Annotated in this window: 34 protein-coding genes (2 of these 34 cut by a window edge); 27 read left to right on the top strand and 7 right to left on the bottom strand. The window is 74.6% G+C overall.

Annotated features, from left to right (window positions below):
- Both NYF13_RS19415 and NYF13_RS19410 read left to right on the top strand, forming a co-directional pair.
- Positions 1-18,380, top strand: partial view of an SDR family NAD(P)-dependent oxidoreductase gene (locus NYF13_RS19415; RefSeq protein WP_315658606.1) — the 3' portion only. The gene continues 445 nt to the left of window position 1, outside the view; only the last 18,380 of its 18,825 coding nucleotides appear in the window; its start codon lies off the left edge, out of view; the stop codon is at positions 18,378-18,380.
- Between the two features lie 5 nt (positions 18,381-18,385).
- Positions 18,386-24,133: an SDR family NAD(P)-dependent oxidoreductase gene (locus NYF13_RS19410; protein WP_396287621.1), complete on the top strand. Its 5,748-nt coding sequence runs from the start codon at positions 18,386-18,388 to the stop codon at positions 24,131-24,133.
- Between the two features lie 39 nt (positions 24,134-24,172).
- On the opposite strand, the gene NYF13_RS19405 is transcribed toward NYF13_RS19410, so the two are convergent.
- Positions 24,173-25,714: a S53 family peptidase gene (locus NYF13_RS19405; protein WP_315658603.1), complete on the bottom strand. Its 1,542-nt coding sequence runs from the start codon at positions 25,712-25,714 to the stop codon at positions 24,173-24,175.
- Positions 25,715-25,802: 88 nt separating this feature from the next.
- Positions 25,803-26,381, bottom strand: coding sequence for a helix-turn-helix domain-containing protein (locus tag NYF13_RS19400; RefSeq protein WP_315658602.1), 579 nt, complete (start codon positions 26,379-26,381; stop codon positions 25,803-25,805).
- A gap of 87 nt (positions 26,382-26,468) precedes the next feature.
- Here NYF13_RS19400 and NYF13_RS19395 point away from each other — a divergent pair, with 87 nt between their 5' ends.
- Positions 26,469-27,425: an NADP-dependent oxidoreductase gene (locus NYF13_RS19395; protein WP_315658601.1), complete on the top strand. Its 957-nt coding sequence runs from the start codon at positions 26,469-26,471 to the stop codon at positions 27,423-27,425.
- Between the two features lie 168 nt (positions 27,426-27,593).
- On the opposite strand, the gene NYF13_RS19390 is transcribed toward NYF13_RS19395, so the two are convergent.
- Positions 27,594-28,511 carry a LysR family transcriptional regulator gene (locus NYF13_RS19390; RefSeq protein WP_315658600.1) on the bottom strand — a complete coding sequence of 306 codons (918 nt, stop codon included), beginning with the start codon at positions 28,509-28,511 and terminating at the stop codon, positions 27,594-27,596.
- A 105-nt stretch (positions 28,512-28,616) separates the two neighbouring features.
- Here NYF13_RS19390 and NYF13_RS19385 point away from each other — a divergent pair, with 105 nt between their 5' ends.
- The 5 genes from NYF13_RS19385 to NYF13_RS19365 all read left to right on the top strand — a co-directional run bounded on the left by NYF13_RS19385 (position 28,617) and on the right by NYF13_RS19365 (position 33,058).
- Entirely contained in the window at positions 28,617-29,204 is a 588-nt protein-coding gene (locus NYF13_RS19385; RefSeq protein ID WP_315658599.1) for an ester cyclase, read from the top strand.
- Positions 29,205-29,462: 258 nt separating this feature from the next.
- On the top strand, positions 29,463-30,458 hold the full coding sequence (locus NYF13_RS19380) for an iron-siderophore ABC transporter substrate-binding protein (protein ID WP_315658598.1): 996 nt from the start codon (positions 29,463-29,465) through the stop codon (positions 30,456-30,458).
- 4 nt (positions 30,459-30,462) lie between these two features.
- Positions 30,463-31,452 (top strand): iron chelate uptake ABC transporter family permease subunit, encoded by a 990-nt coding sequence (locus NYF13_RS19375; protein WP_315658596.1) that lies wholly within the window; start codon positions 30,463-30,465, stop codon positions 31,450-31,452.
- Positions 31,449-32,489 (top strand): iron chelate uptake ABC transporter family permease subunit, encoded by a 1,041-nt coding sequence (locus NYF13_RS19370; RefSeq protein WP_315658594.1) that lies wholly within the window; start codon positions 31,449-31,451, stop codon positions 32,487-32,489. The genes NYF13_RS19375 and NYF13_RS19370 overlap by 4 nt, the downstream gene beginning before the upstream one ends.
- Positions 32,486-33,058, top strand: a complete 573-nt coding sequence (locus NYF13_RS19365; RefSeq protein ID WP_315658592.1) for an MSMEG_1061 family FMN-dependent PPOX-type flavoprotein — start codon at positions 32,486-32,488, stop codon at positions 33,056-33,058. The genes NYF13_RS19370 and NYF13_RS19365 overlap by 4 nt, the downstream gene beginning before the upstream one ends.
- 46 nt (positions 33,059-33,104) lie before the next feature.
- On the opposite strand, the gene NYF13_RS19360 is transcribed toward NYF13_RS19365, so the two are convergent.
- Complete coding sequence (locus NYF13_RS19360) at positions 33,105-34,403, bottom strand: cation:proton antiporter (protein ID WP_315658590.1); 1,299 nt, start codon at positions 34,401-34,403, stop codon at positions 33,105-33,107.
- 635 nt (positions 34,404-35,038) lie between these two features.
- Here NYF13_RS19360 and NYF13_RS19355 point away from each other — a divergent pair.
- From NYF13_RS19355 to NYF13_RS19335, 5 genes are read left to right on the top strand one after another with little or no spacing between them, the layout of a single operon-like run.
- Positions 35,039-36,052: an aminotransferase class I/II-fold pyridoxal phosphate-dependent enzyme gene (locus NYF13_RS19355; RefSeq protein WP_315658589.1), complete on the top strand. Its 1,014-nt coding sequence runs from the start codon at positions 35,039-35,041 to the stop codon at positions 36,050-36,052.
- Positions 36,049-37,050 (top strand): polyprenyl synthetase family protein, encoded by a 1,002-nt coding sequence (locus NYF13_RS19350; RefSeq protein ID WP_315658588.1) that lies wholly within the window; start codon positions 36,049-36,051, stop codon positions 37,048-37,050. Before NYF13_RS19355 ends, NYF13_RS19350 begins: the two co-directional genes overlap by 4 nt.
- Positions 37,040-38,044, top strand: coding sequence for a UbiA family prenyltransferase (locus tag NYF13_RS19345; RefSeq protein WP_315658586.1), 1,005 nt, complete (start codon positions 37,040-37,042; stop codon positions 38,042-38,044). The genes NYF13_RS19350 and NYF13_RS19345 overlap by 11 nt, the downstream gene beginning before the upstream one ends.
- Positions 38,041-39,708, top strand: a complete 1,668-nt coding sequence (locus NYF13_RS19340) for a prenyltransferase/squalene oxidase repeat-containing protein (RefSeq protein WP_315658585.1) — start codon at positions 38,041-38,043, stop codon at positions 39,706-39,708. The genes NYF13_RS19345 and NYF13_RS19340 overlap by 4 nt, the downstream gene beginning before the upstream one ends.
- Positions 39,705-40,973: an NAD(P)/FAD-dependent oxidoreductase gene (locus NYF13_RS19335; protein ID WP_315658584.1), complete on the top strand. Its 1,269-nt coding sequence runs from the start codon at positions 39,705-39,707 to the stop codon at positions 40,971-40,973. Before NYF13_RS19340 ends, NYF13_RS19335 begins: the two co-directional genes overlap by 4 nt.
- Positions 40,974-41,041: 68 nt before the next feature.
- On the opposite strand, the gene NYF13_RS19330 is transcribed toward NYF13_RS19335, so the two are convergent.
- Positions 41,042-42,046, bottom strand: a complete 1,005-nt coding sequence (locus NYF13_RS19330) for a methyltransferase (protein ID WP_315658582.1) — start codon at positions 42,044-42,046, stop codon at positions 41,042-41,044.
- 141 nt (positions 42,047-42,187) lie between these two features.
- Between NYF13_RS19330 and NYF13_RS19325 the strand changes: the two genes are divergently transcribed.
- From NYF13_RS19325 to NYF13_RS19280, 10 genes are all read left to right on the top strand, one after another.
- Positions 42,188-43,018, top strand: a complete 831-nt coding sequence (locus NYF13_RS19325; protein ID WP_315658580.1) for a TauD/TfdA family dioxygenase — start codon at positions 42,188-42,190, stop codon at positions 43,016-43,018.
- A gap of 4 nt (positions 43,019-43,022) precedes the next feature.
- The gene (locus NYF13_RS19320) at positions 43,023-44,219 is read left to right on the top strand and encodes a cytochrome P450 (RefSeq protein ID WP_315658578.1); all 1,197 of its coding nucleotides are present in this window, start codon (positions 43,023-43,025) and stop codon (positions 44,217-44,219) included.
- A gap of 189 nt (positions 44,220-44,408) precedes the next feature.
- A complete protein-coding gene (locus tag NYF13_RS19315) occupies positions 44,409-45,188 on the top strand; it encodes an SDR family oxidoreductase (RefSeq protein ID WP_315658576.1) in 780 nt (259 codons plus the stop codon).
- A 128-nt stretch (positions 45,189-45,316) separates the two neighbouring features.
- Positions 45,317-45,988, top strand: coding sequence for a DedA family protein (locus NYF13_RS19310; protein WP_396287620.1), 672 nt, complete (start codon positions 45,317-45,319; stop codon positions 45,986-45,988).
- Positions 45,988-46,629 (top strand): phosphatase PAP2 family protein, encoded by a 642-nt coding sequence (locus tag NYF13_RS19305; RefSeq protein WP_315658575.1) that lies wholly within the window; start codon positions 45,988-45,990, stop codon positions 46,627-46,629. Before NYF13_RS19310 ends, NYF13_RS19305 begins: the two co-directional genes overlap by 1 nt.
- 110 nt (positions 46,630-46,739) lie before the next feature.
- On the top strand, positions 46,740-48,368 hold the full coding sequence (locus NYF13_RS19300) for a GAF domain-containing SpoIIE family protein phosphatase (RefSeq protein ID WP_315658573.1): 1,629 nt from the start codon (positions 46,740-46,742) through the stop codon (positions 48,366-48,368).
- Positions 48,365-49,462, top strand: coding sequence for a cobalamin-dependent protein (locus tag NYF13_RS19295; RefSeq protein WP_315658571.1), 1,098 nt, complete (start codon positions 48,365-48,367; stop codon positions 49,460-49,462). Before NYF13_RS19300 ends, NYF13_RS19295 begins: the two co-directional genes overlap by 4 nt.
- Positions 49,459-49,824, top strand: a complete 366-nt coding sequence (locus NYF13_RS19290; RefSeq protein WP_315658569.1) for an STAS domain-containing protein — start codon at positions 49,459-49,461, stop codon at positions 49,822-49,824. Before NYF13_RS19295 ends, NYF13_RS19290 begins: the two co-directional genes overlap by 4 nt.
- Before the next feature lie 362 nt (positions 49,825-50,186).
- Positions 50,187-50,903, top strand: coding sequence for a trypsin-like serine protease (locus NYF13_RS19285; protein WP_315658568.1), 717 nt, complete (start codon positions 50,187-50,189; stop codon positions 50,901-50,903).
- 34 nt (positions 50,904-50,937) lie between these two features.
- The gene (locus NYF13_RS19280) at positions 50,938-51,489 is read left to right on the top strand and encodes a snapalysin family zinc-dependent metalloprotease (RefSeq protein ID WP_315658566.1); all 552 of its coding nucleotides are present in this window, start codon (positions 50,938-50,940) and stop codon (positions 51,487-51,489) included.
- 145 nt (positions 51,490-51,634) lie between these two features.
- Here the strand turns inward: NYF13_RS19280 and NYF13_RS19275 are convergent, their stop codons facing one another.
- Both NYF13_RS19275 and NYF13_RS19270 read right to left on the bottom strand, forming a co-directional pair.
- On the bottom strand, positions 51,635-52,633 hold the full coding sequence (locus tag NYF13_RS19275; RefSeq protein ID WP_315658565.1) for a phospholipase D-like domain-containing protein: 999 nt from the start codon (positions 52,631-52,633) through the stop codon (positions 51,635-51,637).
- Positions 52,634-52,849: 216 nt separating this feature from the next.
- A complete protein-coding gene (locus tag NYF13_RS19270) occupies positions 52,850-53,326 on the bottom strand; it encodes a MarR family transcriptional regulator (protein WP_315658564.1) in 477 nt (158 codons plus the stop codon).
- An 84-nt stretch (positions 53,327-53,410) separates the two neighbouring features.
- Here NYF13_RS19270 and NYF13_RS19265 point away from each other — a divergent pair, with 84 nt between their 5' ends.
- The 4 genes from NYF13_RS19265 to NYF13_RS19250 form a co-directional block, all read left to right on the top strand.
- On the top strand, positions 53,411-54,658 hold the full coding sequence (locus NYF13_RS19265; RefSeq protein ID WP_315658562.1) for an FAD-dependent monooxygenase: 1,248 nt from the start codon (positions 53,411-53,413) through the stop codon (positions 54,656-54,658).
- A 117-nt stretch (positions 54,659-54,775) separates the two neighbouring features.
- On the top strand, positions 54,776-55,657 hold the full coding sequence (locus NYF13_RS19260; RefSeq protein WP_315658561.1) for a hypothetical protein: 882 nt from the start codon (positions 54,776-54,778) through the stop codon (positions 55,655-55,657).
- A 167-nt stretch (positions 55,658-55,824) separates the two neighbouring features.
- Entirely contained in the window at positions 55,825-56,811 is a 987-nt protein-coding gene (locus NYF13_RS19255) for a transcriptional regulator TrmB (protein ID WP_315658560.1), read from the top strand.
- 193 nt (positions 56,812-57,004) lie between these two features.
- Positions 57,005-57,671, top strand: partial view of a papain-like cysteine protease family protein gene (locus tag NYF13_RS19250; RefSeq protein ID WP_315658559.1) — the 5' portion only. It continues 14 nt past the right edge of the window; only the first 667 of its 681 coding nucleotides appear in the window; the start codon lies at positions 57,005-57,007; the stop codon falls past the right edge of the window.

Below are 57,671 nucleotides of genomic sequence, written 5' to 3'. Positions count from 1 at the left end.
TGGGGGTGTTCACCGGGCTGATGTACCACGACTACGCGAGTGGCCCCCAGCCCGCCGAGCTCGAAGGCTTCCTCGGCACGGGCACCGCGGGCAGCGTGGCCAGCGGCCGGGTGTCGTACGTGCTGGGCGCGCAGGGCCCAGCGGTCACCGTGGACACCGCGTGCTCATCGTCGCTGGTGGCGATGCACCTCGGCGCGCAGGCGCTGCGGTCCGGGGAGTGCTCGCTCGTGCTGGCGGGTGGGGCGACCGTGCTCGCCACCCCGGAAGTGTTCGTGGAGTTCTCCCGCCAGCAGGGGCTCTCCGCGGACGGCCGGTGCAAGTCGTTCGCGCAGGCCGCCGACGGGACCGGCTGGGCCGAGGGGGTCGGGGTGGTCGTGCTGCAACGGCTTTCCGACGCCCGGCGGGAGGGCCGGGAGGTCCTGGCCGTGCTGCGCGGTTCGGCGGTCAACTCCGATGGGGCGTCCAACGGGCTCACCGCGCCGAACGGGGTGGCGCAGCAGCGGGTGATCCGCCGGGCGTTGCGCGACGCCGGGTTGAAACCGTCCGATGTGGACGTTGTGGAGGCGCATGGGACCGGGACCGTGCTGGGTGATCCGATCGAGGCGTCGGCTTTGCTGGCGACTTACGGGCAGGATCGTGAGCGGCCGTTGTGGCTGGGGTCGGTGAAGTCCAATCTGGGGCACACCCAGGCCGCGGCCGGGGTGGTCGGGGTGATCAAGATGGTGCTGGCCATGCGGCACGGAGTGCTGCCCCGCACCCTGCACGTCGACCGGCCCAGCGACCGGGTGGACTGGGCGGGCGGCGCGGTCGAGCTGCTGACCTCGGCGACGCCGTGGGCGGCGCAGGTCCGCCGGGCCGGGGTGTCCTCGTTCGGGGTTTCCGGCACCAACGCGCACGTGATCATCGAGCAGGCGCCGGCGGCCGAACGCCCGGAGCCGGTGGCCCCCGCCGCGCCGCTGCCGCTGGTGGTGTCGGCCCGCACCCCCGGCGGTCTGGCCGCCCAGGCGGACCGGCTGGCCGGCTTCCTGGACGCCGAGCGGCCCGGGCTGGCCGGGGTGGCGCGCTCGCTGCTGTCCACCCGGGCCCTGTGGGAGCACCGCGCGGTGGTCTTCGCCCAGTCCACTTCGGACGCCGTGGCCGGGCTGCGGGTGGTGGAACCGGTTCGCGCCGGTACCGGCCAGACGGTGCTGGTGTTCCCGGGCCAGGGCGCGCAGTGGGTGGGCATGGGCCGGGAGCTGTGGGAGACGCAGCCGGTGTTCGCGGCCCGCATGCGGGAGTGCGAGCGGGCGCTTTCGTCCCATGTGGACTGGTCGCTGCGCGAGGCCGTGTTCGGTGACCCGCTCGACCGGGTCGAGGTGGTGCAGCCGGTTTCGTGGGCGGTGATGGTGTCGCTGGCGGCGCTGTGGGAGTCGTTCGGGCTCCGGGCCGACGCGGTGGCCGGGCACTCGCAGGGCGAGATCGCCGCCGCGTGCGTCGCGGGCGCGTTGTCGCTGGAGGACGCGGCGAAGGTGGTCGCGCTGCGCAGCCGGGTGATCGCTTCCGGGCTGGCCGGGCGCGGGGGGATGCTGTCGGTCTCGGCGGCGCCCGGCGAGGTGCCCGCGGGCGTGGAGATCGCGGCGGTGAACGGGCCGAGGTCGATCGTGCTCGCCGGTGACCCGGCCGGGCTCGACCGGCTGGAGGCGCGTTACGCGGCCGAGGGCGTCCGGACCCGCCGGGTGGCGGTGGACTACGCGTCGCACACCAGCGAGGTCGACGCGGTGGCCGGCGAGATCTCCGCCGCGCTGGCCGGGATCACCGCCGGGCGGCCGAAGATCCCGTGGTACTCCACAGTGGACAACGCGTGGCTGCGTGAGCTCGACCCCGGCTACTGGGTGCGGAACCTCCGGGCCACCGTGCGCTTCGCCGACGCGGTCCGGGCGCTGGCCGAAGACGGTTTCGACCTGTTCCTCGAATGCGGCACCCACCCGGTGCTGGCCTCGGCGATCAGCGAAACCCTGGACGAGGCCGGGCACCCCGAGGCCGCCGTGCTCGGCTCGATCCGCCGGGGCGAAGGCGGCTGGCCGCGGTTCCGCCGCTCGCTCGCCGAGGCGTTCGGGCGCGGTGCCCGGATCGACTGGACCGTCCTGCTGCCGGAGGCGGCCACGGTGGCGCTGCCGACGACGGCGTTCGACCACCGCCGGTACTGGCTGCCGCCGGGCCGCGCGGCGGGCCGGGAGCCGGGCCCGTGGCGGTACGAGATCACCTGGGCGGGCCTGGTCCCCGGCCCGCGAGCCGGGGGGCGCTGGCTCGTCACCGGTGATCCCGCGAGCGCCTGGGCCGAGGCCGGGCTCGAGGTCGTCACCGAGGGCCCGGCCGACGGGGTGCTGATCGTGGCGGACGATCCCGCGGTGGTGCTGCCCGCCGTGCAGGAGGCGGTGCGCTCCGGTTCCGGGCCGATCTGGGTGGTGACCCGGGGCGCGGTGTCCACCGGGCCGTCCGACCCGCCGGCCGATCCGGTGGCGGCGCAGGTCTGGGGCCTGGGCCGGGTGGCCGCGCTGGAGCACCCGGACCGGTGGGGCGGCCTGATCGACCTGGCGCCGGGCCTGGGCGCCGGGGCCGCGCTCACGGCGCTGGGCGGGGCCGAGGACCAGGTCGCGGTCCGCGCCGGGGGAGCCTTCGGCCGGCGGCTGACCCCCGCCGCCGCCGGAGGCCGGGGACCGGGGTGGACCCCGCGCGGCACGGTGCTGATCACCGGCGGCACCGGGGCGCTCGGCCTGCGGGTGGCGCGGTGGGCGGTGGACCGCGGCGCTGAACGCGTGGTGCTGCTCAGCCGCCGCGGCGGCACCAGCGACGACCCGCGGCTGATCCCGGTGGCCGGGGACGTCGGCGACCGGGACGCGGTCGCGGCCGTGATCGATCGGTACCCGCCCGACGCCGTGGTGCACGCCGCGGGCGTGGCCGGGGACCTCGTCCCGCTGCTCGACCACGACGAGGAGTCCTTCGCCGCGGTGCTGGCCGGCAAGGCCGCGGGCGCGACGGTGCTGGACGAGGTGCTGGGCGAGCGGCCGCTGGAGGCGTTCGTGCTGTTCTCCTCCATCGCCGGGATCTGGGGCTCGGCCCGGCAGTCCGCCTATTCGGCCGCCAACGCCCACCTCGACGCCCTGGCCGAGAACCGGCGGGCCCGGGGTCTCACCGCGACGTCGATCGCCTGGGGGGCCTGGGCCGAGGGCGGCATGGCGGCCGAAGGCGACGCGGCCGGGCAACTCTGGCGGCGGGCGATCCTGCCGATGGCGCCGGACCGGGCGCTGGCCGAGCTGGAGGACGTGCTGCGCGGCGGCCGGGCCACCGCCGTCGTGACCAGGATGGACTGGCCGCGGTTCACCGAGATGTTCACCGCCGCCCGCCCGAGCCCGCTGCTCGGCCGCTTCGCCGCCGCCGCGGTGGAGACGGCGCCCGCGTCCGGGCTGGCCCGGACTCTGTCCACTCTGGACACAAACGGGCAGCGCGAGCTGCTGACCGGGCTGGTGTGCCGGGAAGCCGCGGCCGTGCTCGGCCTGGACCCGGCCGGCGAGTTCGACCCCGGCCGGGCGTTCCGCGACGCCGGGTTCGATTCGCTGACCTCGGTCGAACTGCGCAACCGGATCGCCACCACGACCGGGGTCACGCTGCCGGTCACCATCGCCTTCGACCACCCCACCGCGGCCGCGCTCGCCGAAGCCCTGCGCACCCGGCTGGCCCCGGGACCGGCGCAGCGGCCCGAACCGGACAGGGAGACCGGGCCGGACAGGGAAACCGAACCGGCCGGGGACGATCCGATCGTCATCGTCGGCCTCGGGATGCGCCTGCCGGGCGGGGTCGACAGCGCCGAGCGGTACTGGCAGCTGCTGGCCGAGGGCGGCGAGGCCGTCACGGAGTTCCCGGACGACCGGGGCTGGGACCTCGACGCCCTCTACGACCCGGACCCGGCTTCGACCGGTACCTCGACCACGAAGTACGGCGGGTTCCTGGCCGAGGCGGGCCGGTTCGACGCGGCCTTCTTCGGCATCAGCCCCCGCGAAGCGCTGGCCATGGACCCGCAGCAGCGGCTGCTGCTGGAGACCTCGTGGGAGGCGCTGGAAGACGCCGGGATCGACCCGGTTTCGGTGCGCGACAGCGATCTGGGCGTGTTCGTCGGCGCCTCGGGGCAGCGTTACGGCGCGAGCTCCGCCGGTGCGGAGGGCTACCTGCTGACCGGCACGGCGTCCAGCGTGCTGTCCGGACGGCTGTCCTACGTGTTCGGCGCGCAGGGGCCGGCGGTCACCGTCGACACCGCGTGCTCGTCTTCTCTGGTGGCCCTGCACCTGGCGGCGCAGGCACTGCGCTCGGGGGAGTGCGCCACGGCGCTGGTCGGGGGCGCGGCCGTGATGGCCACGCCCGAGGTGTTCGTGGAGTTCTCCCGGCAGCGCGGGCTCGCGCCGGACGGCCGGTGCAAGTCGTTCGCCGAGGAGGCGGACGGGACCGGCTGGGCCGAGGGGGTCGGGGTGCTGGTCGTGCAGCGCCGGTCCGAGGCCGTGCGGGCGGGCCGGGCGGTGCTGGCCATCGTGCGCGGTTCCGCGGTCAACTCCGATGGGGCGTCCAACGGGCTCACCGCGCCGAACGGGGTGGCGCAGCAGCGGGTGATCCGCCGGGCGTTGCGCGACGCCGGGTTGAAACCGTCCGATGTGGACGTTGTGGAGGCGCATGGGACCGGGACCGTGCTGGGTGATCCGATCGAGGCGTCGGCTTTGCTGGCGACTTACGGGCAGGATCGTGAGCGGCCGTTGTGGCTGGGGTCGGTGAAGTCCAATCTGGGGCACACCCAGGCCGCGGCCGGGGTGGTCGGGGTGATCAAGATGGTGCTGGCGATGCGGCACGGGGTGCTGCCCCGCACCCTGCACGCCGAGCATCCCAGCGGCAACGTCGACTGGGCGGCCGGCGCGGTCGAGCTGCTCACCGCCCCGGTGCCGTGGACCGGGCCGGACCGGCGGGCCGGGGTGTCCTCCTTCGGCGTGTCCGGCACCAACGCGCACGTGATCATCGAAGCGCCCGAAGCCGCCGAGAGCGTGAAGCCCGAACCCGACGCCCTGGTCCCGCTCGTGCTCTCGGCCCGCAGCGAAGACGCGCTGGCCGAACAGGTTTCGCGGCTCAGTGAGCACTTCCTCGGCGCCCGCTCCGCCGAGGTGCCACTGGTCACCACGGCCCGTTCGCTGGCGGCGGCGCGGTCGGTCTGGGAACACCGCCTGGTGGTCGTCGCCGGAACCCCGGCCGAAGCGGTGGCCGGGCTGGGCGCGGCCCGCGGCCGGCGGTCCGGTGACGCGTCGGTGGCGTTCGCCTTCGCCGGGCAGGGCTCGCAGCGCCCGGGCATGGGCCGGGAGCTCTACCACGCGTTCCCGGTGTTCCGGGACGCGTTCGACGCGGCCTGCGCCGAGCTGGACCGCCACCTCGGCTTCTCCGTGCGCGAGATCGTGCTGGGCGGTGAGGACCTCGACGCCACGGTCCGCGCGCAACCCGCGCTGTTCGCGGTCGAGATCGCGATGTTCGAGCTGGTCACGTCCTGGGGCCTGCGGCCACGGGCGGTGCTCGGCCACTCGGTCGGCGAGGTCGCCGCCGTCTGCGCCGCGGGGATGCTCTCGCTGGCCGACGCGGCGGTGCTGGTCACCGCGCGGGCGAAGCTGATGCAGGCGCTGCCCGCCGGGGAAGGGGTGATGGCCTCGGTCCCGGTGGGGGAGGCGGCGGTGCGCGGATTCGCCGACGTGTCGGTGGCCGCGGTGAACGGACCGGAGTCCGTCGTGCTCTCCGGGCGGCGGGACGCGGTCGCCGCGGCGGTGCGCCGGCTGGGGGTCGAGGCCAAGTACCTCAGGGTGAGCCACGCGTTCCACTCCGCGCTGATGGAGCCGATGCTGGCGGAGCTCGGCGCCGTGGCCGCTGGGCTGACCTTCCGCCCGGCGCGGATCCCGGTGCTGTCCGGGATGACCGGCGAGCCGCTGCCGGAGACCGCGCGGTACTGGGTGGAGCAGGTGCGCGAACCGGTGCGGTTCGCCGCCGCCGTGGCCGCGCTGGACGCCGCCACGGTGCTCGAACTCGGCCCCGGCGGGGTGCTGACCGGGCTGGCCGGCTCACTCGGGGTGGCCGGGGTCGCCCTCACGCGGCGGGACCGGCCCGAGGTGCGCACCGCGCTCACCGCGCTGGGCGAGCTGTTCACCCGGGGCGCCCCGGTGGAGTGGACCGGGGTCATCCCCGCCGGGCCGCTCGGACCGGTGCCGAAGACCGCGTTCCGGCACCGGCACTACTGGCTCGGCGCCGAAGCCGGGCCCGCAGCGGACCCGTGGCGGTACGAGATCACCTGGCAGCGCCTGCCGGACCGCTCCGAGACCCCCGCCGGACGGTGGCTGGTGCTCGGCGACGACACGCTCGCGGCCGCGCTGGGCCTGGCCACCGGCGGTGACCCGGACCGGGTCCTGTGCGTTTCGCCGTCGGTGGAGGAACTGGTGGAGACGCTGCGCGCGTACCCGGACGCCCGCGTCTGGGTGGTGACGCGCGGTGGCGTGGCGGTGGACGCGGCGGAGGTCGTCGATCTCCCCGCCGCGCAGCTCTGGGGGTTCGGCCGGGTTGCCGCCCTGGAACGACCGGACCAGTGGGGCGGCCTGGTCGACGCGCCGGCCGCAACCCCGCCCGGCGCGCTCGCCGGGGTGCTGGGCGGGACCGAGGACCAGGTGGCGATCCGGCCCGGCGGGACCTACGGACGGCGGCTGGCCCCGCTGCCGGGCGGCCCGGGCCGGTGGACCCCGCGGGGAACGGTGCTGATCACCGGCGGCAGCGGCGCGCTCGGCGGCCACGTCGCCGGCTGGGCCCTGGACGCCGGCGCCGAACGCGTGGTGCTGCTCAGCCGCGGTGGCGGGTCCGGCGAAGACCCGCGGATCATCCCGGTGGCGGCCGACGTCACCGACCGGGCGGCGGTCGCCGGGGTGCTGGCGCAGTACCCGCCGGACGCGGTGGTGCACGCCGCGGGGGTGCCCGGTGGACGGCACCGCATCGACGAGTTCGACCGGCGGTCCTACGACGAGGTGCTGGCGGCGAAGGTGGTCGGCGCGACCGTGCTGGACGAGCTGCTGGGGGACCGGCCGCTGGAGGCGTTCGTGCTGTTCTCCTCCATCGCGGGAGTCTGGGGTGCGGCCGGGCAAAGCGCGTACGCGGCGGCGAACGCGGCCCTGGACGCGCTGGCGGGCAACCGCCGGGCCCGCGGCCTCGCGGCCACCGCGATCGCCTGGGGCGCCTGGGGCGGAGGTGGCATGGCGGCCTCGGGGGAGGCCGAGCTGCGCCGCCGGGCGGTGCTCACCATGCCGCCGGAGCCGGCCCTGCGCGCGATGGCGGAGGTGGTCGGCCGCGGCCGGGCGAGCGCGGTGGTGGCCCGGATCGACTGGCCGCGGTTCGGCGGGCTGTTCACCGCCGCGCGGCCGAGCCCGCTGCTGTCCCGGGTGGTGGCGCCGGAGCCCGGGGCCGCGACCGCGCCGGTGGTGCGGCGCACGGAGGCCGAGCTGGTCGAGCTGGTGCGGACCGAGGCGGCCGCGGTGCTCGCGCTGGACGGGCCGATCGAGGTGGACCGGGCCTTCCGCGACGCCGGGTTCGACTCCCTGACCTCGGTCGAGCTGCGCGACCGGCTCGGCTCGGCGACCGGCGTGCGGTTGCCGGCCACGGTCGCGTTCGACCATCCCGACGCGGCCCGCCTGGGCGCCTTCCTGCACGCCGGCCCGGCCGGGGCGCGCCCGGTCGCGCCCCAGGACCCGACCGGTGAGCCGATCGCGATCGTCGGGCTGGGCCTGCGGCTGCCGGGCGGCATCGAGACGCCGGAGGAGTTCTGGGAGCTGCTGGACTCCGGCCGCGACGTGATCGGCCCGGCGCCGCGGGACCGTGGCTGGGACCTCGACCCGGAGTTCGACGACCGCGGCACCCGCGGCGGTTTCCTGTCCGGGGCGGGGGAGTTCGACGCCGGTTTCTTCGGCATCAGCCCGCGTGAGGCGCTGGCCATGGACCCGCAGCAGCGGCTGCTGCTGGAAACCTCGTGGGAGGCGCTGGAACGGGCCGGGATCGCGCCGAAGTCGGTGCGCGGCCGCGAACTCGGCGTGTTCGTCGGCGCGGCGATGCAGGCGTACGGGATGTCCTCCCCGGACTCGGCGGGTTTCCTGCTGACCGGGATTTCCTCGAGTGTCCTTTCCGGACGGTTGTCCTACGTGCTCGGTGCGCAGGGCCCGGCGGTCACCGTGGACACGGCCTGCTCGTCTTCGCTGGTGTCCCTGCACCTGGCGGCGCAGTCGCTGCGCTCGGGCGAGTGCACGATGGCGCTGGCGGGCGGGACCACCGTGATGGCCACGCCGACCGGGTTCGTCGAGTTCGCCCGGCAGGGCGGCCTGGCCGCGGACGGCCGGTGCAAGCCGTTCTCCGACGAGGCCGACGGCACCGGCTGGTCCGAGGGCGTGGGCGTGCTGGTGCTGCAACGGCTTTCCGACGCGCAGCGGGAGGGCCGGGAGATCCTGGCGGTGGTGCGTGGGAGTGCGGTGAACTCCGATGGGGCGTCCAACGGGCTGACCGCGCCGAACGGACCGGCGCAGGAGAAGGTGATCCGCCAGGCCCTGGCCAACGCCGGGCTCCGTCCCGCCGAGGTGGACGCGGTGGAGGCCCACGGGACCGGGACCGTGCTGGGTGACCCGATCGAGGCCCAGGCCGTGCTGGCGGCCTACGGGCAGGATCGGCCGACGCCGCTGTGGCTCGGCTCGGTGAAGTCGAACCTCGGCCACGCCCAGGCCGCGGCCGGGGTGATCGGCGTGATCAAGATGGTGCTGGCGCTGCGCCACCGGACCCTGCCGCGCAGCCTGCACGCGGACCGGCCGACCGGGCGGGTCGACTGGTCGAGCGGTGCGGTGCGGCTGCTCACCGCGCCCACGCAGTGGCCCGGGACCGGGCGTCCGCGCCGGGCCGGGGTGTCGTCGTTCGGCATGTCCGGGACGAACGCGCACGTGGTGCTGGAACAGGCGCCCGAGCGGGCGCCCGAGGCGGAAGCCCCCGCGCCTGGGCCGGTGCCGGTGGTGGTCTCGGCCCGCACGGAGTCCGCTCTGGTGGCGCAGGCGGCGAAGCTGGCCGAGCACCTGGAAGCCGGTGCGTCGCTGGTCCGGACCGCTCGGGCGCAGGTGACCGCCCGGTCGCGGTGGAGCCACCGGGCGGTGGTGGTGGCGGAGTCCACCGAGGACGCGGTGGCCGGGCTGCGCTCGGTGACCCCGGTTTCGCCCGGTACCGGCCGGACCGTGTTCGTCTTTCCCGGTCAGGGGGCGCAGTGGGTGGGGATGGGTCGGGAGTTGTGGGAGTCCGAGCCGGTGTTTGCGGCGCGGATGGAGGAGTGTGAGCGGGCGCTTTCGTCCTATGTGGAGTGGTCGTTGCGGGAGGTGGTGTTCGGTGGTGGGTTGGAGCGGGTGGAGGTGGTGCAGCCGGTCTCTTGGGCGGTGATGGTGTCGCTGGCGGCCCTGTGGCAGTCGTGCGGGCTGAAGCCGGACGCGGTCATCGGGCATTCGCAGGGGGAGATCGCCGCCGCTTGCGTTTCCGGCGCGCTGTCTTTGGAAGATGCGGCGAAGGTCGTGGCCTTGCGCAGCCAGGTGATCGCTTCCGGGCTGGCCGGTCGCGGCGGGATGCTGTCGGTGGCGGTCGCACCGGACGAGGTGCCCGAAGGCGCCGAGATCGCGGCGGTGAACGGACCGCGCTCGGTGGTGCTGGCGGGTGCGTCCGCCGTGCTGGACGAGGTGGCGGCGCGTTACCGGGCGGACGGGGTCCGGGTTCGCCGGATCGAGGTGGACTACGCCTCGCACACGGTTGCGGTGGATGCGGTGGCCGGGGAGATCCGGTCGAGGATCGGCGAGGTGGGCGCCGCGGTTCCGGAGATCCCCTGGATGTCCACTGTGGACGTCCAGTGGGCCGGGAAGCCGGATTCCGGCTACTGGGTGCGGAACCTGCGCGAGCCGGTGCGGTTCTCCGCCGCCGTGGCCGCCCTCGACGGGTTCGACCTGTTCGTCGAGTGCAGTCCGCACCCGATCCTCACCGCCGCGGTGCTCGACACCCGGCCCGAGGCGGCCGCGGTGGGTTCGCTGCGCCGCGACGACGGCGGCCGCGACCGGTTCCTCCGCTCGCTCGGCGAGGCCTTCGCCCACGGCGCCGAGGTCGACTGGACCGCGGTCGTGCCCGCGGTCCGGCCCGCCACCGTGCCCACCACGGTGTTCCAGCGGCGGCACTACTGGCTGGCCCCGCGGCCCACCGCGACCGGCTCGCCGCTGGCCCACCCGATCCTCGAAGCTGCCGTGGACAACCCGGCCACCGGCGGGCTGGTGCTCACCGGCCGGCTCTCGACCACCCGGCAGCCCTGGCTGGCCGGGCACGTCGTGGCCGGGCAGGCGCTGGTGCCCGGCGCCGCGCTGGCCGAGCTGGCCCTGCAGGCCGGCCGGCTCGCCGGGCACCCCGGGATCGGCGAACTCGTCCTCGAGGCACCGCTCGTGCTCGACGAGCGCACGCACCAGGTGCGGGTGGTCACCGCGGGCCGGGAGCTGAGCCTGCACTCCCGGGCGCCGCAGGGCGACTGGGTCCGGCACGCCACCGCGACCCTGGGGGCCGCGGCCGAACCGGCGCCGTTCACCATCGCCGGTGACCCGGTCGACGTCGGCGGCTTCTACCCCGCGCTGGCCGCTCTCGGCTACGACTACGGCCCGGTGTTCCAGGGCGTGCAACGGGTCTGGCGCCACGGTGAGGAACTGTTCGCCGAGATCACCCTGCCCGAGGCCCCGGCCGGGTACGCCATCCACCCGGCGCTGCTCGACGCCGCGCTGCACCCCGCGGCACTCGGCCGCACCGACGGCGTGCGCCTGCCGTTCGCCTGGAACCGGCTGACCCTCCACCGGTCCGGGGCCACCACCGTCCACGCCCGGCTGACCCCGACCGGCCAGGGCGTGGCGCTGGACCTGCAGGACCCGGCGGGCGCCCCGGTGCTGACGCTGGGCGAGCTGAGCACCCGCCCGGCGGCGGCCGAACCGCTCTACGGCCTCGACTGGATCGAGGCCCCGTTCACCCCGGCCGCCCCGATCGCCCGGCCGATCCGGCGCGTCGACACCGCGCGGCCGCTGCGCCCGGTCCTCGACGAGGTGCTGAGCCTGCTCCGGACCGAGGACCCACTGGTCATCGCCACCGCCCAGCCCCCGTCCGAGCCGGTCGCGGCGGCGGTCTGGGGCCTGGTCCGCGGCGCCCAGGCCGAGCACCCCGGCCGGTTCCTCGTCGCCAATGACGCCCCGGAGCTGCCGGAGCTGGCCGCGGCGGCGCTCGAGGCCGGCGAAAACCAGCTCCTGATCGAAGCCGGCCGCCCGCTCCTACCGCGGCTGACCCGGGTCCAGCCCGACCTCGGCGCCTTCGCCTGGGACCCCGAGGGGCCGGTGCTGATCACCGGCGGCACCGGCACGCTCGGCGGCCTCGTGGCCGAGCACCTGGTCACCGAGCACGGAGTGCGCAACCTCGTGCTCGCCTCCCGGTCCGGTTACGACGCCGGGCTCGCCGAGCGGCTGAAGCCGGCCGCGGTCCGCTTCGAAACGTGTGACGTCTCCGACCGCGAGCAGGTGCGCGTGTTGCTGGAAACGGCGCCCAAGGTCGTGATCCACGCGGCGGGTGCGCTCGACGACGGCCTCCTGGCCGACCTGAGCGGCTTCGACGAGGTGTTGCGGCCCAAGGCCGACGCGCTCGACCACCTCGACGAACTGAGCCGGGACCTCGACGCGTTCATCGTCTTCTCGGCCGCGGCCGGCGTGCTCGGTTCGGCCGGGCAGGCGAACTACGCCGCCGCGAACGCCTACGCCGACGCCCTGGTGGCGAACCGGCGCGCGGCCGGTTTGCCGTCCTGGTCGCTGGCCTGGGGCCTCTGGACCACCCCGTCCGGGATGACCGGCCACCTCACCGGCCAGGACCGGGACCGGATGGCCCGGGCCGGGCTGGCCGGCCTCACCCCCGCCCAAGGGCTGAGGTTGTTCGACGCCGCGCTGCGCTCCTCGCGCCCGCTGCTGGTGCCGGCCGGGTTCGACCTGGCGAAGCTGCGCGAGCAGGGCGAACGGCTTCCGGCGGTGCTCCGGGGCCTCGCCGGTCCGCCGCGCCGCCGCGCGGCCGCCCGCGGGCAGGACCTGCTGGCGCTGGTGCGCCGGGAAGCGGGCGCGGTGCTGGGCCTGGACCTGGTGCCGCCGTCGACGGCGTTCCGCGACCTCGGCTTCGACTCGCTGACCGCCGTCGAACTGCGCAACCGCCTCGCCGCCACGACCAAGCTCCGGCTGCCCGCGACCACCGTCTTCGACCATCCGAACGCGACCGCACTGGCCGGGCACCTTCGCGGCCTCCTGGCCGGTGGCCCGGAAACGGCCCTCACCCCGGCGGCGAAGGCGGCCGACGAGCCGATCGCGATCGTCGGACTGGGCCTGCGGCTGCCCGGCGGGATCGTCGAGCCCGGCCAGTTCTGGGACCTGCTCGCCCGCGGCGGTGACGCCATCGGCGACTTCCCGGACGACCGCGGCTGGGACCTCGACGCGCTCTACGACCCGGACCCCGGCACACCCGGCACCACCTATACGCGCCACGGCGGATTCCTCGAAGGCGCCGGTGAGTTCGATGCCGGGTTTTTCGGGATCAGTCCGCGTGAGGCGTTGGCGATGGATCCTCAGCAGCGGTTGCTGCTGGAGACGTCGTGGGAGGCGCTGGAGCGGGCCGGGATCGACCCGGCCTCGGTGCGGGGCCGGGCGGTGGGGGTGTTCACCGGGCTGATGTACCACGACTACGCGAGCGGAACCCGTTCGGATCACCTCGAAGGGCTGCTCGGCACCGGCACCGCGGCCAGCGTCGCGGCCGGCCGGGTGTCGTACGTGCTGGGCGCGCAGGGCCCGGCGGTCACCGTGGACACCGCGTGCTCCTCGTCGCTGGTGGCGCTGCACCTGGCCGCGCAGTCGCTGAGGTCGGGCGAGTGCTCGATGGCGCTGGCCGGCGGCGCGACCGTGATGGGCACCCCGGGTGGTTTCGTCGAGTTCGCCCGCCAGCGCGGGCTGTCCGCCGACGGGCGCTGCCGTTCGTTCTCCGCCGACGCCGGCGGCACCGGTTGGGCCGAGGGCGTCGGGGTGCTGGTCCTGCAACGGCTTTCCGACGCCCGGCGCGAGGGCCGGGAGGTGCTGGCCGTGCTGCGCGGGAGCGCGGTGAACCAGGACGGCGCGTCGAACGGCCTGACCGCGCCGAACGGCCCGGCCCAGGAGCAGGTGCTCCGGCAGGCGCTCGCGAACGCCGGACTGCGACCGTCCGAAGTGGACGCCGTCGAGGCGCACGGCACCGGGACCGTACTGGGCGACCCGATCGAGGCGCAGGCGATCATGGCGGTGTACGGCCACGACCGGGCGGAACCGGTGCGGCTCGGCTCGGTCAAGTCGAACCTGGGCCACACCCAGGCCGCGGCCGGGGTCACCGGGGTGATCAAGATGGTGCTGGCCCTGCGTGAAGGAGTGCTGCCGCGCACCCTGCACGCCGCCACCCCGAGCGAGAAGATCGACTGGGGCGCGGGCTCGGCGGCGCTGCTGACCGAACCGGTGCCCTGGCCCCGCGGCGGGCGGCCGCGCCGGGCCGGGATCTCGTCCTTCGGGGTGTCCGGGACCAACGCGCACGTGATCGTCGAGGAGGGTCCGGAGCGGGCCCCCGCCGAACCGGCCGCCACGACCGGACCGGTGCCGCTCGTCGTCTCGGCGCGCACCGGGTCCGGGCTCCTCGCGCAGGCCGATCGGATCGCCGGGAGCCTGCCGGACGATCTGCCCGCCGCCGCCCGGACGCTGTCCGCGCGAACGAGGTGGGAGTACCGGGCGGTGGTCGTCGCCGACGATCCCGGGCGCGCGGCCGAGGCGCTGCGGTCGCTGCCGGCCTCCGGGCCCGCGGGCGACGGCGCGGTCGCCTTCGCGTTCGCCGGCCAGGGCGCGCAGCGGGCGGGGATGGGGCGTGGGCTCTACGAAGCCTTCCCCGTGTTCCGCGAGGAGTTCGACGCCGTGTGCGCGGAGTTCGGCCTGCCGCTGCGGGAAATCGTCTTCGAGGGCGGCGACCTGGACGCCACGGGGAACGCGCAGCCGGCGTTGTTCGCCGTCGAGGTGGCGATGGCCGCGCTGCTCGATTCCTGGGGCATCCGGCCGTCGGTGCTGCTCGGGCACTCCATCGGCGAGCTGAGCGCCGCCCACGTCGCCGGGGTGCTGTCGCGGGCGGACGCGGTGAAGCTGGTGGCCGCCCGCGGCCGGCTGATGCAGGGGCTGCCCGGCGCGGGCCGGATGGTCGCGGTGACCGCCGGGGAGGCCGAGGTCCGCGAGCTGTGCGGCGACCTCGACCTGGCCGCGGTCAACGGCCCGGCCTCGGTGGTGATCTCCGGGGACTCCGGCCGGATCGCCGAGGCGGTCGGCCTGCTCACCGCCGCCGGTCACCGGTGCCGGGACCTCGTCACCGGCCACGCGTTCCACTCCGTGCTGATGGAGCCCATGCTCGACGAGTTCCGCGCGGTCGTCGCCACCCTGGCGTTCAGCCCGCCGGAGGTGCCGCTGATCTCTTCGGTGACCGGGCAGCCGCTGTCCGACGAAGAAGCCTGCTCGCCGGAGTACTGGGTCGCCCAGGTCCGCCGGACCGTGCGCTTCGCCGACGCCGTGGCCGCGCTGCCGGTGGGAACCGTGCTGGAGCTGGGCCCCGGCGGCACGCTCACCGGGCTCATCACCAGCCTGGCCGACGGTCCGGTGGCCGTCGCGGTGACCCGCCGGGACCGTCCGGAGGCCGAATCCGCGCTGACCGCGGCGGGGGTCGCGTTCTCCCGCGGCACCGAGGTCGACTGGGCCGCGGTCCTGCCGGCCGGCCCGGGGGCGCCGATGCCGACCACCGCCTTCGAGCACCGGCGGTACTGGCTGCCGCCGGGGATCGGCGACGCGGCCGGGCTCGGGCTGGACCGCCTGGGCCACCCGATCCTCGGCGCGGCCGTGGAGAACCCGGAAACCGGCGGGATCGTGCTCACCGGCCGCGTCTCCCGCACGGCCCAGCCCTGGCTCGCCGGCCACGTGGTCTCCGGCACCGTGCTGCTGCCCGGGGCGGTCCTGGTCGAGCTGGCCCTGCAGGCGGGCGCGCGGGTGGGCTGCCCGGCCGTGGCCGAGCTGGTCCTGGAATCGGCGTTGGTGCTCGAACCCCGGGAGACCACCACGGTCCAGGTGGTCGTGGGGGCCGCCGACGAGCACGGCCGGCGGCCGGTGGCCATCCACTCCCGCACCGCCGACCGCTGGACCCGGCACGCCGGCGGCGCGCTCGCCGCCGGGACCGAGGCGCCCCGACCGGCCGAATGGCCGCCCGAGGCCGAACCCCTCGACGTGACCGGCTTCTACGAGCAGCTGGCGGAGCTGGGGTACGGCTACGGGCCGGCCTTCCAGGGCGTGCGCGCGGCCTGGCGGCAGGGCACCACGCTGTTCGCCGAGGTCGCCCTGCCCGAAGCGCTCGACCCGGCCGGATTCGGCCTGCACCCGGTCCTGCTCGATGCCGCGCTGCACGTGGGCGCGCTGGAGGCCGACGGCACGCAGCTGCCCTTCGCCTGGACCGGCGTGCAGCTCCACGCTCCGGCGGCCACCGCGGTCCGGGTGCGGCTCGCCCCCGCCGCCGGCGGCGGCGTCACCCTCGCGCTCCACGACGAGGACGGGAAACCGGTACTGACGGTCGAATCGCTGCTCAGCCGCCCGGCCGCGCCCGGTGCGGGCGTGGAGGACCTCTACACCCTCGACTGGGTGCAGCTGCCCCCGGCCGAACCGGCCGGCACCGAGGGCTGGCTGACCCACCGGGTCCCCCCGGCCGACCTCCGCGCGGCCCTCGCCGGGGTGCTGGCGGCCATCGCCGAAGCCGAACGCGAGGGCCGGAACCTGGCGGTGGTCACGGGACCGGCCCGCGAAGACCCGGTCGCGGCGGCGGTGTGGGGACTGGTGCGCAGCGCGCAGACGGAGAACCCCGGCCGTTACCTGCTCGCCGAACTGGCCGAGTCCACCGCGGCGGCGGACCTGCCGCTGGCCCTCGGTGCCGGGGAACCGCAGGTCGCCGTGCGCGAGGGCCGGGTGTGGGTGCCCCGGCTGTCTGCTTGGGACGGTGCGGGCCGGTGGGCGCTGGAGGTCACCGGGTCCGGGACCGTCGACGGGGTGGCCGCGCGCCGGCAGCCGGAGCGGGCGCCGGCGGCGGGCGAGGTCCGGATCGAGGTGCGGGCCGCGGGGGTGAACTTCCGCGACGTGCTCATGACCCTGGGCCTGTACCCGGGGGAGCCGGTGCTGGGCAGCGAAGCGGCCGGGGTGGTCGTCGAGGCCGGGCCGGGCGTGGACTTCGTGGCGGGGCAACGGGTGTTCGGCCTGTTCCCCCGCAGCTTCGGATTGGTCTCGACCACCGACGCGCGCCTGGTCGCGCCGATGCCCGAGCGGTGGACGTTCGAGCAGGCCGCGGCGGTGCCGGTGGCCTACCTGACCGCCTACTACGGGCTGGTCGACCTCGGCGGGCTCGGCGCGGGCGCCAAGGTGCTGGTGCACGCGGCGACCGGCGGGGTCGGCACCGCCGCGGTGCAGCTCGCGCGCCACCTCGGGGCGGAGGTGTTCGCCACCGCCGGGGTGGGCAAGCACCCGCTGCTGCGCGAGTGGGGCCTGGCCGAGGACCACCTCGGCGATTCGCGCACCACCGCCTTCGAGCGGCGGTTCCCGCCGGTCGACGTGGTGCTCAACGCGTTGTCGGGGGAGCTCACCGACGCCTCGCTGCGGCTGCTGCGCCCGGGCGGGCGGTTCCTGGAGATGGGCAAGACCGACGTGCGCACCGGCCTCCCCGGCTACCGGGCGTTCGACCTGATCGAAGCCGGCCCGGCGCGGATCGGGGAGATGCTGGCGGTGCTGACCGGGCTGTTCGCCGAGGGCGCGCTGTCGCTGCCGGCGATCACGCGCTGGGACGCCGGGCACGCGGCCGAGGCGTTCCGGGTGATGGCGCAGGCGCGGCACGTGGGCAAGAACGTGCTCATCCTGCCCCGGCGGCCGGACCCGGCCGGGTCGGTGCTGATCACCGGCGGCACCGGGGCGCTGGGCGCCGTCGTGGCCGAGCACTTCGTCACCGGGCACGGCGTGCGCACCGTCGTGCTGGCCTCCCGCACCGCCCCGGAGGCCACCCGGCTGCGCGACCGGCTCGAGTCCCTGGGCGCGAAGGTCTCGCTGGTGGCCTGCGATGTCGGGGACCGTGAGCAGGTGCGGGCCCTGCTCGCCGGTGTCCCGGCGCCGCTGACCGCCGTGGTGCACGCGGCGGGGGTCGTCGCCGACGCCACCGTGGCCACCATGGACGCCGAAGCGGTGGACCGGGTGCTGCGGCCGAAGGTGGACGCGGCGGTGCACCTCGACGAGCTGACCCGGGACCTCGACCTGGCCGCTTTCGTGCTGTTCTCCTCGGCCGCCGGGGTGCTCGGGGGCGCCGGTCAGGGCAACTACGCCGCCGCGAACGCCGCGCTGGACGCTGTCGCGGCCCGTCGCCGCGCCGCCGGGCACCCGGCGGTGTCGCTGGCCTGGGGCGCCTGGGCGACCGGAATGGCGGCCCGGCTGGGTGAGCTCGACGCGGACCGAATGACCCGCTCGGGCGTGCGGGCGCTGGAACCGGACCGGGCGATGCGCCTGCTCGACGCCGCGTTGAGCGCGCCGCGGGCGGAGCTGGTGCCCATCCGGCTGGACCGGGCCGCCCTCCGGGCCCGGTCGGGCGCGCTGCCGGCCGTCCTGTCCGGGCTGCTCGGCGGAACCGGCGCGACGGCGGCGACGGTGGCGACGGTGGCGACGGTGGCCGAGTCGAAGCGCGCCCGGCTCGACCTGGCCGGGCTGTCCGGCCCGCACCGGCGGGCCCGGCTGCTCGACCTCGTGCGGGCGGAGGCCGCAGCGGTGCTGGGCGCCGCGATCGGCCGCACGAAGTCCTTCCGTGACGCCGGTTTCGACTCGCTGACCGCGGTCGAGCTGCGCAACCGGCTCGGCGCGGCCACCGGGACGGCGCTGCCGGCCACGGTGGTCTTCGACCACCCGAACGCCACGGAGCTGGCCGAGCACCTGCACGAAGCGCTGGCCGAGCCGGTCGAGCCGGCCGCCGGACCCGCGCTGCTGGGCCGGCTCGACCGGCTCGGCTCGGAGCTCGGCGCGCTCGACGCGGCCGATCCGGCGCTCGCCCAGGTGGCGGCCCGCCTGCGGGCCCTGCTCGACGCGCTCCCGGCCGGAGTGGCCGCGCGCCACGACGACCTCGACGAAATCACCGGGGACAACCTGTTCGCATTCCTCGACCGGGAACTCGGCTGACGGCGGTGGAGACCAGCATGGACGACAAGAGCGTCGAATACTTCAAGCGGATGACCGTCGAGCTGCGCCGGGCGCGCGAGCGCGTCGCCCGGCTGGAGGCCGAGCGCGGCGAGGCCGTCGCGATCGTCGGCATCGGCCTGCGGCTGCCCGGCGGCATCGTCGAGCCCGGGCAGTTCTGGGACCTGCTCGCGCACGGGCGCACCGCCGTCGGCGAGTTCCCGGCCGACCGCGGCTGGGACACCGAAGCGCTGTTCAGCACCGACCCGGAGGCGGCGGGCCGCTCGGTGACCCGGTGCGGTTCGTTCCTGGCGGACGCGGGGGCCTTCGACGCGGAGTTCTTCGGCATCTCCCCGCGCGAGGCGCTGGCCATGGACCCGCAGCAGCGGCTGGTGCTGGAGACCGCGTGGGAGGCGCTGGAGCGCGCGGGGATCGATCCGACCTCGGTGCGGGGCAGCGATCTCGGGGTGTTCATCGGGGCCTCGATGCAGTCCTACGGGATCGGCGCCGCGGGCGAGTCGGAGGGGTTCCTGCTCACCGGCACGGCCCCGGCGGCGCTGTCCGGCCGGGTTTCCTACGTGCTGGGCGCGCACGGTCCCTCGATGACCGTGGACACGGCGTGCTCGTCTTCGCTGGTCTCGCTGCACCTCGCCCAGCGGGCGCTGCGGGCGGGGGAGTGCTCGACCGCGCTGGCCGGCGGGGTGACGGTGATGGCCACGCCGGGGGTGTTCACCGAGATCTCCAAGCAGGGCGGGCTCGCCCCGGACGGAGTGTGCAAGTCCTTCTCCGCCGACGCCGACGGCACCGGCTGGTCGGAGGGCGCCGGGGTGCTGGTGCTGCAACGGCTGTCCGACGCGCAGCGCGAGGACCGGCCCGTCCTGGCGGTGCTGCGCGGATCCGCGGTCAACTCCGACGGCGCGTCCAACGGGCTGACCGCGCCCCACGGCCCGGCCCAGCAGCAGGTGATCCGCCGGGCGCTGGCCGACGCCGGGCTGCAACCGTCCGATGTGGACGCGGTGGAGGCCCACGGCACCGGGACCGTGCTCGGGGACCCGATCGAGGCCCAGGCCGTGCTGGCGACCTACGGGCAGGACCGCGACCGTCCACTGTGGCTCGGTTCGGCGAAGTCCAACCTCGGCCACGCGCAGGCGGCGGCCGGGGTGGCCGGGGTGATCAAGATGGTGCTGGCGATGGAGCACGAGCTGCTGCCGCGCACCCTGCACGTGCGCCGGCCCAGCGAGCAGGTGGACTGGTCCCGCGGCGCGGTCGAACTGCTGACCGAACCGGTGGCGTGGAAGCCGGACGGGCACCCGCGCCGGGCCGCGGTGTCCTCCTTCGGCGTGGCCGGGACGAACGCGCACCTGATCCTGGAGGAGGCCCCGGCGGCCACCGGTCCGCGGCCGGCCGAGGCGGCCGGGGCGTGGCCGCTGGTGGTTTCCGCGCGCTCCGCCCCGGCGCTGGCCGCGCAGGCCGCGAAGCTGGCCGGGTACCTGGGGGAGACCGGGGCGGGGCGGGCCGGGGTCGCCCGCGCGCTGGCCACCGCCCGGGCGCGCTGGGCCCACCGGGCCGTGGTGCTCGGCGCGGATCCGATCGCCGGGCTGCGGGACCTGGCCGCGGCGCGGTCCTCGGCCGAGGTGGTCACCGGGGTGGCGGCGGAGGCGCCCCGGACCGTGTTCGTCTTCCCCGGTCAGGGGGCGCAGTGGGTGGGCATGGGCCGGGAGCTGTGGGCGTCCGAGCCGGTGTTCGCGGACCGGATGCAGGAGTGCGAGCGGGCGCTGGCGCCGTGGGTGGACTGGTCGCTGCGGGAGGTGGTGCTGGGCGCGGGCGCGTTGGACCGGGTCGAGGTGCTGCAGCCGGTGACCTTCGCGGTGATGGTGTCGCTCGCCGCGCTGCTGGAGTCCTGCGGGGTGCGGCCGGACGCGGTGGTCGGGCATTCGCAGGGCGAGATCGCGGCGGCCTGCGTTTCGGGTGCGCTGTCGCTGGTGGACGCGGCGAAGGTGGTGGCGCTGCGGGCCGCGGCCGGCGCCGAACTGGGGCAGGGGGGCGGACTGCTGAGCGTCGCCCTGCCGGCGGAGCGGGTGGTGGCCGCCGACGGCATCGAGATCGCCGCGGTCAACGGACCCGATTCGGTGGTGCTGGCCGGGAGCCACGAGGCGATCGCCGAAGCCGAACGGCACTACCGTGAGCGCGGGGTGCGGGTGCGCACGGTGGCGGCTTCCTTCGCTTCGCACACCCGGCACGCGGAGCCCATCGCGGCCCGGGTGGAGGAACTGCTGGCCGACGTCCGCGGGCGGGTCCCGGCCGTGCCGTGGATGTCCACTGTGGACGCAGACTGGGTGCGGGAGCCGATCGGCCCCCGGTACTGGAGCCGGAACCTGGTCCACCGGGTCCGCTTCGCCGACGCCATCGGCGCGCTGACCGGCTTCGGGTTGTTCGTCGAGGTGAGCACGCACCCGGTGCTGACCTCGTCGATCGCCGGGACGCGGCCGGACGCGGCGGTGGCCGGGGTGCTGCGCCGCGACGACGGGGGCAGCGACCGCCTGGTCCGGGCGCTGGCCGAGCTGTTCGCCCACGGCGCCGAGGTCGACTGGACCGCGGTGCTGCCCGAGGTCCGCCCGGCCCCGGTGCCGACCACGGCGTTCGAGCACCGGCACTTCTGGCTGCGCCCGCAGGCCCGGGGCGTCCCGGCGCGGCTGGGGCTGGAGGAGGTGCGGCACCCGGTGCTCGGGGCGGCCGTGCCGAGCCCGTCCGGCGGTCTCGTGCTGAGCGGGCTGCTCTCGCGGGAGACGCATCCGTGGCTGGCCGAGCACGCGGTCTCGGGCACGGTGCTGGCCCCGGGCTCGGTGTTCGTCGAGCTGGCGGTGCAGGCCGGGCGGCGGGTGGCGCACCCGGTGGTGGCCGAGCTGGTCATGGAGGCGCCGCTGGTGCCGGGCACCGGCGCGGTGGCCGTGCAGGTGGCGGTGCGTGGCCGCGCGTTCGAGATCCACTCGCGGTCCGGTCCGGAGGGGACCCCGTGGACCCGGCACGCCACCGGCACCCTCGCACCGGCGGGAGCGCGCCCGGCGCCACTCGGCCCGTGGCCGCCCGCGGGCGCGCAGCCGTGCGGGCTCGACGGCTTCTACCCGAAGCTGGCCGACCGGGGCTACGAATACGGCCCGGCGTTCCAGGGGCTGCGGGCGGCCTGGCGGGCGGGTGCTGACTGGTACGGCGAGGTCGCGCTCGAGGCCGGGGCCGGGTTCGCGATCCACCCGGCCCTGCTGGACGCGGCCCTGCACCCGGCCTTCCTCGGCGACGGCGAACCGGGGATCGCCTTCGCCTGGAAGGACGTCGCGGTGCACGGGGACGCCGGTCCCGTCGTGCGCGTGCGGCTGACCGTCTCCGCGGAGGGGGTGGCGGTCCTGGTCGCGGACGAGTCCGGCGCGCCGGTGCTGACGGCCGGCTCGCTGGTGACGCGGCCGGTGTCGTTCGCGCCGAAGCCCTACGGGGTGGACTGGGTGCCGTTCGGCCCGGTGACCGGGCGGCTGGAGCTGCCTTCGGCCGGCGAGGCGGCCGGCGAGCCGTGGGCGGTGCTGCGCGCCGGCGAACTCGGCGAAGTCCTCGAAGCGCTCCAGCGGTTCGCTACCGGGCCGACGCGGCTGGTGGTCCTCACCCGCGACGTCGCGACCGACCCGGATGCGGCCGCGGTGTGGGGCCTGGTGCGCAGCGCCCAGGCCGAGCTGCCGGAGCGGTTCCTGCTGCTCGATCTTCCCGGCGACGAGATCCCGGACGTGCTGGGCACGGGGGAGTGGCAGCTGGCGGTGCGGGAGGGGGCACTGGCCGTGCCGCGGCTGACCCCACGGTCGGCCGGCCTCGAGGTCGCCGAACCGCTCGATCCGGCCGGCACCGTGCTGATCACCGGGGGCACGGGGGTGCTGGGCGGGCTCGTCGCGAAGCACCTCGTGGCCGCGCACGGGATCCGGCGGCTGGTACTGGCTTCGAGGACGGGCGCCAACCCGGCGCTGACCGCCGAGCTGGAGGCGGCGGGCGCGTCGGTGCGCACGGTCGCCTGCGACGTCACCGACCGGGAGGCGCTGCGCGGTTTGGTCGCGTCGGCCGGTCCGCTGACCGGGGTGGTCCACGCGGCCGGGGTGTTCGACGACGCCCTGATCGGCGACCTGACCCCGGACCGGCTGAAGGCCGTGCTGCGGCCGAAGGCGGAGGCCGCGGCTCACCTCGACGAGCTCACGCGCGGGCTGGACCTGCGGGCGTTCGTGCTGTTCTCCTCGGCCGCGGGGGTGCTGAGCAGCCCCGGCCAGGGCGGATACGCCGCCGCGAACGCCTACCTGGACGCGCTGGCCGTCCGCCGCCGCGCCGCCGGGTTCCCCGCCACTTCGCTGGCCTGGGGGCTTTGGAGCTACGAGGGGGCGGACGAGCAGCGCACGGCGCGTGAAGCGCAGTGGACCGCGCGGTCCGGGCTCCGGCTCATGCCCGTGCCGACCGGCCTGGAGCTGCTGGACGCGGCGCTGGCCTCGACCGAGCCGGCGCTCGTGCCCGTGCTGCTGGACCACGCGGCCCTGCGCGAAGGCCCGCCCGACCCGCTGCTGCGCGACCTCGTGCCGCGGGCGGCCGCGCCGAAGGCCGGTGGGCCGGGCGACCTGGCCGGGCTGGATGCCGGTGCGAAGATGGAGGTGCTGACCGACCTGGTCCGGCGGGAGGCGGCGATCGTGCTGGGCCGCGGCACCGAAGACGGCGGACTGGACGCGGGCCGGGTCTACCGCGAGGCGGGCTTCGACTCGCTGACGGCGGTGGAGCTGCGCAACCGGCTCGGCCGGGCCCTGGGGGTGCCGTTGCCGGTGACCTGGGTGTTCGACCACGCCACCCCGCGGGCCGGGGCGCGGGACCTGCTCGCCCGGCTGGACCAGCCGCGCGAAACCCCTTCGGCGGGCCGGGACTTCACCGGTGTCTACGCCGCACTGGTGGAAAGCGGGCAGCACGCCGCGGCGAACGCCCTCGCCACGGCGGCCGCCGCGGTCCGCGAACGCGCCACGACGGCCGACGCGCTGGCCGGCGGTGTGCTGGTCACCGAGCTGGCCCGGGGCGGGCGGCTGCCGCGGCTCATCTGCCTGCCGTCGATCTCGACCTGGGAGCCGGTGCTGAACTACAGCGCCATGGCCACGCACTTCACCGGCCTCGCCGACGTGACCGTGATCGTGCCCCCGGGTTACACGACGGACGCACCCGTGGCGGCTTCGTGGAGCGCGCTGATCGACACGCTCGCCGCCGCCGTTGTCCGCGTCGGCGGCGACGAGCCGTACGTGCTGGTCGGCTACTCCTCGGGCGGCGCCCAGGCGCACGCCGTGGCCGCGGAGATCGAGCGCTCCGGTGCCCCGATGCCCCGCGGCGTGGTGCTGGTCGACACCTATCCCGGCGACCACATCCCCGTGCGGCTGCAGGAATTCTTCCAGCAGCAGTACCAGCAGGTGACGCGGCGCGAGAACTACTCGTTCGAGAAGATCACCGCATCGGCCCTCTACATCGGCTTGCACAACAACGAATGGCGGCTGGACCCGGCCCCGTCCGTGCCGGTGCTGGTGCTCACCGCCGCCGCCCCGCCCCAGACCCCCGAAGGCGCCGCGCCGCTGGAGGACCACGAGTGGCGGCACACCTGGCCGCAGGAGCACGAGGAGGTGGTCCTCGACGGCGACCACTTCACCATCATGTCCCGCCACGCCGGCCAGGTGGCCGAGGCCATTCGCACGCGCTTCGGCGGGGGGTGACCGGGGCCGGACCCGGCGGCTCCGCCGGGTCCGGCGGTCTCAGCCGGCCGCCATCGCCGACAGCCACGAGGTGACCTGGGGTTCCCCGAGCCCGGTGACGTAGTCCCAGCCGGGGCCGGCGGCCAGTCCGTTGTTGCCGGTGGTGATGTCGTGGTAGGCGGCCCGGTCGATGGCGTAGAGCTTCGGGCCGATGAACCCGAGCTTCGGGTTCTTCTCGTGCACCCGGGCGAGGAACCCGGCGATGACCGGAGTGCTGGCCGAGGTACCGGCGAGGGTGTTGTCACCGCCGTTGTCGATGATCTTGTAGTTCGTCGCCGCGAAGGACAGGTCCGGCAGTCCGCGCCGGTCGCCCGAGAGGGCCCCGCCGGCGTGGGCCTGCCAGGACGGCCGGGCCGCGAGGGCGCTGTCGCCGCCGCCCGAGCCCGGCCAGCCGGTGTCCTTGTGACCGGTGATGTCGGTGATGGTCGTACCGCCGACGGCGATCGCGTGCGCGCTGGCCGCGGGGTAGGAGCGCTGGCCGCGCACGCCGTTGAAGCAGTTCGTGCCGTCGTCGCCGCTGGCGGCCAGGAGGGTCTGGCCCTGGGCTTCGGCCTTCTGCAGCACCGGTTCGAGCGTGCTGACCCACGACTTGGCGTCGGACTCGCAGTCGCCGAGCGAAGCGCTGCCCTGGGCGTAGCGGTCCTCGTCGGCCCATTTGCCGAACGCCACGGTCAGGTCGGCGTTCTCGTTCGACCTCGCCGCGTACACGTGCACTTCGTCGACGCCGGGGGCCATCGCCGTGGAGTACTGGGTGTCGAGGTCCCACTCCATCTGGTCGTTCACCGCGTCCGGCTTGCCGCTGACGTAGTCCACGGTCATCCGGACCTTCGGCAGGTGGTAGCGGTCCTCGAACTTCGCCAGGTCGGAGACGACGCCGTCCATGGCGGTCCAGCCGATGACCGCGATCTGCTGGCCCTTCCCGGAGGGTTCGGCGGGCACGCCGTAGAACTTGGCGAACTCGTCCGGCCCCATGGGGTGCACGTCGGCCGGTTTCGCCGCGGTCAGCTGCAGCGCCGTCCGGGCGGGGTAACCGGCGGCCAGCCCGGTCACCCCGGCGGTCACGGCGTCGACCGCGCGGGGCAGCTCGGCCGGGCCGGTGGAACCGAGCACGTCCAGCCCGGAGACCCGGAAGCGGTGCACTTCGGTGTGGAAGGCCCGGCCCATCACCGGAGCCGGCGCCCGCAGCGCGAAGACCTGGCTGCCCGGCTGGTGCGAGACGGTCAGCCCGGCTTCGTCCGCCCAGCGCGAAACCTGCCGCTCCGCCGCCGGAGACGGGCCGAAGCGGCTCTGGTACCCGGCCGGGGTGAGGACGGGGTGGTGGGGGTCCGCGAGGAACCGCGCGAGGCCGGCCTCATCGCGGGACCGCAGCGTCAAGGCCACCCGTTGTTCGCCCAGCGCGGGACCGAGGTCCACCGAGCCGGGCAGTGCCTGAGCCGCCAGCCCGGGGGCCCGGCCGGAATCGGCCGCCGCGGGCGACGGCGTGGTGACGACGGTCAGCAGGGCCGCGGCCACGGCCAGACCGCGAGTGATGTCCGAATTCACAGCAGCTCCTTTTCGAGGTCGCTGCCGCCACCTTCCGGTGCCGCCGGGCGCCGGATCAACCGGGGAAGCACCCCGTAGGGCTACGGATCTATTGGCCCCGGCCGCCGCCGCGCGGGGCGAGTCCGTCCATCAGCAGGTCCAGCAGGCGGCCGGTCCGGGCCTCGTGGCCGGGCCGGGGGGCCACGGTGAAGATGCCGATGAGGGCGGTGGCGATGTCGTCGGCGGTGACGTCGATGCGGAGGTCGCCCGTCGCGCGGCCGGCGTCGAGGAGGGTGGTGATGGCCATCAGGAGTTCGGCCCGGGTCTGCGCGTGGGCGATCCCCCCCGCCTCGATCATCGACAGCAGCGTGTCGAGCATGCCGTTCTTGGTCGCGATCCAGTCGCCGAACAGGTCCATCCAGCGCCGCATCGCCGGGGCCGGGGGCAGCCGTCCGGCCAGCTCGCGGGCCCCGGTCGTCAGGCGCGCGACCTGGTCCTGGTAGACCGCGTCGACCAGCGACTCGCGAGTCGGGAAGTGCCGGTAGAGGGTGGCGATGCCGACGCCGGCCTCGCGCGCGATCGCCCGCAGCGACGGTTCGGTGCCGGCCGCGGCGAACAACCGGGTCGCCACGGCCAGCAGCAGTTCGCGGTTGCGGGCCGCGTCCGAGCGCAGCTCTGGGTCGGGCAAAACGGATCACGCTCCGGTTGTGCTAGGGTCGGCGATGAAACGGAGCATAGTCCGTTTGCTTCCCACCCCAACCCCGGAGGGGCATACGTGCAGCAGCACAGCCAGGCACCACCAGCGGACCGGAGCCGGGCGGTCCGGCTCGATTCCTTCGGCGGCCCCGAAGTCCTGAACGTCCGCGAGGTCCCGGTCCCGGAGCCCGGCCCGGGGCAGCTGCGGGTGCGGGTCACCGCGGCCGGGCTGAACCCGATGGACTGGATCATGACCGCCGACGCGGACACCGCCGCCCGGTTCGGCCTGCGCCTCCCGGCCGGGTTCGGCACCGACTACGCGGGCGTGGTCGACCGGGTCGGCGCGGGGGTGACCGGCTTCGCCGCCGGTGACCGGGTGTTCGGCGGCGCGCTTTCCCGCGCGGTGGCCGATTTCGTGGTGGTCGGAGCGGCGGCGGGGACCGCGGCCGACGAGGCGCACCACCTCCCCGACGGGGTCGGCGACCGCACCGCCGCCGCCCTCACGATCGCCGGGCGCACCGCGTCCGCCGCGATCGCCGTGCTCGCCCCGGGCCCGGACGACACCGTGCTGATCGGCGGAGCGGGCGGCGGGGTCGGGGGGTTCGCCGTCCAGCTGGCCCGGCTCGCCGGGGCCCGCGTGATCGGTACCGGTTCGCCGTCGTCCGCGGGCTTCCTGCGCGAACTCGGCGCCGAGCCGGTCGCCTACGGGGACGGACTGGCCGGCCGTGTCCGGGCGCTGGCTCCCGGTGGCGTGACCGCCGCCCTGGACCTGCACGGGACCGAGACGGTCCACGCCGCCCGGGAGCTCGGCGTCCCGGACGCCCGGATCTGCACCGTCGCCGCGCAGGTCGACGGCGTCCCGGCGGCCAACGGCGCGAACGCCGCCCCCGGGGCCCTGGAGGAACTCGCCCGCCTGGTCGCGGCGGGCCGCCTGCGGGTGCCGATCGCGGCGGCCTTCCCGATCGAGCAGATCCGCCGCGCGGCCGAACTGCAGGCCGGGCGGCACGTGCAGGGCAAGATCGTCATCGACCTCTAGCCGGGGACCGCCTGGCAGGGGGTCATGGGGCAGGGTGCGAGGGCGGCGTCACCGCTCTGCCGGTCCGCCGAACTCCACGCGGGCTCGGCGGATCGGGCTCGTGGCCATAACCGGGGTTCCGGCCGGGCCACCCCACCCGGTCCCGGCCACTTCCCCGGACCGGCCCGCTCACGCCGGCGGCCCGGCCAGCTGGTCGGCGATGGTCTTGGGCACCGGCACGCCGTGACCGAGCAGATCGGACTCGAACCGCCGGACCAGCGGGTCCGCCCCGGCTCCGGTCAGGGTCACGATTTCCCGCCGCAGCAAGGGTTTCAGGCTGCGCACGGCCCCGGGGAACGTCGCGTTCAGCGCCGTGGTCGGGACCAGGGCGAGGCCGAGGCCGGCCGCGGCCAGGTGCGCGGCGGTGGTCGCCTGGCGGGTCCGGGTGACGGCGTGCAGCCGGACGCCGTGGGCGGCGGCGACCTCGTCGAGCCAGCCGCCCAAGCCGTTGAGCTCGTGGTAGTGCACCACCGGCTGCGCGGCGATCCCGGTGAAGCCGAGCCCGCCGGCGGTCCCGGCCAGCGGGTGCGCGCGGGCCATGGCCACCACGACCTCCTCCAGTCCGACCAGTTCGGCCGGGCCGGTCCAGCGGGCCGGGCGCGGGCCCACGGCCAGGTCCGCTTCGCCCGTCGTCACGGCGTCGGCCAGGGCGTCGGCGCTGGTGAGCTCGGTCAGGGCCAGTTCGACGGCCGGATGGCGCCGCTGCCACCGCCGCAGCACCGGCGCGAGCACGGCCACGGTCATGCTTTCCGCGCAGGCGATCCGCAGCCGGCCGCCCACGCCCCGGCCGACCGCGCGGCCGGTGGCCACCACCCGCTCCGCCGCGCGCAACGCCGCCCGGGCGTCCTGTTCGACCGCCCGCCCCGCGGTGGTGGCCCGCGTCCCGCGGGGGAGCCGTTCGAGCAGCGGGGTGCCGATCTCCTTCTCCAGCGCGGCCAGCTGGTGCGACAGCGCGGGCTGGGACAGGTGCAGTCTCGCCGCGGCCTCGGTGACCGAGCCGGAGTCCAGCACCGCGACCAGGCATTCGAGCCCGCGTAACGTAGCCATTCGCACATTCTATGGGAAGGTCTCAAAAGCTTCATATCGCGACGGGATGAAGAACGGGCCGACGGGCGCTGGAACCAGGGTAGGACCCACACCACGGAGGAAGCCATGACCCTCGTCCGAACCGCCGTCACCGCCCTCGCGCTGCTGCCCGTCGTGCTCGCCACCGCCTGCGGCGGCCCGGCGACCGGCCCGGCCGACCCGGTCGACCACGCCGCGAACCTGGTGCAGCCGGGTGCCGTGCACACCGACCCGGCCGCCGACCGCGCGCAGACCGGCCGCGCCGTGCACGCGGCGCAGGAGCTCTACACCTTCTGGAACACCGGCGACCCCGCCTACCTCGACCGCGCGATCACCCCGCAGTTCCGCGACAACACCCTGCCCAGCGGCCGGCCGCAGGGCCCGGCCGGCCCGCGGGCCGCGTCCGCCGCCTTCCGCGCCGCCCTGCCGGACCTCACCTGCGAGCTGGCCGACCTCTACGTCACCGGCGACACCTTCACCGCGCGGCTGGTCTTCCGCGGCCACTTCACCGGGGTGTACCAAGGGATCGCCGGGCACGGCCAGGCCGTCGACTTCCCGGCGATCGACCTCCAGCACCTCGACGGGAGCGGTGTCATCACCGAGGACTGGCACCTCGAGGACAACCTGACCTTCCTGCAGCAGGCCGGGCTGGTCACCGTCGCGGGCGCGAAATGAGCGGTGCCGCGGCGGCGCGCCGACACGGGCCCGCACGACGGGGGAGCCACCGACGCTGCGCGGACGAGTTCGCCGCTCGCCTCGGTGAGCACCGGCCCCCGGACCGGGATCGACTTCGGACCGGGTGAGCTGAGCCGGACCCGTGATCACCGGCCGGGCGGGGTGGGGTCGTCTTTGTCCGGGTTGTGATCCGGCTCATCTGGACTTCGGCCGTCGTCGAACATAGGTTAGCCGAACCTAACGTTCGGAGGATCTCTCATGTTTTCCCCCTGGTCGCGGCGCCGCGGCTTGCTGTCCGCCGGTGTCGTCGGGGTCGTCGGGGCCGTGCTGACCCTGTCCGCCTGTGCTTCGGCCGAGCCGGCCCCGCCGGGCGGAGGTGCGGTGACCGTGGCGACCGCGTTCGGCGACGTCTCCGTGCCGAGCGCGCCGAAACGCGTGGTCGCGCTCGGCTGGGGGGACGCGGAGGTCGCGCTGACCCTCGGCGTCCAGCCGGTCGGCGCGGCGGACTGGCTGCCGGTGGGCGGGGACGGGGTCGCCACCTGGGTGCCGCGGGACCGGCGCTACACCACCGAGCCGAAGCTCCTCGGCACCAAGGAGGTCGACGTCGAACAGGTCGCGGCGCTCGAACCCGACCTGATCCTCGACACCCGTGCCAGCGGCGACCGGGCCCGCTACGACCAGTTGGCCGCGCTCGGCGTGCCGGTGGTCGGCATCCCGCGCGGCGGCGAGGCCTACCGCACCACCTGGCAGGACCAGCTCACCCTGATCGGCCGGGCGCTGGGCAAGCCGGCGGAGGCGGCGAAGGTCCGGGCCGACCTCGAGGCCAAGTTCCAGCGGGCCGCGGCCGCCAACCCCGGTTTCGCCGGCCGGACGATGGTCACCGGGGCGCGCACCGGCGCCGGTTACGGCGCGTACGTCAACGGCGGTTCGCGCGTGGAGTTCATGGAGAAGCTGGGTTTCCAGCAGTCGCCGAAGGTGCAGGCCCTGGCGGGCAAGAGCTTCTCGGTGCCCGTCTCGGCCGAGCGGATGGACCTGTTCGACGCCGATCTCACGGTGATCTCGCTGATCGGCGCCACCGCCGACCAGGTCACGGGCGATCCGCTGTTCCAGTCCGTGCCTTCGGTCAAGGCCGGGCACTTCGTGGTGCTGACCGACCGGACGATCTCGCAGGCCTTCGCGAGCGGTACGCCGCTGGGCCTGTCCTACGCGATCGACCGGGTCGTGCCCCTGCTCGCCCAGGCCAGGGCCCGCTGAGGCGGTGAAGGGCAAAGGCCTGGTCCTGCTGACGGCGGTGCTGCTGGCCGTGGTCGTCGCCAGCCTGGTGATCGGGACCCGGGCGATCGCGCCGTCGGTGGTGCTCGACGCGGTGCTGCACGGTGCTGCCGGACGACCGGACGAGCTGGTGGTCACGCGGGTGCGGGTACCGCGCACGGTGATCGGCCTGCTCGCCGGGGCCGCGCTGGGGGTCGCGGGCGCGATCATCCAGGGCGTCACGCGCAACCCGCTGTCGGACCCCGGCATCCTCGGGGTCAATTCCGGGGCTTCGCTGGGCGTGGTGCTCGCGATCAGCGCCTTCGGTATCCAGTCGATGAGCGGGTACGTGTGGTTCGGCTTCGCGGGCGCGGCGCTGGCGGCCGTGGTCGTCTACGGCGTCGGCTCGCTCGGCCGCGACGGCGCCACCCCGCTGAAGATCGTGCTCGCCGGCGCCGCCTGCTCGGCCGCGTTCGGCTCGCTGACCACCGGGCTGCTGGTCACCGACGACCTCACCTTCGACCAGTTCCGCTTCTGGCAGGTCGGCTCGCTGGCCGGGCGGGACCTCGCGGTCGTCGCGCAGGCCGCGCCGTTCCTGGTGGCCGGCGCGGTGCTCGCGGCGGGCTGCGGCCGGCGGCTCAACGGGCTGGCCCTGGGCGACGACGTCGCCCGCGCGCTCGGGCAGAACGTCGTGCTCAGCCGGATCCTGTGCGCGCTGGCCGTGGTCGTGCTCTGCGGCACGGCCACGGCGATGGCCGGGCCGATCGCCTTCGTCGGACTGGTCGTGCCGCACGCGGCGCGGCTGCTGACCGGGCCGGACCACCGGTGGCTGCTGCCGTACTCGATGCTGCTGGCGCCGTTGCTGGTGCTCGCCGCCGACATCGCCGGACGCGTGGCCGCGCCGCCGGGCGAGGTCCAGGTCGGCATCGTCACCGCGGTGCTCGGCGCACCGGTCTTCGTGCTGCTCGTGCGGCGGCGCAGGCAGGCCGCGCGGTGAGCCCGGCGACGGTGAACCCGGCCACGGTGAGCACGGTGCGGCGGCGGCTGCGGCGCCGCGCCGTGCTGGTCGGGTCCGCGCTGGCGCTCGTGCTGCTGGCGGTGTTCGTCGCGGCCATCGCGGTGGGGGAGTACCCGATCGGCGTCGGCGACGTGATCGGCGCGCTGTTCGGCCGGGGCGGCCCGCGGACGCGGTACGTCGTCGTGCGCGTCCGGTTGCCGCGCGCGCTGCTGGGCGTGCTCGTGGGTGTCGCGTTCGGACTGTCGGGCGCGATTTTCCAGCGCCTGCTGCGGAATCCGCTGGCCAGCCCGGACGTGATCGGGGTGACGGCGGGGTCGAGCCTGGCCGCGGTGGTGGGTCTGGTGGTGTTCGGCGTCTCGGGTTTCGCCGTGCCCGCGGTGGCGCTGGCCGGTGGCGTCGTGGCGGCCGTGCTGATCTACCTGCTCGCATGGCGGCGGGGCGTGACGGGATACCGGCTGGTGCTGGTCGGGATCGGGGTCGCCGCGGCGCTTTCCGGTGCCGTGTCGTACTTCCTGACCCGCGCCGACGTCCGGGTGGCCGCGCTCGCGCTGATCTGGCTGACCGGCAGCCTCAACGGGGCGGACTGGGACCGCGTCCGCACGATCGGCGTCTTCCTCGTCGTGCTGGTGCCCGCGGCGCTGGTGCTCGCCCGTTCGCTCGCGGCGCTTCAGCTCGGCGACGAGCTCGCGCGCGGGCTGGGCGCGCGCGTGGAGTCGTCTCGGCTCGGGCTGCTAGCGGTCGGAGTGGCACTGGCCGGTGTCGGGACGGCGGTGGCCGGGCCGGTCGCGTTCGTGGCCTTCGTGGCCGGTCCGATCGCCGCGCGGCTGCTGCGCACCGGGCGGCCGGGACTGCCGGCGGCCGCGCTGACCGGGGCGCTGGTGACGCTGGTCGCCGATTTCGTGGCCCAGCACCTGCTCGGCGGCGCGCAACTGCCGGTCGGCGTGGTCACCGGCGCGGTCGGCGCGCCGTACCTGCTGTACCTGCTGGCGAAGGCGAACGGAGGCGTGCGCGCGTGAGGGATGACTGGGAGCTGGTCACCACCGAGGAGCAGCTGCGCGAGGTCGTCGACCCGCCGGCGCCCGTGATCGCCGCGAAGGGCCTGGCCGGGGTGGACGCGTTGAGCCGGCGGTTCATCGCCGCCAGCAAGCTGTTCTTCGTCGCGACCACGGGCCCGGACGGTGCCCTCGACCTCTCACCCCGCGGCGACGACGGCCGGACCGTGCTGGTCTTCGACGACGACCGGACCATCGCCTTCGCCGACCGCGCGGGCAACCGCCGGCTCGACAGCTTCCGCAACCTCCTGCGCCACCCGCAGATCGGCCTGCTGTTCGTCGTCCCCGGCGTCACGGAGGTCCTGCGCGTCAACGGCACCGCGAAGATCGTGCGGTCCGCGCCGTTCTTCGCCGAGCTGGACGACCCGAAACTGGCGGTGGTCGTCGACGTCGAGGAACTGTTCGTGCACTGCGGCCGCGCGTTCCTGCGCTCGGGCGCCTGGAAACCGGAGACCTGGCCCGAGCGTTCGAGCCTCCCGACCGGCGCGCAGTTGCTGAAGAGCCAACTGGAGGCGGCGGGGTACACCGGCTAACCCGCACCGCCGTTTCCGGTGGTCGCCGCGCCGGTGGGCGCGTGGGTCACGTCTCAATCTCGCGGGCTGCCGGTCGGCCGGGGTTCCCGCTGGTCGGCAGGTGACCGCCGAGGTCTTCGATCCGGCGCATGACCGGTTCGGCGAGGATGCCGTGGACCACCACGGAGAGCGCGACCGCGAGGGCGCCGACCCGCCACAGCACGTCCTGACCGGGTACCGGGAACCGTTCCAGGGCATAGGCGAGGTAGAAGATCGTGCCGATCCCGCGCACCCCGAAGAACGCGATGGCGCCGCTGGCGTGCCGCCCGGCGGCCGAGCCGAGCAGGGCCAGCCAGCCCAGCACCGGGCGCACCACGAGCACCACGACCGCGGCCAGCAGCAGTTCGACGGGGGAGAAGCCGCGCAGCAGGCCGTCGCCGAGGGCCAGCCCGAGCCCGAGCAGCGCGATCGCGACGAACAGCCGCTCCAGTTGCCGGCCGAAGGAGTGCAGGACCTCGTGGTAGTCGTGGGACCGCTCCTCGGTGCGGACCGCGACGGCGCTGACGAACACGGCCACGAAACCGTTGCCGTGCAATAGTTCCGAGAGCGCGTAGGGCAGGAACGCCAGCGCCAGCAGCATGAGCCCGTCGGTGTAGTCGGCCAGCCGGAAGCGCGAGGAGGAGGTGCGGAACATGGCCCAGCCCAGCAACCGCCCGGCGCCGAGCCCGGCCAGCACCCCGATGCCGACCGGCAGCACGAGGTCGACCAGCACCCAGCGCGGGTCGAGTTCGGGCCGCTGCCCGGCCAGCGCCAGGGCCAGCAGGACGAACGGCATGGTGAGCCCGTCGTTGAGCCCGGCTTCGATGGTGAGGGTGGAGCGGATCTCGTTGTCGCGCGCCAATTCCCGTCCGACGTCGGCCGAAGGCACGCCGACCTCCCCGGCCAGCACCGGGTCGGTCGGCGCGAGCACCGCCCCGAGCAGGATCGCGACGGCCGGGGTGAGCGCCAGCCACCACCAGCCGAGCACCGCGACGACGGCGATCATCACCGGCATCGTGAGGCCGAGCAGCCGCCAGGCCGAGGACCAGCGCCGGAACCCGAACGGCCGGTCGACCGCCAGCCCGGCCCCGGCCAGCGAGACCAGGATACCGAGCTGGGCGAACGATTCGACGCCGGACAGGTGCGCCACCGGGTCGGCCCAGCCGTTGCCGAAGGGCGCGGGCAGGGGCAGCAGGCCGAGCCCGGTACCGGCGACCAGCATCACCAGCGGGGTGGAGAACGGCCGTTCGGCCACCAGTTTCGGCAGTACGGCGGCGGCCAGCGCGAGCAGCCCGGCGATACCGAAGAGGACGGTCAATGTGGACACCACTGCACCTGCTGATCTTCCGGGGACCCGGCCCGCCGGATACCCCGCGGGCCGAGCGGCAAACCCGGTGCCGCCGCCCGCCCGGAGGGGGCGCCGGTCCGCGGCGGGGTGACGGATTTCGTTTCGGGTGGCCCGGTGCGCCTCGATCCCGGCGGACCGGGAAACGCGGCGGCGTGGACCCATACGGCCTCGTTCGGTTCCGATGACTTCTTATCCGGGCCCGGAATTCACCGAAGGAGCTTGCGGCGAAACGCGCCGGGTGCCGGTGCTTCCGTATTCCGGGGTGACCGGGGCCGCGCCCGTTCCGGGCGATTTCGCAAAGAGACCGAACGGCTGCCTCCGTTTCGGCTATTGCGGTTCTGCCGAACGGGGTAGCCCGGGTTGGTCCTGCGGGAAAAAACCGAGAGCTACCGCCGATGGGGTGCCCCCGCCTGTTCGGGGCCGTTCGTGGCGAGACGGAGGTGCGGGCGGGCAGATCTGCCGCTCGTACGCTTGACAGCCGGATTGAAGCAGTTTATCGGGGATAGCGATTGCGAATTACACTATTGTCGTTCGGGAATTGCGCCAATAGTGTATTGACCGTGGATCGGCGAAGATCGTAGGGTCGAGGCCGCCCCCTCGGGAAGGTTCGTAAATTGAGTCGAATCATTCACCAATTGGCGTTCAACGAGAATCATTGGCCCATGCTGCCGGGGGTGCGCGAGGCGTTGGCCGGCTCGCTCGCCGACGTCAACCTGACCGGCGACGCGCTCGCCGGGCGGCTGGAGCGGAGACTGGCCGAGGACCTCGGCACCACGGCGGGCCGGGTGGTCGCCGGTGCGGGCTCCGGGGCGTTGCTGCAGCAGTTCCTGGCCGCGCACTGCGCCCCCGGTTCCACCGTGGTGCACACGCAGCCGTCCTTCGACCTCTACCCGCTGCTGATCCGCAACGCGGGAGCGGAGCCGGTCGAGGTGCCCGCGGGTCCCGGCGACCGGCAGGACCCCGCCGCACTGGCCGGGGCCGTCACCGGGCGGACCCGGGTGGTGCTGGTGTGCAACCCGAACAACCCCACGGGAGAGGTGGTGGGCGTGGCGTGGCTCGAGTCCCTGCTCGCCGCGCTGCCGCCGGAGGTGCTGCTGCTGGTCGACGAGGCCTACCGCGAGTTCGCCGATCCGGCGGCGATCGGCGATCCCACCACGGTGGCGGATCCGCGGCTGGTGGTGGTGCGCACCTTTTCCAAGTCCCACGGACTGCTCGGCCTGCGGGCGGGCTACCTGGTCGGGGCGGCGGAGGTGGTGGGTCCGGTGCGGCGGACGGCGCCGTTCCACCGCGTGCCCACCGTCGCGCAGGCGGCGGCGCTGGCCGCGCTCGAGGCCGGCGACCGGATGCGCGCGCAGTGCCGCGAGGTCGCCGCGGAACGGGACCGGGTCCGCGCGGGCCTGCTCGAACTCGGCTTCGACGTCCCGCCCAGCGGCGGGAACTACCTGTGGGTGCGCCTGGGCCCGCACAACCAGCGGTTCATCGATCACCTGGCCGCGCACGGGGTGCTGGTGCGGGAGGTCGCCGGGGGCGTCCGCGTGAGCACCGGGCTCCCGGAGGCCAACGACGCCGTGCTGTCGGCGGCCCGCTCGTTCGCCGCCCGCCCGCTCACCCCGGAGGTCGCGCGATGACCGGCACGATGAGCGAAGCGCTGGAAGCCGGAGACCGGTCCGAGGTGATCCGCGGCGCCCTCGTCCGGCGGCGTTCGGAACCCGGCGACCGGCTGGGCGAGCTGACCCACTACGCCATGGCCGTACCGGGCAAGCTGCTGCGCCCGCTGATGCTGGTCACCTCGGCGGAGGCGGTCGGCGGCGGCGCCGGGAACGCGCTGCCCGCGGCCGTGGCGGTCGAGCACCTGCACGTGGCCTCGCTGGTGCACGACGACATCATCGACGGCGACGAACTGCGCCGCGGCCGTCCTTCGGTGCACGCGCGGCACGGCGTCGCGGACGCCATCGTGACCGGGGACGCCCTGCTGTTCGACCTGTTCGCCGCGGTGGCCGAATGCCGCGCGCCGGCGGAGGTGGTGGTGGCGGTCGTCGGCGAGTTCGCCCGGGCGGGCGTCGACCTGTGCCGCGGACAGGTGCTCGAATCGGCGATGACCCCGCCGGGCCCGGGGGCGCCGGGGAGCCGGCTGGCGGACTACCTCGAGGTCGCCGCGCTGAAGACGGGTGCGCTGTTCCGCGCCGCCTGCCGGGCCGGGGCGCTGCTCGGCAGCGGTTCGGCCGCCCAGGCCGAACTGCTCGGCGACTACGGCCGGCACACCGGAGTGGCCTTCCAGATGTACGACGACCTCCTGCCCTACCTGGGTTCGGGCGAGTCCGGCAAGCCCGACACCAGCGATGCCGCCAACCTCCGGCCGACCTGGCCGGTGCTGATCGCCCACCGCGACGGCGGGCCGGAGCACCGCGAGGCGGTCGAGACCGCGCTCTCCGGCACGCTCGCCCCGGCGCAGGCCCTGGAATCGCTGCGGTTCGCGGTGCTCGGCAGCGGCGCGCTGGGCACCGCGCGCCGCCTCGCGCGGGAGCGCTCCGGGGTGGCGGTGGCGCGCCTGCGCGAGCTGCCGGGGACCGAGGCCGCGGACCGGCTGGCCGGTCTCGCCGAGATCGCCGTCGACCGTGACCGCTGAGGCCCGCGCCCCCGGGATCACCCGCCGGACGGTGCCGGAGCGGGTGCGGGCGCACTGGGAGACCTGGCGGCCCTACACCACGTGCTACCCGGCCCTGCTCGGGCTCGCCGGCGTGCTGGCCGCCGGGGGCCGGCGGCCCGCCGAGATCACCGTCGCGGTGCTGGCCCCGGTGCTGGGCTGGATCTCCGGGCACTACCTCGGCGACCACTTCGACCGGCACCTGGACGCGATCGCGAAGCCGCAGCGGCCGATCCCGTCCGGCCGGATGTCCCCGGCCGTGGCGCTGAGCGCGGGCATCGCCTGTGCGACGCTGTCACTGGCGTTCTCGATCGCGCTCAACTGGCGGGTGCTGCCGGTCTTCGCGCTGGCGATGGGGGGCATCGTCGCCTACAGCGCCGTGTTCAAACGCCTGGGGTTCAGCGGAAACCTGAGCCGGGGCGTGCTTTCGGCGCTGGCCCTGGCCATCGGCGCGATGACCGCGGCGCCCTGGCCGCCGCCGGCCCTGGCGCCGGTGGCGGTGGGATTGCTGTTGCACGACACCGCGTCCAACCTGATCGGCACCGTGCGCGACGTCGACGGCGACCGGGCCGGCGGGTACCGGTCGGTGCCGGTGCGGCACGGGGTCGCGGCGGCGGTCGGCCTCGCGTCCGGGCTGTGGCTGGCGGGCATCGCCGCGATCGCCCTCGGATCGCTGGTCGCCGCCCGGCCGGTCGCCCAGCTCTCGCTGGCCGCCGTGGCCGCGGTGATCGGCGGGATCGCGCTCGCGGTGGCGCGCCCGGTCGCGCTGACCGCCCGGCGGGCGCTGCGCTCGCACGAGCTGCTGGTCGCCGAACGCCTGGTCCTCACCTCGGCGGTGGTCGCGGGGGCGGCCGGCTTCGGCGTCGCCCTGCCGGTGCTGGGGCCGGTGCTCGTCTTCTCGCTGGTGCTGCAGGGCCGCATGCGGTCCCGGCACGAGTTCCCGGATGCTCCACCGAACGAGGGAGAACGGCCATGACCCCGGTCCACGCCGGCACGGCGGAAGAACTGGAGACCGCCATCGCGGCGGGGGCGCGGGAACTGCTCGGGGCCCAGCGCCCGGACGGGGTGTTCGACTTCGGGGCGAGCACCCTGCGCTCCACGCTGGCGACCGCGGGGGCGATCACCGCGCTGCACTTCGCCGACCCCGGCGGGGCCGCGGACCTGATCGCCACGGGCGCCGAGCGGCTGCGCCGCACCCGCAACGACGACGGTGGCTGGGCCATGGTGCCCGGCCGGCCGAGTGAACCCGGCCCGACCGCGGTGTCGGCGGCGGCCCTGCACCTGATCGACCCGGACGGCCACGCGCCGGAGGTCGAGGCCGGGCGGAAGTGGATGTCGGACTACGGCGGCCTGGAGGCGATCCCGCACCCGGAGGTCGTGTTGTGGTGCCGCCAGTTCTACGGGTTCGCCGGCTGGCTCGCCCCGGAGCGGATGCGCCGGTTCCCGCTGGAGCTCGCGCTGGTGCCGGGCCTGTACCGGCGGCTGTTCGACCTGCGGCTGCCGATGGCCTCGGCGCTCGGGCTCGCGCAGGTCCGGCACCGGCCGCTGACCCGCTGGCAGCGGTCGCTGGCCCGCCGGGCGGAGCCGAACGCGCTGCGCGGCATCCGGCAGGCCTTCGAGCACGAGGGCTCGGCCGGCTCCTGGTCGGAGGACGCCTGGGTGACCGGGCTGGTGTGCATCGGCCTCGCGCGGGCCGGGCTCGGGCCGGACATGGTCGAGGCGGCGGTGCGGTGGTTCCGGCGCACCATGCACCCGGACGGCTCGTGGGCGACCACCCCGCTGGACGCGGCCTGGACGATGTACGCCGTGCGCGGCCTGATCGAAGCCGGCTACCGCGACGACGAACGGCTGGCCGTGTCCCGGGACCTGTTCGTGCGCCTGCAGCAGCGCCGGCCGTTCCTCGCGTTCGCCTGCCCGCCGGGTTTCTGGGGCTGGTCGGGCGCGGTGGGCTGGCCCGCGGTGCTGGAGACCGGCGAGATCGTCTCCGCGCTGGCCAAGCTGCCCGGGCGGGCCCAGGCCGAGGCCGTCCGCACCGGCGCGGCCTGGCTCGGCAACCGCCAGGACCGCCGGGGTTCCTGGGGGCTCTGCGTGCGCAACACCAAGGTGGCCAACAGCGGCCCGTGCCCGATGACCACCGCGCAGGCCGTCGACGCGCTGCTCGACGCGGGCGGTCCGCCGGCCGGCCGGCCGATCCGGCGGGCGGTGCGGTGGCTCGGGCGGGCGCAGCGGCCCGACGGCAGCTACGAGTCGGTGTGGTACCGGGAGCACACCATGGGCACCGCGGCCGTGCTGGAAACCCTGGCCCGCTGCGGCGAAGCCGACGGCGAAACGGCGAGGCGCGCCCGGTCGTGGCTGATCCGCACCCGCAACGACGACGGGTCGTGGGGCGACGGCCACGGTGCCCCCGGCACCGTGGAGGAGACGGGCTGGGCGGTGTCGTCCCTGCTGGCGGCCGGAGAGGAACCGGCCGCGGTGGCCGCCGGGGTCCGGTGGCTGCTCGACGTCCGGGTCCCCGGCGGCGGGTGGACTCCCGCACCGGTGCACGAATACGTCCGGCGGGTCAGCCGCTACGCGAACCCGGGGTTCACCCACGGCATGGCGCTGCGGGCGCTGGGCCGCTACCGGGCGGTGGCGCGATGAGCGCGCCGGACGTCGTCGTCTGCGGGGCCGGCGTGGCGGGACTGGCCGCGGCCTGCGCGCTGGGCCGGCTGGGACAGCGGGTCCTCGTGCTGGACAAGCAGCCCGTGCCCGCGCCGGTGGCCAAGGGGGAGGTGCTGCAACCGGGCTCGCTGGCCATCCTGCACGACTGGGGCGTGACCGGCCGGCTCGAAGCCGCCGGGGCGGTGCGGTTGTCCCGCCTGGTCGCCCGGGCCGCGGACGGCTCGCCGCGCATGGTGCTCGACTACGCCCGGCTCCCGGCCGCGCAGCCCTGGCTGCTGGCCCACGACTACCAGTCCATCCTCGCGGCGTTGACCGATGCGCTCCCGGAAGGGGTCGAGGTGCGCCGAGGCGTGCCCGTCCGGGGTCCACTGTGGAGCGACGGCCGGGTGGCCGGGGTGCGGTGCGACGACGGCGACATCCCCGCGAAACTGGTCGTGGCGGCCGACGGCGTTTCCTCCCGCCTGCGCACCGCGGCCGGGCTGAGCGCGCACCGGCAGGACTACCCGCATCGCCTGGCGGCGTTCGAACTGCACGACGTGGCCGAGCTCGAACCGGATTTCTCGGCCTACGTCACCGAAGGCGGGCTGCGGCTGCGCTACCCGCTGCCCGGCCGCCGGGTCCGGCTCTACGTCCAGGTCGCGCCGGACGAGCTGCGGGGCATCGGCCCGGACGGCCTGCGGGCGTGGGCGGACCGGGTGCTCGACGGATGCGCCGGACTCGCCCCCCTGGCCCCGTCGCTGCGCGCCGGGCTCGAGCACCGGCAGGTGCTGCCGGTGTCGCGCTCGTCCGCGCGCACCCTGGTGGCGCCGGGGATCGCGCTGGTCGGCGAGAGCGGCCACTCGGTGCACCCGATGGCGGCCCAGGGCATGAACAGCGCGATCGCGGACGCGCACGAGCTGGCCGCGGTGGTGCGCCAAGGCGGCACGCTGGCCGCGGCCGTCGTCGACCACGCGTTGCGCCGCTACGACGACGCGCGCCGGCGGAATCTCGCCCACATCGGCCGGACCAGCCACAACGCCGCGCGGATGATCACGACCCGGTCCTGGGCCGGGCGGCGCGCACTGGCCGGCACGGGCCGCAACGACCGCATCCGGCACGAGGTCATGCACACGATGTCCGGGCTGGGAGTGCGCCGGCTGACCCCGCTCGACCGGCTGCACCAGATCGAGCTGCTGCCCGACCCGCGCGCGGCGCGGCTGCCGGCCTGGGTCGACCGCGCCGTTCCCGGGGATCCGGCCCGATGAGCCCGCGCCGGTTCGCCGGCGGACCGCCCCGTCCCCCCGGGCCCGGGCGGGGGAACGGGCCGGGGGAGTCACCCGCGGGCGTACTCCAGGACCACCAGCCCGTTCGCCCCCTCGAGCCGGTCGAGCCGCACCAGCCCGGCCGCGGCCGCGAGCGCGTCGAAGTCCTCCGGCCGCCGTTCCCGGCCGCCCAGCAAGGTCAGCGACTGCAGGTCGAACGACGAGTTGTTCTTGGCGTGCTCCGCCCCGGCCAGCACCTCCACCACGAGCACCCGGCCGCCGCCGGTGACCGCTTCCGCGCAGCGGCGCAGGATCCGGGTGGCGTCCGCGTCGGGCCAGTCGGTCAGCACGCGGGAGACGATCACCACGTCGTGCCCGGCGGGCAGGGGGTCGAAGTAGCTGCCGCCGACGAACTCGGCCCGGCCGCCGAGCCGGGCGAGGAACTCCTCGGCCTCCGGCCGGACCTCGGGCAGGTCCAGCGCCGCGCCGCGCAGGTGCGGGTGCGCGCCCAGCACGGCCGCCAGCAGCGCTCCGGTGCCACCGCCGACGTCGAGCACGCTCGACGCGGCGCTCCAGTCGTGGCGGGCCGCGAGCTCCGGGCCGGTCTGCCAGGCGAACCCGGCCATGGTCGTGCCGAAGAACGAGCGCAGCCGGTCGTCCTCGCGGTAGTCCGCCCAGAAGTCCCGGCCGTGCACCGCGCCGTAGGCCGACGTGCCGGTCCGGACCGCGTGCAGCATCCCGCTATAGGCCAGGTCCATCTTCAGCCCGGGACCGTCGGCGTCGAGCCACGAGCGCAGCAGCGCGTTCCGCTCGTCCAGCAGGGCCTCCGACACCGGGGTCAGCTCGTGCTCGCCCGCCACCGGCTCGGCGAACAGCCCGACCGCCACCAGGTGGCGCAGCAGCCGGGCCAGCGCGTCCGGGTCGGTGCCGGAGGCCTTCGCCAGCGCGTCGGTGGTGGTGCACCCGTCCCGCACCAGCTCGGGCAGCTTCAGCGCCACGGCGGACCGCACGGCGAACGGCGTGGCGAGGTCGACGAGAGCGGCGAGCGCGGCGGTGCCGGTGGTCTCACTGGTCACAGTGGTCCTTTCAGGAATGTCCCGGAGGAGGATCAGGTGGCCTTCTGAAGATTGCACGGAAAAACGTTCCGGACAAGGTTCCGGAACTATTCGTCCATCCTTTCCGCGGTAGGCGGAACGGCTATCAGGAATGAGTGGGAAATGAGTTCTCTCGAGGTTCGGCCCCTCTCCGGGGCACTGGGGGCCGAGATCGGCGGCGTCGCGCTCGCCGACGTCGACGACGCCCTGTTCGCCCGGATCCACCAGTTGCTGCTGGAGCACCTGGTGCTGTTCTTCCGCGACGAAGCCGGGCTCACTCCCGCCGACCACAAGGCGTTCGGCACCCGCTTCGGGCCGCTCGAGGTCCACCGGTTCCTGCCCAAGCTGCCCGAGCACGAAGAAATCGTCGTGCTCGACTCCGACCAGGGCGCCAAGGCCGACGTGTGGCACACCGACGTCACCTACGCCCCGTCCCCGCCGATCGCCTCGGTCCTGCAGATCGTGCAGTCACCGGAAATCGGCGGCGACACGATGTGGAGCAATCAGTACCTGGCCTACGAGGCGTTGTCCGAGCCGATCCGGGAAATGGCCGACGGGCTCACCGCGCTGCACGTGTTCGAATACGGGGACTTCCGCAGCGAGGCCGAGCACCCGGTGGTCCGGGTGCACCCGGAAACCGGCCGGCGGTCCCTCTACGTCAACCGCATGTTCACCCGGCGCATCCCGCAGCTGACCGCCGAGGAAAGCGCGGCGCTGCTGGCCACCCTGTTCGCCGTGTCCGAGAGCCCGCAGCGGGTGTGCCGCTTCCGGTGGACCGAGGGGGCGGTCGCGGTCTGGGACAACCGCGCCACCCAGCACTACGCGGTGAACGACTACGCGGCCCGCCGGGTCGGCCGGCGGGTGACCGTGCTCGGCGACGAGCCCCGGGGCGACGGCGCCCGCTGGCCGCACCACCAGGTGACCGGGATGAGCGCGACCGCGGTGAAGGACTGACGCCGTGGACGAGCAGAGCTTCATGACGCTGTACTGGCAGGATCCGCACCGCGCGCTGGGCCACGCCCGCGAGCACACCCCCGTGCGCGAGGTGACCTTCGAAACCGGGCCGACCTGGCTGGTCACCCGGTACGCCGACGTGCGCGCCGGGCTGGCCGACCCACGGCTGGCCAAGGACTACCGCGCCGCGCTGCCGGCCGAGGAGCGCGCGGCCGCGCCCCCGGGGCTGCCCGCGCCCATGTCCCACATGCTCACCTCGCTCGACCCGCCCGACCACACCCGGCTGCGCGGACTGGTGGCCCAGGCGTTCACCGTGCGCCGGGTGGCCGAGCTGCGCCCCCGCGTCGAAGCCATCGCCCGGGACCTGCTCGCCGGCCTGCCGTCCGGGGAGCCGGTGGACCTGGTGGCGGACTACGCGATCCCGCTGCCGATGGAGGTGATCTGCGCGCTGATCGGGGTGCCGGAGCTGGACCGGGAGGACTTCGCGCACTGGTCGACGGTGCTCATCGACGAGTGCCCGGAACCCGAGCTGATCCGCGCCTCGGCCCAGCTGGCGGACTACCTGGGCGGGCTGGTGGCGCTGCGCCGCGAGGAACCGGACGACGCCCTGCTGTCCGGGCTCATCGAGGCCTCCGACGGCGGGGAACGGCTGTCCGACCTCGAAATCGTGGCGATGGCGATGCTGCTGCTGATGGCCGGCCACGAGACGACGGCGGTGTTCGTCACCAACAGCGTGCGGGCCCTGCTGTCCGACCCGGCGGCGCGGCAGCGGCTGAAGCCGGACACCGCGCCGGAGCTGATCGAGGAGCTGCTGCGCTGGGTCTCGCCCGCGCTCAACGCCTCGCTGCGCTTCGCCACCGAGGACCTGGAGATCGGCGGCGTCGCGATCCCCCGGGGCGCCTCGGTCACCCTTTCCACCGGCGCCGCGAACCGCGACCCGGACCGGTTCGCCGCCCCGGACGGGCTCGACCCGGACCGCGAGACCGCGGGCCACGTCGCGTTCGGGCACGGCATCCACCGCTGCCTCGGCGCGGCCCTCGTGCGGCTGGAGGCGGAGGTGGCGCTCACCGCGCTGTTCGGCCGCTTCCCGGACCTCCGGGCCGCCGCGGCCGAGGAGGAGCTGACCTTCCGGCGCAGCGTGCACGTCCACGCCCCGAGGAAGTTCCCCGTGGTGCTCGGGCCGCCCAGCCCCGGGGGCTGATCCGGGAAGCCCGCCGATCCGCGGGCCCTTCCGCCCAGGCGGGGGTGCCCGCGGGGACGGCGAATCCACCCCCGGCTCGCGCGTCCTCCACCATGAGGCGAGTCGCTTGACTCACCACTTGCGCCGCAGTAGCTTGGCGTCGAGGCGAGTCGATCGACTCACCATCGGGATCGCAGGGAGGACCGCGTCATGGGGCGCTTCGACGAACAGACCGTTCTGGTCACCGGCGGCACCGGCGGGCAGGGCGCCAGCCACCTCCGGGCCTACCACCGGGAGGGGGCGAACGTGGTCGTGGCCGCGCGTTCCGAAGAGGCGGGCCGGGAACTCGCCGCCGAACTCGGCGAACGGGCGCTGTTCGTCCGCCTGGACGTCACCGACGAGGCCGCCTGGACCGCGGCGGTCACCGAGACCGAACGCCGGTTCGGCCCGATCGCGGTGCTGGTCAACAACGCCGGCGTCCAGCATTCCGCGGTGCCGATCGAGGCGGTCGACCGGCGGGTCTGGGACCGCGTCCTCGAAGTCAACCTCACCGGCACGTTCCTCGGCGTCAAGACCGTGACCCCGTCACTGCGCCGCAACGGCGGCGGGGTGATCGTCAACATCGCCTCCACGATGGCCCACGTCGGCAGCCCGCTCTACGCGCCCTACGTCGCCGGCAAGTGGGCGGTGCGCGGGCTGACCCGGACCGCCGCGCTGGAGCTGGGCCGGTACGGCATCCGGGTCAACTCCATCCACCCCGGTGTCATCTCCACCCCGCTGATCGCCGAGCCGATCGACGGGCAGCCGCCCATCGCGGACTTCTACTCCCCGGAGCCCTACGCCATCCCGCGGCTGGGCACTCCGGCCGAGATCACCGCCCTCCTGCTCCACCTCACCTCGGCCGAGGCCGCCTTCGTCACCGGCTCGGAGTTCGTCGCCGACGGCGGGCTCCTGCTCGGTCCCGCCCTGCGGCCCGAACCGGCGGCCTGACCGCGGCTCCGCCACGCCGGAGCCGCTCGCCCGCTCCGGCCGCCGGTGGAGGGGGAAGCCGAAACTTACTACAGTGATGTAGAATTTCTACATTGACGTAGTTGTAGTTCGTTCCGGAGGAGTGATCCGTGGGATCTGCTGTGTCCGCCGCCGTCGTGGCCGGAGAGTCGCTGGGCGGCAGCCTGCTCGACCCGAAGTCGCTGCTGGCCACGTTCGGCCCGATCGGGGTGTTCGTGGTGGTGTTCGCCGAAACCGGGCTGCTGATCGGGTTCTTCCTGCCCGGTGACTCGCTGCTGTTCACCGCCGGGGTGCTGGCCGCGACCGGTGCGGGCTCGGCGGTGCACGTGTCGCTGCCCGCGGTGCTCGTGGCGGCCGCGCTGGGGGCGGTGACCGGCGCCCAGACCGGGTTCCTGATCGGCCGGCGCGGCGGCGGCGCGCTGCTGGCCCGGTCGGGGAACCGGTACCTGCACGAGGGGATCGCGCGGGGTTCGGTGCTGCTGACCCGGTACGGCTACGGCAAGGCCGTGGTGCTGGCCCGGTTCGTCCCGGTGGTGCGCACGGTGCTCAACCCGCTGGTGGGGGTGGCCGGGATGCCGGCCGGGCAGTTCGCGCGGTGGCAGGTGCTCGGCGGTCTGCTGTGGACGGCCGGGGTCACGGCGGCGGGGTACCTGCTGGGCGCGTCGGTGCCGGATGTGGACACCTACCTGCTGCCGATCATCGCCGTGGTCGTGCTGCTGTCGCTGAGCCCGTTGCTGGTCGAGGTGGTCCGGAGCCGCCGGGCGAAGCGGGAGCGGGCCTGATGTCCTTCGATTCGGGGCTGTATGAGGACGTGACGGATTTCGCGCAGTCGGTGGGCTGGCTCGCCGGGCCCGCGGAGGTCTTCAGCGAGTACGGGGTCGTGCTGGTGGCGCCGGTGATCCTGGCCCTGCTGTGGCGGGCCCGGCGCCGGAGCGCGGCGGAGCTGGCAGCGGCGGTGTGGGTGCCGGTCGCGATCGGGGTGGCGCTGGTGTTCGACACGGTGCTGAAGTACGCCTTCGCCGAGGTCCGGCCGTGCCGCGTGGTGCCGGGCGCACACCCGCTGCTGCCGTGCGACCCGCCGGCGGACTACGCGTTTCCCAGCAACCACACGGTCATCGCGGCCGCCTTCGCCGCGGCGGTGCTGCTGGTGCACCGCCGCTGGGGCTGGTGGTCGATGGCTTTCGCGGTACTGGTGGCGATTTCGCGGGTGTACACCGGCGCGCACTACCCGCACGACGTCGTGGCCGGGCTGGCCGTCGGCGCGGGGGTGGGGCTGCTGGGCCTCGCCGTCATACCCCGGCTGGCCGAGCTCGCGGGCCGGTTCCGGGACCACCGGCGAGCATCCGCCCGGTCGGCGCCGCGCCGCGGTCGAGGACGACCCGGCTTCGGCTCGCGCCCACCCGGCGGCACCGACCTGCGGTAACGGGGGTGTCTGTTGCACGGGCGGTACCGGTGGGGAAAACTTGACAGAAGCAGAGAGCTGTCCCCTGAGCGAGAACGAGGTGAAGGACCGCTTCGCGTGTCCTGTGTGTGGTGGATCTCAAGCGGGTGGAACCGGCGGCGCCGGCGACCGTTTCGCGGTGGAGTTCAGCCCCTTACCCGGTCGTCGTCACCGACGCCGGGAACGTGGTGCTGGACTTCAACGCCGTCGCGGCTCGGCTGTTCCCCCGGCTGAAGGCGGGTGCTCCGGCGGCGTCGGCGGCGCCCGGCTGGCCCGAGGGGCTGCACCAGGGCGTGGTCGGCGGGGTGCGCGACGCCGGAGAGCTGTGGGATCGCGACTACGAGGCCAGCCCGGTCGAGCAGGAAGACGGCTCGGTGACCTGGTGGCTCACCGAGAACACCGATGCCCGACTCGCCGAGACGGCGCTGCTGACCGAGCGACGGCGAGCGCAGTTCCTCTCCGAAGCCTCGACCGCCTTGCTGGGCTCGCTGAACCTGGACCGCTGCATGCAGGTCGCCGGGGAGCTGGCCGTGCGGCACCTGGCCGACGCCGCGCTGCTCATCGCCCCGGCGGTGCAGCGGGGCTTCCCGGCCCTGCTGTGCGTGCGGGACCGCGAACCCGAGCGGGTCGAGCTGGTCGCCGACCTCTCCGACGTGCCGGGGCTGGCCGAGGCCCTGCAGGGGTTCCCGCCGGTTCCTTCGCGGTGGATCGATCCGTCGTCGGCGCCGGAGTGGCTGCTCCCGCGCGAGTTCGGGACCGTGGGCTCGATCGTGGTGACGCCCCTGCCCGGGCACGGGGTGCCGGCCGGGGCCCTGGTGCTGCTGCGCAAGGCCGAGCGCGCGGCGTTCAGTGAGGACGAAGAGGTCTTCGCCCGGTTGTTCGCCGCCCGGTCCGGGGCGGCGATGTCGGCCGCGCGGATGTTCGCCCAGCAGTCGTCGATCACCGAGACGCTGATGCGGGAGCTGCTGCCGCCCACCCTGCGTGAGGCGGCGGGGGCCGAGTTCGCCGGCCGGTACCGGGCGGCGATCGACGCCGAGCGCGTGGGCGGGGACTTCTACGACGTCCACCCGGCCGCCGACGAGGGCCAGGAGTCGCTGGTCGTGCTGGGCGACGTGTGCGGCAAGGGGCTCGAGGCGGCGGTGCTCACCGGCAAGGTGCGCAACACGCTGCACGCCCTGCTGCCGCTGGCCGCCGACCACCACCGCGTGCTGAGCATGCTCAACGACGCCCTGCTCAACTCCCACCACACCCGGTTCGTCACCCTCGCCCTCGGTTCGGTCGCCCGGCTGGCCACCGGGCTGCGGGTGCGGCTGACCTGCGCGGGCCACCTGCCCCCGCTGGTGGTCCGCACGAGCGGCGAGGTCGAGGTGGTGGACACGATCGGCACGGTGGTGGGCGTGCTGCCCGAGATCGAGACCACCACCGTCGAGATCACCCTGGCGCCGGGGGAGACCTGCCTGCTCTACACCGACGGCATCACCGAGGCCCGGGGCGGCCCGCTGGGCGACCGGATGTTCGGCGAGCAGCGCCTGCGCGAGGCGCTGGCCCGCTGCGCCAGCATGCCGGCCGAGGCGATCGTCGAGCACGTGCACATGCTGGCGGCGGAGTGGGCCGGTGAGCGCAACCACGACGACATGGCCGTCCTGGCCATCACCGCGCCCCGCGGGCAGCACCTGACCGCGGTCGGGGGCTCGGGCCGCGGCCGGTACACGGCGGCATGAGCGCTCCCGGGAAGACCGGCGCGGTGGCGTCGGTCCAGGAAGTGGCCGACCGGCTCTGGGCCGCGGCGGTCGGCGGCGACGAGTACACCGCGGGCGACATCGTGCGCCAGGCGGTGGGGACCGGGATGGCCCCGGAGACGGTGCTGCTCGACGTGGTGGGCGCGGTGCAGCGCAAGGTGGGCGAGGAGTGGGCGGCCAACCGGCTCACCGTCACCCAGGAGCACGCGGTGACCGCGATCAACGACCGGGCGATCGCCGCGGTCAGCCTGGCCTCCGGCCCAGCGGACGGGGCTCCGCTCGGCCGGGTGACGGTGGCCTGCGTGGACGGGGAGTGGCACTCGCTGCCGGCCCGGCTGCTGGCCGAGGTGCTGCGCCTGCGCGGGTTCCGCGTGGACTACCTGGGCGCGCAGGTCCCGGCGGCGCACCTGATCGCCGATCTGCACCGCACCGGCCCGGACGTGGTCGCGTTGTCCAGCTCGATCCCGACCCGGCTGCCCGCGGCGCACGCCACCATCACCGCCTGCCAGGCCGCCGGGGTCCCGGTCATCGCCGGGGGCGCGGCCTTCGGGACCGACGGCCGGTACGCCCGGCTGTTCGGCGCCGACGGCTGGGCGCCCGACGCCCGCGCCGCGGCCGAGCTGCTGGCCCAGCGCCCGCCCGGCCCGCCGCGCGGCGGCCACCAGGCCGTGGACGATCTGCCGCACCTGCTCGACCAGGAGTACACGATGATCTCCCGGACCTCGGCGCTGCTGGTGAAAGCCGTGTTCGCCGGTCTGGAGGAGCGGATCCCGGCCGTGCGCGAGTACACCGAGCTCCAGGCCCAGCACACGATCGACGACCTGGCCGGCATCGTCGACTACCTGAGGACCTCGGTCTACGTCGACGATCCGGGGCTGTTCACCGGGTTCCTGGGCTGGACCGCGGACATCCTCACCGCCCGCGGGGTCCCGGCGGGCTACCTGACCCCGGCGCTGGACATCCTCGGCGACGAGCTGCGGGACTTCCCGCGGGCCACCGAGACCCTGGCCCGCGCGCGAGCCACTCTCCCCACCCCACCCTGCCCCGCCGACCTCGATTCCGGAGGCCGACCATGACGTCGCCGAACCTGTTCGCCTGCACCTGGACCAGTGCGCACCCCGGCGTCGCGCGGGTGACCGTGACCGGCGAGCTCGACTTCGACACCCACGCCCGCCTGGTGTGCGCCGTGCAGGAACTGCTGGCCGAGCCCGCGCACTGGACCGACGTCCACCTCGACTGCGGCCGCCTGGCGTTCTGCGACTCGTCGGGGCTGTCCGGCCTGCTCATGGTCCGCCGGCTGGTCCACGGGGCCGGGGCGCTGCTGCACGTGGACCACCGGTCGGCCGAGCTCGACCGGTTGCTCAAGCGCACCAACCTGCTGACCCACTTCACCGACGCGGCGGCCGAGACGGCCCAGCACTGGCGGCAGGAGACCTGACGCCGGCGCCCCGGCCGAGGTCGGAGCGAACCCTCTCCGCCCGCGCCACCGCGCTTCACCCTTGATCCGCGCCCGAACACAGTGGTGGGCGCCTTCCGGTTTCCCTTGTGCATTTCGGAAAACGACGCGCCGAAAATCTCATCGTAGAGAATCGCGATAAATGCGTGTACCGACGAAAGTCGGGTGTGCGACCAGTGAAATCCGCCCTCCTTTAGATGGTGTCCGGATGTCCGCTTTGCTGGGACTCTGTGATCCGACGTGGGCACCGGCGCTCGCCGAGCGAGATCCCGGCCGCGCTTTCCCACAGTCGCGTGCTGGCCGTATTTCCTCAGTGGAAGATTGCCTCGGTGAAAGGGAAATCGATGCGAAAGATCCTGCTGGCCACCTTGGGTGCGTGCGCCGTGCTGTTCGCGGCGGCGGCGCCGGCGTCCGCGGCGGAGCCATCGGCCGCGGCGCAGCCGTCCATCATCGGGGGCGGCAACGCCACCGAGACGTATTCGTTCATGGTGGCGCTGGACAACGGCTGTGGCGGCAGCCTGGTCTCCTCGCAGTGGATCGTCACCGCGCACCACTGCGGTGGGGCGTCCCAGGGCCGGATCGGGTCCACCGACATCAATTCCGGTGGTGAGGTCGGCCGGATCGACAAGGTGACCACCAACCCCGGCACCGACCTGACCATGATGCACCTGACCCGGCCGGTCAAGGCGACCCCGGTCCCGCTGGCGCAGAGCAACCCGGCGGCGGGCACGAAGGCGCGGCTGCTCGGCTGGGGCTGCGTCAGCTGGCCGAACTGCCAGACCCCGTCGACCCTCAAGCAGATCGACCTCTCCGTGCTGGCCAGCAGCCGGTGCGCGGCCGGCGGCGGGGGATCGGGCGACGTCTGCATCTCCGGTGACCGGGCGCATTCCGCGTGCCACGGCGACTCGGGCGGCCCCGCGGTCGTCGGCTCCTCCGGCCGGTGGACGCTGGTCGGCGAGACCCACGGACCCGGGGACAACGGTCCCGAATGCGGCACCACCACGCTCTACACCGGCATCGCCCAGTACCTCACCTGGATCAACCAGCGGATCGCCAGCTGACCCCGGCCGGTCACCCTTACGGAGAGGAAGAACCATGACTCTGCAACGCTTCGGCCGGCTCGCCGCCGGTGCCGCCGCGATCCTGCTCCCGCTGGCCGGCGGCCAGGTGGCCAGTGCCGCCATCGCTCCGGCCGCCGCTCCGGCCGCCGTGGTGGACCTGCACTACGACGCCTCGGGTGTACCCGACTACCGCTCCGAGGCCACCCAGGCCGCCGCGAACTGGAACAACGCCGAGCACAACGTCCGCCTCAGCTCCGGTGGCCGGGCGACGATCATCCTGCACGAGGTGACCGGCGGCGGTTCCTACACCCAGACCGACGGCCACGGCCACGGCGACATCTACATCGACCGCGACCAGGTCGCCGAGGGCAACGACCCGACCCGCATCCTGGCCCACGAGTTCGGCCACAACCTGGGCCTGCCCGACCACTACAGCGGTCCGTGCTCGGAAATCATGTCCGGTCACGGCCCCGGGACCTCGTGCAAGAACGCGAAGCCCAACGCGCAGGAGAGCGCCCGGGTGGACCGGAACTTCGCCAACGGCCTCGCGGCCGTCCGCACCCCGGCCCGGCACGTCTACCGCTGAACCCCCGGCCGCTGAACCCCCGGCGCCCGCAGACCGCCCACCGCCGGTCTGCGGGCGCCGGCCCCGTAGCCGAGGCCGATCAGCCGGCCGGGTTCGATCAGCCGGCCGGCGGCCACCCGGCCGCCGGAGCACCCGGCCCGGCCGGTCAGTCGGTCCAGGGCCGGGCCCCGGCGAAGTCGCCCTCCACAGTGGAATCGACCGGATCGAGCACGGCGGGATCGCTGGTGATCAGGCCGAGCTCCCGGTTTCCGGTCAGGGAAGCGTGGGAGAAGTTCTCCGAACCGACGAACACCCTCGCCGAGGGCTTGCCGTAATCGGCGACGATGACCTTGGCGTGGATGTAGAGCGATTTCTTCGTGTTCGCGTAGGTGCCGACCTGGACGCCCGCGTCGACCAGGGTGTCGAAGTTGTCCCGGTAACTGCTGTTGTAGGTCATCGTGACCTTCACCGCGACCCCGCGCCCGGCCGCGGCGGTCAGCGCGTCGACCACCGCGGGCAGCGCCATCTCCTCGTTCTCCACCGCCAGGCTGGTGGTCGCGGAATCGATCAGCTTCAGCAGCGCGGACTGTGAATTGGTCGGGCTCCACACCAGGTCGTCACCGGTCGGCGGGGTGATCTCGTCGCCGGCGAAGTCGGCGTCGAACACCTTCTCGATCGCGCTGACGTCGGCGCCGTCCCGGTCGACCACGCCGAAGTCCCGGCCGGTCGCGTAGTACCGGCTGGTCAGGTTGCCGGACAGGATGACCGACGTCCGGCCGTCGACGGTGAGGGTCTTCTGGTGGGTGGCCTCGAATTCCTCCGGGGCCCAGACCGTCGGCACGCCGTGGGCGTTGAGGTAGGTGTAGGCGGCCTGGTTGTGCTTGGCTTCGCGCTGGTGGTCCAGGATCACCCGGACCTTCACCCCGCGCCCGGCGTCGGCGACCAGGTCGTCGCGTGCGGTGGTGTCGACCAGTTCGTACATGGTCAGGTCGAGCGTGCTTCGTGCCGAGCCGATGGCGTCGTACACCGACTGCCAGTGGTCGCCGGGCTCGGTGAAGACCGTGTGGGCCGGCGATGAGGCGGCCGGAGCGGCCAGGGCGGTTGATGAGGACCCGAGTACGGCGATGGCCGCCACGGCCACACCGGTCAATCCGATCGTGCGCATTCCAGAGCCTTCTTCCGGGACCGGAAAAGCTGGGGACAATGTCGGAAAATGGAGGATTCGCGACATTTTCTGGCTGCGCCCGCAAGGGTGCGCGGTGGTTCACGCTAGCGTTCGCCCGATATTCGAACTACCGGCCGACTGCGTGAATCACCCACGCACGAAACGGCTTTGTGGTGATCAATCGCTCGTATGGGAGCTGAAGCTGGTCACCGAATCTCACTCGTCGGCGGGGGAGTGCGCCACGAATTCCTTCACGACGGCGGTCAGGCGGTCGACGGCGGTCTCGATGAGGGTCAGCTCGGCCTCGGTGTAGCCGGCCAGCACGTCGTTCTGCCGCCCCGCGAGCCGGGCGAAGAACGCGTCGGCCGAAGCGTGGATGGCGGGCGTGGAGTGCAGCGTGACGACCCGGCGATCGCTGTGGCCACGGGTGCGGACGATGTGACCGGCGTCCTCCAGCCGGTTGAGCAGGGTCGAGGTGGCCCCGGTGGTCAGGAGGATGTGCTCGGCCAGCCGGGCCGGGGTGATGGGGACGCCCTGGTCCTCGGCGGTGAGGATGGCGACCATCGCGGCGGCGTCGGTGGTGTGCATCTGCTTCGTGCGGGCGAACAGCCGCCCCAGCTCGTTCCCGGCCGCGGCGAACTCCCTCAGCTGGGGCACGACGCGTTGTTCCGGCGCCCGCTCCTCGGCGTCCATGTGGTGACCTCCTCGATCGTGGGGTAACTTATCACTGGGTCAAGTAGCTTGATGATGAAACTAGTTTAGGAAAGAGGGATTCTCATGACGGATCGGATCCGGCCCCGCGTCCTGGTCACCGGCGGCAGCATCGCCGGTCCGGCGCTGGCCTGGGGCCTGCTGCGCGAGGGCTTCGAGCCCGTCGTCCTCGAGCGATCGCCGCGGCGGCGCGGGGCCGGGCAGAACATCGACATCCGCGGGCTCGGGCACGAAATCGTGCGCCGCATGGGCATCCGAGACGCCGTGCTCGGCCGGCTCACCGGCGAGGCCGGCACCCGGTTCATCACCGACACGGGCCGCGTCTACGCCGAGGTCGCGCGGCAGGAGGGCCAGGACGGGCCCACCGCCGAACTGGAGATCCTCCGCGGGCAGCTCGCCGACATCCTGCTCGACCGGATCGCCGACGACGTCGAGATCCGCTACGGGGACTTCGTCGCGGGCGCCGACCAGGACGCCACGGGCGTCGACGTGCGGTTCGATTCCGGCCGCCGCGAACGGTTCGACCTGCTGCTGGTGGCCGAGGGCCGCAGCTCCCGCACCCGGCGGCTGCTCCTGCCCGAGCTGACCACCTACCGCGACAAGGGGCTGAACGTCGCGTTCGGCACGATCGACCGCCGCCCGGAGGACGACGACTGGTGGTACTTCATGACCACCACCCAGGGCCGGGTGGTCAACGCCCGGCCGGACAACCTCGGGACGATCCGGGCCAGCCTGAGCTTCCCGGAGCGGTCCGCCGGGTTCGAGGCCCGGCCCGCCGCCGCCCAGCTCGAGATCCTGCGCGAGCTGTTCCGCGGAGCCGGCTGGAAGACCGAGCGCATCCTGGCCGGGTTCGAGGCCCGGCCCGAGGAGTTCTACACCGACCGGTGGGGCCAGGTCGTGATGTCCCGGTGGAGCGAGGGCCGGATCGGGGTGGTCGGCGACGCCGCGTGGGGCTCGGGCCCGACCGGGATGGGCACCACGCTGGCCCTGGTCGGGGCGCACGTGCTCGCGGGCGAGCTCGGCCGCAGCCGGCGCGAGCCGGGCGATACCCACACCGGCGCCTTCGCCCGTTACGAGCAGTTGCTCCGGCGCTATGTCGACCGCGCGCAGGGGCTCGCCCCCGGGATGCCGCGCCTGATGCACCCGTCGACCTCGGCCGGGGTGGCCGTGACCCGGAGGCTGCACCGCGTCATGACCTCCGGGACGCTGCGCCCGGTCGTGGAGAAGCTGGTGATCACGACCCAGCGGAACGAGCCGCGGCTGCCGGAGTACCCGCGGCTTCGCGCGCAGGCCCCGGTCTCGCCCGCGGAATGACGGCCGGTGCGTGACTTTCGGGCAATCCCGCCCCGGCGGCGTTTCGGACAACCTCGAACCGGGTTCCCGCGTCCTACGGACAAGATCCAGGTCAAGGCAGTGGGAGGGGTGCCGGAAATGAATTTCACCGCGAAGGAGCCGATGAAGCTGGCGATGGTGGGCGGGGCGATCGCCGCCACCGCGCTGCTTTCCGCTTGTGGCGGGAACACGGGCGCAGGAGCCGGTTCGCCGGTCAAGGCCGCGTCGGCGGCGGCGTTCGAGCAGGTGCCGCAAGGCGGCGGGCCGGGGGCGGCTCCCGGCGGTTCCGCCGGGAGCGCCGCGTCCCAGGGAGACGTCGACTGCAGCCGGCACGGCGGACAGGTCGGCCCGGCGGGCGGACCGCAGATGGACCTGATCGCGAAGGTCTCCACCGACGGCAGCATCCCGGGGTGCACCGAGGCGTTCACGGTGATCGCCGCCTACTACCAGAAGGTGCCGACCGAGGGTGAGGGCCCGGGCCGGCGGGTGCTGAACGCCGAGGGCGACTGGGACTGCGCGCTGCTCGACCCGGCCGCCCGGCCGGGTGTGGTGCGGTGCGGGAAGGGCGCCACCGGACTGGCGATCGAGACCGCGCCGAGCGCCGGGACGGCCCCGGCGCCGGCCCCCCGCAAGTTCCCGAACACCACCCAGCAGGTGCAGTTCACCGGGTACGACTCGGCCGAGGACATGATCCGCTTCCAGCTGGTCGCCCACCACGACGGCGGCCCGGACGACGGCACCTGGGACCCGGTCGACGACACGACCTACCGGCTGCCGATCCAGTCCGGGGCCGAGGTGCTCAGCGCGGCCACCATGTGCCCGGGCGAATCGGCCACCATCGGCGACGACGGCCTCGGCACCGGGCCGTGCAGCCGGGACGAGCTGCTGGAGAAGCTGAAGGACGTGCACCCGATCCTCGCGCAGATCGTGGTGAACGGCGACGACCGGATCACCTCGATCAAGGAGATCTACCACCCCTGACCCGCTCACCCGCGAAACCGGCAGCCAGGCCCGCGGCCCGGCTGCCGGTTTCGTCGTCCCCGGCCCACGGCCGGTCTCCGTGAGGATTCCGGCTGGGCGATGCTTCACGGCAGCCGGCGTATCGTGGCGGCACGCAGCCGCTTCCGGACCGGGGGGAAGGTGGGGCAGTGCCCGAAAACGACCTGCTGTACTCCCAGTTGTGCCGGCTCGGGATGGATGCGCCGGCCGCGCGGGTGTACTCCTGCCTCGTCCGGACGGGTCCGCGGAGCATCCGGGAGCTGGCCTTCGAGCTGCAGGCCGAGCCCGCGGCGGTAGCGGCCGCGGTCGCCGCGCTCGCCGCCCTCGACCTGGCCGCGCCCCCCGTGGCGCCGGACGGCGAGGTCGAGCCGCTGGACCCCGGGGTGGCGACCAAGCAGTTGCAGGCGCAGCGAGAAGCCGAGCTCACGACCGCGGTGAACGTCACCCGGCGCCGCTACGAAGGCTACCGGCGCGCTGTCGCCACCCCGGCCGGTCCGGAGGCGGTGGAGATCATCGCCGGGGACCGGTTGCAGGAGGCGGTCGACGAGCTGGAGCAGAGCGCGATCGAGCGGGTCCGCAGCCTGGACGCTCCGCCGTACGGCAGCCCGGAGCTGGCCAATCCGATCGAGGTCGCCAACCTGCGGCGGTCCGTCCGCTACCAGGTGGTGTACACCCGTTCTTCGGTGGAGGACGCCGATTTCTACCGGGCGAACATCGCGCCGTGCATCGCCGCGGGGGAGGAGTCGCGGGTCATCTCCTCGGTGCCGGCCAAGGTCATGGTCGTCGACGACCGGGCCGCGGTGGTGCTGCTGACCGTGGCGGAGACGGATCGCAACCGCAGCGGGCTCCTGGTGCGCCGGTGCAGCCTGCTGCCCGCGCTGATCGCTTTGTTCGACGGCTACTGGGAGCGGGCGGGATCGCTGAGCGGTCCGGAGGTGCCCGTGGCCGGGCTCCGGCCCCTCGAACGCGAGCTGCTGCCGCTGCTCGCGACCGGCGCCACCGACGAGGTCGCGGCCCGCAGCCTCGGCGTCAGCCGGCGCAGCATCACCCGGTCGATGGAGCGGCTCATGCAGCTCACCGACTCGGCCAGCCGGTTCGAGCTCGCCGTGAAAGCCCATCGGGCCGGGTGGCTCTGACCCACCTGCGCCACTGGCGCACATGAGCCATCGAGTCCGACTTTCGACGGGTGCGGGGCCGCGCGGCCCCGCTCATACTCTGGTGATCACGCCGCCCCGCGACCCGGGGACGGCGTACCGCACCGGTCGAGCCGGCTCGCCGCCCTTGCCCGGCCCACGTGCCCCGTCGGCCGGTAATCCCCGTGGAGTCCCCATGAAGAAGATCTCTCGTGCCTGCCTGCGCTCGGCGCAGGTGTCCGTTCCGGTGCTGACGGCGCTGGCGTTGCTCACCCCGGTCGCTTCCGCCCAGGTCCCCGCGGCCGGTGGCCCGAACGGGGTCGAGGCCGTGCCCGCCCACCCGGGCGCGGCCGGTCTCAAGCTGACCGAGGCGCAGCGGTCGCTGATCGCCGCTTCGGGATCGTCACGGACGCTGTCCTACCGCCAGCAGGTGCAGAAGCACGACGAGTGGTGCTGGGCGGCCGACGGCGCGAGCGTCGAGCAGTTCCACGGCGACTCCACCACCCAAGAGCAGTTCTGCGCCGCCACCAAGGGAACCGCGGTCGGCGACTGTCCCAATGAGACGGCCGCGATGAGCGACATCGCCGGTGGCTTCCGGGCCACCGGTTTCGAGGCCACCGACGTCTACAGTGCACTGTCCTGGAACGACATGCGCCGGCAGATCGACGCGGGCAACCCGGCCATCACCGTCATCGACTGGAGCACGGGCGGCGCTCACGCGCAGACCATCTACGGCTACGACGCCGGCAACCAGACCATCAGCGTCGGCGATCCCTGGGGCGCCTACCAGCGGTACCAGACCTACACCTACGACAGCTACCTGAGCAACAGCCGGTTCAGCTGGGACGGCACCATTTCCGGTA

The sequence above is a fragment of the Amycolatopsis sp. PS_44_ISF1 genome, from assembly GCF_032335455.1.
Lineage (GTDB): Bacteria > Actinomycetota > Actinomycetes > Mycobacteriales > Pseudonocardiaceae > Amycolatopsis.
This window is presented reverse-complemented; position numbering and strand designations above follow the sequence as displayed.

What these genes read in the sequence shown, in the direction of transcription:
- NYF13_RS19335 (WP_315658584.1), top strand. Translation starts at nt 39,705, where the DNA reads ATGAGCGCGCCGGACGTCGTCGTCTGCGGGGCCGGCGTGGCGGGACTG.
- NYF13_RS19390 (WP_315658600.1), bottom strand. Translation starts at nt 28,511, where the DNA reads ATGGCTACGTTACGCGGGCTCGAATGCCTGGTCGCGGTGCTGGACTCC.
- NYF13_RS19380 (WP_315658598.1), top strand. Translation starts at nt 29,463, where the DNA reads ATGTTTTCCCCCTGGTCGCGGCGCCGCGGCTTGCTGTCCGCCGGTGTC.
- NYF13_RS19385 (WP_315658599.1), top strand. Translation starts at nt 28,617, where the DNA reads ATGACCCTCGTCCGAACCGCCGTCACCGCCCTCGCGCTGCTGCCCGTC.
- NYF13_RS19295 (WP_315658571.1), top strand. Translation starts at nt 48,365, where the DNA reads ATGAGCGCTCCCGGGAAGACCGGCGCGGTGGCGTCGGTCCAGGAAGTG.
- NYF13_RS19270 (WP_315658564.1), bottom strand. Translation starts at nt 53,326, where the DNA reads ATGGACGCCGAGGAGCGGGCGCCGGAACAACGCGTCGTGCCCCAGCTG.
- NYF13_RS19260 (WP_315658561.1), top strand. Translation starts at nt 54,776, where the DNA reads ATGAATTTCACCGCGAAGGAGCCGATGAAGCTGGCGATGGTGGGCGGG.
- NYF13_RS19265 (WP_315658562.1), top strand. Translation starts at nt 53,411, where the DNA reads ATGACGGATCGGATCCGGCCCCGCGTCCTGGTCACCGGCGGCAGCATC.
- NYF13_RS19305 (WP_315658575.1), top strand. Translation starts at nt 45,988, where the DNA reads ATGTCCTTCGATTCGGGGCTGTATGAGGACGTGACGGATTTCGCGCAG.
- NYF13_RS19285 (WP_315658568.1), top strand. Translation starts at nt 50,187, where the DNA reads ATGCGAAAGATCCTGCTGGCCACCTTGGGTGCGTGCGCCGTGCTGTTC.
- NYF13_RS19340 (WP_315658585.1), top strand. Translation starts at nt 38,041, where the DNA reads ATGACCCCGGTCCACGCCGGCACGGCGGAAGAACTGGAGACCGCCATC.
- NYF13_RS19275 (WP_315658565.1), bottom strand. Translation starts at nt 52,633, where the DNA reads ATGCGCACGATCGGATTGACCGGTGTGGCCGTGGCGGCCATCGCCGTA.
- NYF13_RS19350 (WP_315658588.1), top strand. Translation starts at nt 36,049, where the DNA reads ATGACCGGCACGATGAGCGAAGCGCTGGAAGCCGGAGACCGGTCCGAG.
- NYF13_RS19315 (WP_315658576.1), top strand. Translation starts at nt 44,409, where the DNA reads ATGGGGCGCTTCGACGAACAGACCGTTCTGGTCACCGGCGGCACCGGC.
- NYF13_RS19325 (WP_315658580.1), top strand. Translation starts at nt 42,188, where the DNA reads ATGAGTTCTCTCGAGGTTCGGCCCCTCTCCGGGGCACTGGGGGCCGAG.
- NYF13_RS19290 (WP_315658569.1), top strand. Translation starts at nt 49,459, where the DNA reads ATGACGTCGCCGAACCTGTTCGCCTGCACCTGGACCAGTGCGCACCCC.
- NYF13_RS19280 (WP_315658566.1), top strand. Translation starts at nt 50,938, where the DNA reads ATGACTCTGCAACGCTTCGGCCGGCTCGCCGCCGGTGCCGCCGCGATC.